We start from the raw sequence: 55,976 nt of genomic DNA, 5'->3' as shown, positions 1-55,976 counted from the left end.
CGTGCCGGTCAGCTGCTTGAACATCTCCAGCGCCAGATGATGGGGCGAGCCGCTGCCCGCCGACGAAGCGGTCAGCTTCTCAGGCTCGGCCCGGGCGGCCGCCAGCAGTTCGTCCAGCGTCTTGAAGGGGGATTCCTGCGGCACCGCCAGCATCAGCGGAAAACGCGCCAGCCCGCCCACATAGGTGAACTTGGCCGGATCGTATTGCAAGGAGCGGTACATGGAGGCGTTGTAGGCCAGCGTGCCCGAATCGGCCGTGCCCACCGTATAGCCGTCCGGCTTGGCGTTGGCCACGTAGGTCGCGCCGATGATGGTGGCCGCCCCCGGCTTGTTCTCCACGATCAGGCTCTGGCCCAGCGTGGTCTCCAGCTGCTTGGCCACCAGGCGGGCGATCACGTCCGAGCCGCCGCCGGCCGGATACGGCACCACCCACTGCACCGGCGATTGCGGCCACTCCGCCGCCATGGCCGCGCCCGTCAAGCCGGCGCCCGCCAGCATCAGTCCAGCTCCGTAAATCTTCCAGCGCATGATGTCTCCTCAGTCTTTGTGCAAGGGCGCGCGCGGCGCCCTTTTTTATAGTCGGGTCGTTGCACCCCATGGGCGGGTGCGCCGGGACATTATGCGCCAGGGTTCGGGCGCGCGGCATTAGGAGCGATGCGGATACCGCCTCAGGCGTAATCGCGGGCGCCGAACAGGGCCGAACCCACGCGCACCTCGGTGGAGCCTTCCTGGATGGCCAGCTCGAAGTCGCCGCTCATGCCCATGGACAGGCGCTGCACCTGTTCGTGGCCCAGGTCCTGGAGGCGGTCGCGCCACTGCCGCAACTGGCGGAAACAGGCCCGCACGGCCTGCGGATCCGGGCTGTTCACCGCCATGGTCATCAGGCCGCGCACCCGCAAGGCGTCCAGGGAGCGCAGCGCCTGCATGAAGGCCGGCAGGTCCTCGGGCGGCAGGCCGAACTTGCTTTCCTCCGGGGAGGTCTTGACCTGGATCAGCACGTCCAGGCTGCGCTGCTCGAGCTGCAGGCGCCGGTCCAGCTCCTGCGCCAGCGAGAGCCGGTCCAGGGACTGGACTTCCGCAGCCAGCCGGGCGGCGTCCTTGGCCTTGTTGGTCTGCAAATGGCCTATCATCACCCATTGCACGTCGCGGCCGGCCGATTGCGCCTGCTTGTCGCGGATCTCCTGCAGCTTGTTCTCGCCCAGGCGATGCAGCCCCAGGTCCAGGGCCTGCGCAAGCACGTCGGCCGGAAAGGTCTTGCTGACCGGCAGCAGAGCCACCGAACCGGGTTCGCGGCCAGCCTGCCGGCAGGCCAGTTCGATACGCTCGCGCAATTGCGCCAGACGCGCGCTCAGGGGAGATTGGGGAATGGACATCGGAGGCACAGGCTTTAGGTAAACCGCGACCGGAGACGGCAAACACAAGACCGGTCATTTCCGATAGCATACCTCTTGCAGCCGCCCCGCGCTGATGCACGCGGCGCCTTCTTTCAACCTTTTCCCGACCCGACCCCACGTCCATACCCGCAACTTTTTTCCCGTCTTCCAGCCCAATCGAGGAGCCCATGACAGATCGTCCCACTCATGCCCTGCCGTCTTACCTCAACCCCGACAACATCGGTCCCTGGGGTATTTATCTCGAACAAGTGGAGCGGGTCACTCCCTACCTGGGCAAGCTGTCCCGCTGGGTGGAAACACTCAAGCGCCCCAAGCGCACCCTGATCGTGGACGTGCCCATCGAACTGGACGACGGCACCGTGGCCCACTTCGAGGGCTACCGCGTCCAGCACAACACCTCGCGCGGGCCCGGCAAGGGCGGCGTGCGCTACCACCAGGACGTCACCCTGTCCGAAGTCATGGCGCTGGCCGCCTGGATGTCCGTCAAGTCGGCGGCGGTCAACCTGCCCTTTGGCGGCGCCAAGGGCGGCATACGCATCGATCCGCGCAACTATTCGCCGGCGGAGCTGGAGCGCGTCACGCGCCGCTACACCAGCGAGATCGGGGTCATCATCGGGCCCAACAAGGACATTCCCGCCCCTGACGTGAACACCAACGCCCAGACCATGGCCTGGATGATGGACACATATTCCATGAACATCGGCGGCACCTCCACCGGCGTGGTCACGGGCAAGCCCGTTTCGCTGGGCGGCAGCCTGGGCCGCGTGGAAGCCACCGGCCGTGGGGTGTTCACCGTGGGCTGCGAGGCCGCGCGCGACGCCGGCATAGACGTGAACGGCGCGCGCATCATCGTGCAGGGCTTCGGCAACGTGGGCGGCACGGCCGCGCGCCTGTTCCAGGAGGCCGGCGCCAAGGTGCTGGCCGTGCAGGACCACACCGGCACGGTCTACAACGCCAACGGACTGGACGTGCTGGCCCTGCTCGATCATGTGGAACAGAACAAGGGCGTGGCCGGCGCGCCCAACACCGAAGCCATCTCCGACGAGCAGTTCTGGCACATCGAGACCGATCTGCTCATCCCCGCGGCCCTGGAAGGCCAGATCAACAAGGACAATGCGGAAGGCATCCGGGCGCGCATCATCGTCGAAGGCGCCAACGGCCCGACCACCCCCGAAGCCGACGACATCCTGAACGACAAAGGGGTGGTCATCGTGCCCGACGTGGTCGCCAACGCCGGCGGGGTCACGGTGTCCTACTTCGAATGGGTGCAGGACTTCTCCAGCTTCTTCTGGACCGAGGACGAGATCAACGCGCGCCTGGGCCACATGATGCGCTCGGCCTACAACGCCATGGCGGCGGTGGCCAGGGAGCACAACGTCACCCTGCGCACGGCGGCCTTCATCGTGGGCTGCGCCCGCATCCTGGAGTCGCGCCAGGTGCGCGGCCTCTATCCTTGAGGCACAGTATTAAATGTCTATACTACTTTTTTAGCAAGGTGGGATAGACCCTGTACGGCCTGAAGACGGGGAAAGCGTTAAAATCGGGGTAATCACGACATGACACCCGTATGAAACGCTTTCCCCTTTCCATTCGACCGCAAGGAAGTGCCTGTGAGCCACACTGACACGAACGCGGCCGTCCAAGTACGCGACATCCACAAGCGCTTCGGCAGCAACGAGGTTCTCAAGGGCATTTCGCTCAGCGCCCACAAAGGCGACGTGCTGTCCATCATCGGTGCGTCCGGCTCAGGCAAAAGCACGCTGCTGCGCTGCGTCAACCACCTGGTCGTACCCGACCAGGGCGAAGTCCAGATCGGCGCCGACATCCTGCGCAGCCATCGCAACCGCAAGGGGATCTGCGTCAGCGACGATCCCCGCCTGCTGGAACAGGTGCGCGCCCGGCTGGGCATGGTCTTCCAGAATTTCAACCTGTGGTCGCATCGCACGGTGCTGCAGAACGTCACCGAAGGGCCTTTCCACGTCAAGCGCCGCCCCGCCCACGAAGCCGCCGACTACGCGCGCGAGCTGCTGGCCAAGGTGGGCCTGAGCAACAAGTGCGACGCCTACCCCGCCGAGCTCTCCGGCGGCCAGCAGCAGCGCGTGGCCATCGCCCGCGCCCTGGCCATGGACCCGGAGGTGCTGCTGTTCGACGAACCCACTTCCGCCCTGGATCCCGAGATGGTCGGCGAGGTGCTGCGCGTCATCCGCCAGCTGGCCGAGGAAGGCCGCACCATGATCCTGGTCACCCACGAGATGAACTTCGCCCGCGAAGTCTCCAGCCAGACCGTCTTCATGCACAACGGCCTGGTCGAGGAATCCGGCCTGCCCCGGCAGTTGTTCGATGCGCCCTGTTCGGAGCGCCTGCGTCAATTTTTGCAGCCCATGCAGTAAGATCACTGCTTCCTCAACACGACACCGGCTGGGACGGCGCCCCGGACACACGCGGCCCGCCGCCAGCCCATCTACAAAGGAGAGCCAGACCATGAAATTCATCAGCAAGACCCTGATCTGCGCCAGCCTGGCCCTGCTGGGCAGCCAGGCGGCCGTGGCCGACACCCTGAAGATCGGCACCGAAGGCGGCTACCCGCCATGGAGCATGGTGGACGCCGCCGGCAAGGTCACGGGCTTTGACGCCGATGTCGGCCAGGCCCTGTGCAAGCAACTGGGCGCCGACTGCAAATTCGTGGTCCAGGCCTTCGACAGCCTGATCCCCTCGCTGGACGCCAAGCGCTTTGACCTGATCATCTCGGGCATGTCCTACACGCCCGAGCGCGCCAAGCGCATCAACTTCAGCATCCCCTACGCCGTGGAAGACGCGATCTTCGTGCTGCCCAAGAAGAGCGAACTGGTCAACGCCGACAAGGAACAGACCATTTTCGACGGCCTGGCCGGCAAGACCATCGGCGTGCAGGGCGGCACCACGCACGGCGCCTACCTGAGCAAGATGGCCCCCAAGACCACGGTCAAGAACTACGACACGCTGGACCAGATGCAGATCGACCTGGACGCCGGCCGCCTGGACGGCACCTTCGCCGACCTGACCTCGCAGTCCAAGTTCCTGCACAAGGTGGGCGAGGAGAACTTCGCGCTGTCCAAGCTGGTGATCAAGGGCTCGTCCGATCCTGAAACGCTGGGCTACGGCATCGCCGTGGGCATCCACAAGGACAACGCCGAACTCAAGGCCAAGGTGGACGCCGCCCTGTGCAAGCTGATCGAAGACGGCACCATCAAGTCCTCCAGCGAGAAGTGGTTCGACATCGACATCTCCAACTACGAGATCTGCAAGAAATAATCCGAGAAGCACCACTTGATGCTAGACACCATTTTCAACGTGCTGCGCGAGGGCTGGGGCTGGATGTTCCTGCGCGGCGTGATGATGACGCTGGTCATATCCATTCTGGGCATGGCGCTGGGCGTGGTCATCGGCATAACGGGAGCCAGCATCAAGACCTCCGGCCCGCGCTGGCTGCGCGGGCTGGTCAGCCTGTACACCACGGTGGTGCGCAGCATCCCCGAGCTGCTCATCATCTACCTGCTGTTCTTCGGTTCGGTCCAGGCCATGTCGGACCTGGCCGACCTGATGCGCTGGGAAGACGCCATGACGCGCTGGTTCCCGGCGCTGGTCGGCGTGCTGGCCATAGGCCTGATCGCCGGATCCTATAGCGTGGAAGTCTTTCGCGGCGCCCTGCAGGCCATCCCCGAGGGCCAGATCGAAGCCGCCAAGGCCATCGGCATGCCGGCCTGGATGCGCCTGAAGCGCATCATCCTGCCGCAGATGTTCTGGTACGCCCTGCCCGGCGCCAACAATGTCTGGCAGACCGCCCTGAAGGACACCGCCCTGATCTCCCTCGTGGGCCTGGTGGAGATCATGCGCGCGGCCACCCTGGGCGCGGCCAGCACCCGCGAGCCCATGGCCATGTACCTGATCGCCGGGGTGCTGTATTTCCTGATCGGCGCGCTCAGCCAGGCGCTGTTCGTGCTGGCCGAACGCTACACCGGCAAAGGCATGAGGGCCCGGGCATGATAGACCTGGACCTGTTCACCACCACGCTGCAGACCCTGTTCAAGGGCTTTGGCCTGAGCGTTTACATCGGCCTGTGGGGCATCGTGCTGTCGCTGGCCGTGGGCCTGTCGCTGGCGCTGATGCGCCAATCGGGCAACCGCGCCCTGCGGGGCTTCGCCTTCGGCTACAGCACGCTGTTTCGCGGCACTCCCTTGCTGGTGCAGCTCTTTCTGCTGTATTACGGCGTGGGCACCCTGCCCTTCGTGCGCCATTCTCCCGCCCTGTGGTGGCTGTTCAGCGACGGCATGCGCTGCGCCATCCTGGCCATAGGCCTGAACAGCGGCGCCTACGTGGGCGAAGTGTTCCGGGGCGGCTTCCAGGCCATCCCCACCGGCCAGATCGAAGCCGCCAAGGCCATCTGCATGTCGGTCTGGACGCGCTTTCGGCGCGTGGCTTTTCCGCTGGCCATACGCCAGGCCCTGCCCGCCTACAGCAACGAGATCGTGCTGGCCATCAAGGGCACCAGCCTGGCTTCCACCATCGCGGTGATGGACCTGACCGGCCACGCCAAGCGGCTGATGAACCAGAACTACGCCATCATCGAAACCTTCGTGATCGCGGGCCTGCTGTACCTGCTGATCAACTTCACCCTGCTGTCCGGCGTCCACCTGGTGGAACGCTGGCTGAAAGTGCGCCGCTGACCATGACCGCCAAGCCCAGCGCGTCCCGTCCAAGACTGGCCCTGGTGGGCACGGGCGGCACCATCGCCGCCACCACGCAGTCCAGCACGGGACTGACCGACTACGACATCACCGAAGGCGTGCACGCCCTGCTGCATGCCGTGCCCGAGATCCAGGACCTGGCCGAGCTGGAATGCCATCAGGTCTTCAATGTGGACAGCCGCGCCATGAGCTCGCTCATGCTGCTGGAGCTGTCCCGGACACTCAATGAATTGCTGGCCCGCCCGGACCTGGACGGCGTGGTGCTGACCCACGGCACGGACACGCTGGAGGAAAGCGCCTTCTTCCTGCACCTGACGCTCAAGACCCGCAAGCCCGTGGTCCTGACCGCGGCCATGCGTCCGGCCTCGGCGCTGAGCGCGGATGGTCCGCTGAACCTGTACAACGCCGTGCGCGTGGCCTGCGCCCCCCAGGCGCAGGGCCAGGGCGTGCTGGTGCTGCTGAACGACCAGATCCACAGCGCCCGCTTCCTGAGCAAGCAGCACACCACCCAGACCAGCGCCTTCGGCTCGCCCGACGCCGGCCCCCTGGGCCTGGTCGCCGCCGGCCAGGCGCGCTTTGCCATGCGCTGCCTGCTGCCGCACACGCTGGACAGCCGCTTCGACGTACGCGGGCTGGCCGCGCTGCCCAGGGTGCAGGTCTTCTATGATCATCCGGACACGCTGGCCGAGCTGTACCGCAGCGCCGCCCAGAACGGCGTGCGCGGCATCGTGGTGGCGGCCACCGGCAACGGCAGCCTGACGCCCGGCACCCTGGAAGGGGTCAGCCGCGCGCACCGCCTGGGCGTGGTCTGCGTGCGGGCCTCGCGCATCCACGCCGGCCCGGTCACCGACAGCGCCTATGACCAGGACCACCACACCATCGCCGCCCACTGGCTGCCTGCCCAGAAAGCGCGCATCCTGCTGATGCTGGGCCTGGCCGCGCAGCTGGACGGGAACGAGCTGCAGGAACTGTTCCGCACTTACTGAGCCTGAAGTACATACGCGATTGGCCATCGGCGGATCGATGCGCCAGAGGCGTGGCAGACCAAGAAAACCAAAACCCTCAATGTTTGCAATAATAGTCCTTGTCAATATTAAGGACTGTTATTGCAAACATTAATTGCCTGATCAGGCTATCCAAGTACTGGGACTTTACCTACAATGTTGCTGATATCAGTCTTTAGCTTTACTAAAGACTGTTATTGCAGACATTGAAGCCATCCTTGAGCCTGCACTTCTTTCAGAGCAGCCCGAGGTGAACTCGACGTCAGTGAAGGGTAAAAATCATGAAATACGATGAAGCACAGCGCACACCGGCCAAACGCTTGGAAGAGGCCAAAACCATTGGCCGAAAGCTCCATCAACTGCGCGTCGCCCACGGGATGACCCAAAGCGACGTGGCCGCGCGTGCCGGCGTTTCTCGCTCCACCGCTGTCTTGCTTGAACAAGGCAACGAAAGTCGAACCCTGTCTCAGATACTGCGCTACCTGCATGCGATGGAACCAGAGCTTACGTTATCGGGGCTGCTCAATGGCGAGTCCGGCGCTGTTCGCAATTTCAATAACGCGACCAGGGTGCAGCGTGTATCCAAAAGCAGCGCCAGCAAGCCCCTGAGATCGCGAGGTCTCAGCGCCAAGAATACGCATGTCGGCCAGGACAAGGCTCAAGCTGAGGATGACAGACCCAATGCAGGAAAGAACTTATCCAGCCCAATGACTCCGGACTCGGCCAAGGACAAGTATGACTTCTAAGTCGCGCAATCCCTACAGTCGGCCGCCCAATGAGGTGGCTGTGTTTGCGCACGTGGCCGACGTGGATAAGGGAAACGACTTTGTTCCGGCAGGACTGTTGGAAGACGCCGCTTCTGACGCGCCCAGCTTTACCTACGGCAGGCGGTATGTACAGCGCCGCAACGCTATCGAGATAGACCCTGCGGCGCTACCCCTTGCCCGCGAACAAGGCGGGAAGAGGCATTTTACTTTGCCAGGACTCAAGGAGTTTGGAGGACTGCGCGATGCAGCTCCGGATGCCTGGGGGCGGCGTGTCATCGAAAACAAGCTGAAGGTGGGGTCGGGCGTGCTGCCGGAGGTGGCCTATTTGCTCGAGGCCGGCGTGGACCGGGTAGGCGCCCTGGATATTCGACTCGCCCTCACTTCACCTGCAAAAGCACCTGCAGCAAGAGAGCTGACGCTTGAGCGGCTGCTTGAAGCGGCGGACCGCATTGAAAACGATGAAGACATAGGCGAGGATCTGGCCGGATGCTTTGAAGGGCTGGGCAGCGCCGGCGGAGCGCGTCCCAAGGCTTCTGTTCGGGACGACCGCGGCGTGCTGTGGCTGGCCAAATTTCCGTCAAGGTCTGATCGCGTATCCAACGCCGTGCTCGAAGCAGGCACCTTGGAGCTGGCGCGTGCGGCGGGCCTGTGCGTGCCTCCCGTCCATATTCAGCATGTGGGCAGCGCCCAGGTGCTTTTCATCCGAAGGTTTGATCGTTATTGGGCAACGCCAGGGGCTGTTCCACCGATTGGCCATGATGGCTGGCTGCCGGTACCCTCCGAGCAAGATGCGTCCGTCGTCGAGGGACGCATCGGCTTTTGCTCGGCCATGACGCTCATGGGCATCGATGAATACGGGGCTCGTGAGAGCTCCTATCAAGCGCTTGCCCTGAAGCTGCGCGAGCGGTGCTTGCCCGCCTTCATCGCCCGGGATTTGCGTGAGTTATTCAAGCGTCAGGCCCTGAACATCTTCGTCAACAACAACGACGATCACTTGCGAAATCATGCGTTTATCTATGACCTTGCCGGCGGAGGATGGAGACTGAGTCCGCTATACGATGTGCTGCCCATGAATACGGTGGCCAGCGAGCGCTATTTACATCTCGAGCTGGGCGAGCAAGGAAGGCTGGCCACACTGGATAATCTCATGACCCGTTGGCCCGTGTACTTTTCCAGTCGCCGAGAAGCGATTGGCGCTCTGCATGAAGTATGGGTCGTGACCAGAGGCTGGAAACCGTACTTTGAGCAGTTCAACGCCTCAGCCCGCGACATGGCCCATCTGGAAGGGGCGTTCCGGCGGCTGGGTAACTTGGCCTCTCCCGCCCTGGAAAAGGAATTGAGAGCGTTTGAGAGTCAACGAGCGTATTCCCCGTAAGCGATCGACTCTGGAATAAATTCTGCTTCAGGGTCAGCGGCAGTCGACTGCTGACCCGCACCGACGACTCACGCCATACTGCCAGACGGCACGCAGTGCAGGCAGCGCTCGCTGCTGAAGCAGCGCTCCTGCCCGCTGACCGGATCGATGAAGGCGATATGCCGCGCCAGCAATTGCAAAGGCTGATCGAAGTCGTCGTCCTCGCGCGGCGGCAGCAGGTCGGGATAGAACACATCATTCAGGATGGGCGCGCCCAGGCTGCTCATGTGCAGGCGCAACTGATGCTTGCGCCCGCTGTGGGGCCGCAGCCGGTACAAGGCCAGGCGGCGGCCCTGTCCGTCGAACCAGTCGCGCTCGCGCACGATGTCCGTGCGGCTGTTGGGTTCGCCCTCCGCCTCGCGCATCACGAACAGGCCGGGCACTTCCTCCATGCGGCTGGCGTAGGTCCGGCCGGCGGCCGGCAGGTCCAGAAAAGGCGCGACGGCTTCGTACTCCTTGTCCACGCGGCCCTGCTGGAACAGAGACTGGTAGGCGCCGCGCAAGGCCGGATCGCGGCAGAACAGCAGGATGCCGGCCGTCTCCCGATCCAGGCGCGTGCAAGGGAGTGATGCCGTCCTCGCCGAAATGGCGGCGCACCCGCGTGAGCGCCGTCTCCAGCAGATAGCGCCCGCCCGGCGTGGTCGCCAGGAAGTGCGGCTTGTCCACGGCGATCAGGCGCTCGTCGGCATGCAGAATGGGCATGTCGAAAGGCACCGGGCGCTCGTCCTCCACCATGCGGAAGTACCAGAGCCAGCGGTCGGGCTGGTAGTGCGAGCCGGACTGCTGCACACGGCCTTCGCTATCCAGGATGTCGCCGCGCGCCAGGCGCTCGCGCAGCAGCGCAGGGCTGACGTGGGGAAAGCGTTCCAGCAGAAAATCATCCAGCGTGCGCCAGGGGCCGCGCGGGCACCAGACCTTGCTGGGCGTCACGCCGTCGCGCGCCGGCACGGGCGGCCGGGCTTTGTTCACATTAATGTTCAGATAAAACAAAAAAGCCCGCCGGACAGGCGGGCCGGACAATCCATGCCATCCAGTTTACTACCGCAGCCCGCCGGAGAGCAGGCTGCGGCACGGGTTCAAGCCGGGACGGCGGCTCGGCCCGCCGGGGCGCGCCGCATGCGCACGCCCTGGCGCACCCACAGCCAGGCCAGGATCAGGAAGGCCGGGATGAAGACCCAGAACTCGGACGGCCGATCCGGATTCGGCACCTTGACCTGCTGGATGTCCCAGCCCTGCTCCCATCCGGCGCGGCGCGCCGGGCTGCCGAAGGACACCGAGGCGATCTGGGCCGTGTCGCCGAAGGCCATGACTGTCAGGCCGGCCATGGACAGGCGCCTGGTGGCGGCCGCCGCACCGGTGGCCGTGTCGCCGTCGGGCAGGCCGGGCACCGCCACGGCCACCGTCTTCTGCAGCTCGTCGCCTTCCAGGTTCATGCCGGCCAGTTGCACCACCAGGTTGGCGCCGGGCGGCAATTGCTCGACGACCTGCATCAGCTCCGCGGGCGGACGACTCTGATACTTGTCGGCCATGTGATTCATGAACCAGTCGGGACGGAACAGCATGAACGTGGCCGCCAGCAGCAGCGCGACCTCCAGCCAGGTGGCTCGGGTGCGGAACCAGCGCATGGTGGCCGCCGAGAACGCCATGGAGGCCACCGTGGCGCCCACCACCACCAGGATCAGCTCCCAGGTGCTGTGTATGCCGATCAGCAGCAGCATGGGGTTGAAGATGAACATGAAGGGCAGTACGGCCGTGCGCATGGCATAGGTCACGCCCTGGATGCCGGTCTTGATGGGGTCCTCGCCCGAGATGGCGGCCGCCGCGAAGGTGGCCAGGCCGACCGGCGGCGTGATGTCCGCCATGATGCCGTAATAGAACACGAACATGTGCACCGCGATCAGCGGGATCACCATGCCGCTTTGCGCACCCAGTTCCACCACCACGGGGGCCATCAGCGTGGCCATCAGGATGTAGTTGGCCGTGGTGGGCATGCCCAACCCCAGCACCAGGCAGACCGCCGCCGTGAAGAAGAGCATGGCCAGCACATTGCCCATGGAGACCAGTTCCACGAAGGCCGTCATGCGCAGGCCCAGACCCGTCAGCGTGATGGCGCCCACGATAAGGCCGGCCGTGCCGCAGGCAATGCCTATGCCCACCATGTTGCGAGCGCCTTCCTGCAGGCCGACCACGGCTTCGCGCAGCCCCTGACGGGCGGGCTCGGCCAGCGCTTGCTTGCGGAACCAGGCGATCAGCGGCCGCTGGGTGACCATTGGGAACAGCATGGCCATTACCGCACAGAAGGCGGACAAGCCGGCGGACATGACTTCCACTGTCAGGCACCAGACCAGGATGCCGATCGGGATCAGGAAATACAGGCCGGCCCGCACCGTGGGCCAGGGTTCGGGGCGCACCGGATTGGTCACATTGATATCGGTGGGCAGGTCATCGTGGCGCGCCGCCACGCCCAGCAGGAACACGTACAGCACCAGCAGCAGGAACAGCAGGATCCAGATCGCCGCCTCGCCGGCCGCCGCCTGCACGCCCACGCCTATCCAGTACACCAGGCCCATCACGATGAGCGTGCCGGCAATGCCCATGCCCCAGCCGGCCAGTTTCTGGCCCATGGTCCTGGTCGCGCCCGAACCCATCATGGGCTTGATGCCCAGCTTGAGCGCCTCCAGGTGCACGATGTAGAACAGGGCGATGTAGGAAATCACGGCCGGCAGCAAGGCGTGGCGGATGATGTCGGTGTAGGGAATGCCGACGTACTCGATCATCAGAAAGGCCGCCGCGCCCATCACCGGCGGCATGATCTGGCCGTTCACCGACGAGGCGGTTTCGATGGCGCCGGCGCGGATGCCGCCGTAACCCGCCTTTTTCATCAGCGGAATGGTGAAGATGCCGCCCGTGACCACGTTGGCCACCGACGAGGCCGACACGATGCCGTTCACCGCCGAGGACATCACGGCCACCTTGGCCGGTCCGCCGCGCAGGTGGCCCAGCAGGGCGAAGGACACCTGCATCATGTAATTGCCCGCGCCGCAACGGTCCAGCAGGGAGCCCAGCAGCACGAAGATGAAGATGTAGGACACCGACACGCCCAGGGCCACGCCGTAGACGCCTTCGGTGGTCAGCCACATGTGCGAGACCAGGCGCTCCAGGGAAGCGCCGCGATGCGAGAGCGCATCGGGCAGCCAGGGGCCCAGGAAGATATAGGCGATGAAGATCACCGCGAGCACGGCCATGGGCGCGCCCAGCGAGCGGCGCGTGGCTTCCAGCAGCAGCACCAGGCCGGCGCTGGCCACCACCACGTCCATGGTGGTGGGAATGCCCGGCCGCATGGCCAGCTCCTTGTAGAAGAAGAACAGGTAGGAGCCGCAGAAGGCCGCGACCAGCGCCAGCAGCCAGTCGTGCGCCGGGATGCGATCACGGGCCGATTTCTTGCGCGCCGGATAAGCCAGGTAGGCCAGGAACATGGCGATGCCCAGGTGCAGGGCGCGCGCCTCGGTGTCATTGAAGATGCCCAGGTTCAGGGCGAAGGGTATGGGCGAGGCATACCAGAGCTGGAACAGGGACCAGCCCACGGCGGTCAGGAACAGGATCATGCCGGCGACGCCGGCCACGGAGCGGCCGCCCCGGTCCACATCGGCGACCAGCTGTTCCAGCTCGGCCGTCTCGTTCTGCGTCAGGGCCAGGTCGGGCCCTGCTTCTTGGTGTTCTTGTCGTGTCATCGCTTCGTCTCCAGGAAAGCCTGGCTCTTGATCCGGTCGGGCCGGACCGGCGCCCGCGGGCGCCCGATCAGGAAGACCGTCCGAAGGGACGGTCCTGGTTCAGGCAGGCCGCCGCAGCGGCCCGGCACGCCTGCCCCGACCGGCCTGAACCGGTCGGCGGCAACGCGGATTTACAGCAGCCCTTTTTCCTTGAAGTACTTCTCCGCGCCGGGATGCAGGGGAGCCGACAAGCCGTTCTTGACCATGTCTTCCTTCTTCAGATTGGCAAACGCCGGATGCAGACGCTTGAAGTCGTCGAAGTTGTCGAACACGGCCTTGACCACGGTGTAGACCGCTTCGTCCGGCACGTCTTCCGAGGTGACGAAGGTGGCCAGCACGCCGTAGGTCTGGGTATCGTCGGGATTGTTGGGGTACAGGCCGCCGGGGATGGTGGCCTTGGCGTAGTAGGGGTAGGTTTCCACCAGCTTGTCCACCGCCGCGCCGGTCAGCGGCACGAGCTTGGCGCCGCAGGACGTGGTGGGATCCTGGATGTTGGCCGAGGGGTGGCCCACGCCGTAGATGAAGCCGTCGATCTTGCCGTCGCACAGGGCCGGGCCGTGCTCGTCGGGGCGCAGCTCGGAAGCCAGCGAGAAGAAGCTGTTGTCCAGGCCCATGGCCTGCAGCAACTGGTCCATGGAGGCGCGGGTGCCCGAGCCGGGATTGCCCACATTGAAGCGCTTGCCCTTGAAGTCCTCGAACTTCTGGATATTGGCTTCCTTGCGCGACAGAACCGTGAAGGGCTCGGGGTGGATGGAGAAAACCGAACGAAGCTTCTTGAAGGCGCCCGCATCCTTGAACTGGCCTTCGCCGTTGTAGGCGTTGTAGCCCACGTCCGACTGCACCACGCCCAGGTCCAGCTCCTTGGCCTTGATGGTGTTCACATTGAACACCGAGCCGCCCGTGGATTCGACCGAGCAGCGCACGCCGTGATCGGAGCGGTCCTTGTTCACCAGCCGGCAGATGGCGCCGCCGGCCGCGTAGTACACGCCGGTCACTCCGCCCGTGCCGATGCTCACGAACTTCTGCTGCGCGCTGGCCGGCAGCGGGCTGGCCAGCATGGCGCACATGGCCGCGGCGGCGGTCAGCGCCAAGGACGTTTTCTTGCCTGTTTTTTTGAATACGTGACGCATCACTCTCTCTCCCTTTGGGGATGTCCCCGGTTTAATGGCCGGCACTCGGGCCGGTTTTCACTGTCTGGCGCCCGTCCTCTTGTGAAGGCGGGCCGCCGGAATGTCGCGTTCGGACCCCCAGGCGGGGTCCATGCAGAAGGCCGGCGCGCTCAAGCGCTGCCTGCCTCCCGCCAGTAGATCTGCTGTGCCTGGAGCATGGATTCCATGCGCGTCAGGCGCTGCACCACGGTATCGCCGCCCATGGCGGCGATGCGGGCCAGCAAATGCTCGGCCAAGGCTACCGGGCCGACCATGGAATGAAAAAAACTCGCGGGCTGGCGCTCGCCGGGCACCGCCTCGAACAGCAGCACGTGCCGCGCCCCCTGCGCGATCGGGGACAGCGCGCTGTCGGTCAGCGCCACCACCGTCACGCCGCGCTCCCGGGCCTGGCGCATGCTCTGCACCGCCGCGCGCACATAGGGCGCCTGGCTGATCACCACCAGCACGGACTGCCTGCCCAGGGCGCCCTCCAGTTCCAGGATGACGTCGGCCGAACGGTTGAGCAGCACGCCGCTGCCGCGCATGAGCTGGTAGGCGTAATGCATCTGGAACGCACAGCCGAAGCTCGAACCCATTCCCAGAAACCCCACCTTGCGCGACTCCAGCAGGCATTGTGCCGCCGCGTCCAGCGCCGGCACCGGATTGAGCCGCAGCACCGACGCCAGGGCGGACTCCTGCTGATGGCGCAAGGCCAGGGTCTGGCGCGGATTCTCCCGCCCGCCCTGCAGGCCGCGCGCCCGGCTGGCCATGCTGCCCGTGCCGTTGTGCAAGGCCTGCTGGAACGGCGCGCGGAAGCTGTCGTAGCTGTCGTAGCCCGCGGCCCGCGCCAGGCGCAGCATGGTCGCCGGCGCCAGGGACAGGGCTTGCGCCTGCTTGCGCATCGACCACAGGCCGACTTCAACCGGATGCTGCTCCACCCAATGGGCGGCGCGGCGCAGTTCGGGAGTCAGCTCGGGCAAGGCGCGCTGCAGCCGGGCCAGGGGTTCCATTGCGTCCACCACAGGTCTCCTGGAACAGGATAAAACGCATGTTAACCTGAACAAGGACTGAAAAAACAAATGTTTTCTCAGGGTTTGCCCGCAGATAAACGCAGCAAAATCAATGCTTAATATTTAAAATATCCAGCCAAGATCCGGGGAAGCGGTCAGCGGATCTGGAAGCTCCCGTATTGCTTGTCCGAATAAGACCGCTGCAGATCCACCTGTTCCACCACGGCCAGATCGGGCCCGCGGTGCAGCCAACTGACCATACGGTCCAACTGGTCAGGGTCGCCCTGCAGCACCAGCTCCACGGAGCCGTCCGCCGCGTTGCTGACCCAGCCGTTCACCCCATACAGATGCGCATGCCGCACGGCGGCCGCCCTGAAGCCCACGCCCTGCACCTTGCCCCTGACCCGAACGTCCAATGTTTCCTGACTCACGATGTCTTGCTCCTGCAATTTGATTCCGGGATGCGGGCGCCGCTGCCCCGCGTCCTGATATTCAGTTAATCTAGACGCACCATTGTTGCATGTCCGCCCTACTCCCTGATTGCCTGTTTTTTCCGGCCCTTTCATCATGAATCTGCCCCGCCTTCTTCATCTTGCGCTGCGCCGGGCGACTTACGCGCTGGGCGGGGCGGCGATCGCCCTGCTGGCGCCGCTGGCCATGCCGGGGGCGGCGCAGGCCCAGCCCACGCTGGTACGGGTGGGCGTCTACGACAATCCGCCCAAGCTGTTCCTGGACGGCCAGGCCAGGCCCGCGGGCATCCTGGGAGAGCTGCTGCTGGAGATCGCGCGGCGCCAGGGCTGGACCATAGAAACCGTCCAGTGCGAATGGCAGCAATGCCTCAATGCCCTGCAAAGCGGCCTGGTCGACCTGGTGCCGGGCGTGGCCCACAACCGCATGCGCGAAGCGCTCTACAGTTTCCACGCCACGCCGGCGCTGGAGGACTGGTCGCAGATATTCACGGCCAACGACACCCTGATCCGGGCCATCAACGACCTGAAAGGCAAGCGCATCGCGGTCATGGCCGGCACCTTGCAACTGACCCAGTTGAACGCCATCCTGGAGAACCTGGACCTGCAAGCCCAGATCGTCACGGCCTCCTCGCAGGCCGACGCGCTGGAGCTGGTGCGCCGTGATCAGGCCGACGCCGCCGTGGTGGGCCATCTCTTCGGCCTGCGCTACGCCGGCGACTACGGCCTGAAGAACACCGCCATCCGCTTCGAGCCCACCAGTTCCTACTACGTCACCGCCAAGGGCCACCATCCCGAACTGCTGGCCGCCATCGACGCACAGCTCAAGCAATGGCAGGACAAGGCCGATACCTTCTACACCGACACACTGAGCCAATGGGGCATACGGCTGATCGAGAAGCCGCCCAAGCCCTGGATCATGCCCTCGCTGACGATCCTGGCCGCGCTGCTGGCGGTCGCCCTGCTGACGCTCTACCTGATGCGCGGCGGCCTGCGCCGCCAGCGCCAGAAACTGGTGCGGACCGAGCACCGCATGCACACCGTACTGGATGCGATCGACGCCTATGTCTTCATCAAGGACAGCCATTTCCGCTACCTGTACGCCAACCGCAAGATGTGCGAGGACCTGAACTACACCGCCCAGAGCATCGTGGGCAAGACCGATCAGGACCTGTACGCCAACAAGCAAACCATCAACGAATTCCGCCGCAACGACGAGCAGGTACTCTACAGCGGGGAGCGGCTGGCCGCCGAAGAAATCGTCCGCGACCGCAAGGGCGAGGTGCGGGCCACGTTCTTCTCCGTCAAGATGCCCGTGCGGGATCCGGACACGCAGCAAATGGTGCTGTACGGGATCTCCACGAACATCTCGGCCCTGAAGGCCACGCAGTCGGAGAACTACCGCCTTCCCTTCTACGACCCGCTGACCGAACTGCCCAACCGCCGCCTGCTGCTGCAACGACTGGAACAGCATCTGCTGACCGTGGAACCCTGCCAGAAACCCAGCGCCCTGTACTTCCTGGACCTGGACCGCTTCAAGCACATCAACGACGCGCGCGGCCACGCCATCGGCGATTCGCTGCTGCGCCTGGTGGCGCGCCGCCTCTCGCTGCTGATCGATGCGCAGGACATCGTGGCGCGCCTGGGCGGCGACGAGTTCGTCATCCTGAAGATGCTGCGGCCGGGCTCCCTGGACCAATGCCGGCAACAGGCGCTGGACTTTGCCGAACAATTGCGCGCGCGCCTGGAAGAGCCTTACATCATCGAAGGCCATTCCTATCTGAGCAGCAGCAGCATCGGCCTGGCGCTGATCACCGACAAGACCCTGAGCGCCGAAGAACTGATGCGCCAGGCCGATACGGCCATGTACCGCTCCAAGGAAAGCGGCCGCAACCAGATCACCTTGTACGAACCGGGCATGCAGGAAGCTCTGGAAGAGCATCTGACGCTGCTGCACGACCTGAGCTTTGCCATAGGCTCGGACCAACTGCGCCTGTTCGTGCAATCACAGTACGACAAGCTGGGGCGCATCAGCGGCGCGGAAGTGCTGCTGCGCTGGCACCACCCCACGCGCGGCGTCCTGACGCCCAACCTGTTCATTCCCCTGGCGGAGAGCTCCGACCTGATCACGCCCCTGGGAGACTGGATCATGGCCGCGGTCTGCGACCTGCTGCTGCAGACCCAGCCGGCCGCCTTTCCCATCTCCCTCAACGTCAGCCCCATCCAGTTCCGCCGTCCCGACTTCGCCGCCCGCACCCGCCAGATCCTGGAGAGCAACGGCGCGCCCGCCCACCGCCTGATCTTCGAGATCACCGAAGGCGTGCTGATGGAGGACTTCGTCTCGGCCAGCGCCATGATGCGCGAACTGACCGGCCTGGGCATACGCTTTTCCATGGACGACTTCGGCACCGGCTACTCCAACCTGGCGGCCATCAGCCGCCTGCCGCTGTACGAACTGAAGATAGACCGCAGCCTGATCGTGGGCGTGCCCCTTGAACAGGACGCCAACGCCATCGTGCGCACCGTGCTGGCCATGGCCCGCCAGCTGCGCCTGCACGTGGTGGCCGAAGGCATCGAGAACGAACAGCAGAAAGCCTTCCTGCTGCGCCGCGGCTGCCACGCCCTGCAAGGCTACCTGCTCAGTCCCCCGCAGCCCATCGAGCAATGGGTGGAAGTCGTGCGCCAGGAATACGCACGGAATCTGTTGCCCTGACCGCTCATTCCCCGCTTGCGCGGGGAACACCCGTACAGCACCTGGTTGAGCGCCTGCTGCGTCGGGTCATCCCCGCTTGTGCGGGGAACACTCGTCCGCGAGGATCAGAGGTGGATCTACGGCCGGTTCATCCCCGCTTGCGCGGGGAACACACCGGTATTGTGGGCGACGAGTTCCCGCGTGCCGGTTCATCCCCGCTTGCGCGGGGAACACATTACGATCATGATGCGCCGTCTGACCATGATCGGTTCATCCCCGCTTGCGCGGGGAACACTCACCTCGGAGGACATCGTGTCACTGTCTCCGCGGTTCATCCCCGCTTGCGCGGGGAACACGAAATGAATGGCCTGCAATCCGCACCCGACGCCGGTTCATCCCCGCTTGCGCGGGGAACACTGGTGTCACCCAGTACGCCTCATCGAGATACCCGGTTCATCCCCGCTTGCGCGGGGAACACGCCGATCAGACGCCAGAATGACCGTGCCGCCAACGGTTCATCCCCGCTTGCGCGGGGAACACCCGGCCCAGCGTAACGCGATTCGCAACGCGATCGGTTCATCCCCGCTTGCGCGGGGAACACACATATAGGCGTCGGCGGCATGCACTTCGTCGAACACCAGCACTTTCCTGCTCAGACCCAGCAGGCGCAAGGACTGATGCTTGCGCGGCAGGACCGCCAACAAGGCCTGGTCTATGGTACCCACCCCAACCGGGGCCAGCAGCGCCTTCTTGCGTGAATCCCCCAGCCACTGATTGCACCGCATGGTCGCCGTCTCGTCTCCGCTGGCGTACATTCCATCGTCCTGATCCTGCGCCTGCACGGCCTGTCTGAACGCCGGATGCATGTCCCGGGCACCATGCGCCAGCACGATGCTGGGCGCCGAGCCATCAGGCCGGCGCAGCATCTGCAAGTAGTAGTCCGCCACGCGATTGAACATGGCATTGGACGTAGCCATGGTCGGCAAGCCAAAGTAGAAGCCGTCGGCTGCGCCCGCCTGCAGCAAGCGATGCGTCAAGACCAGCGCCGCCTCGGTCTTGCCCGCCCCGGTCACATCTTCCAGGATGAAGAGCTGCGGCGTGTCGTCCACGTGGACCTTCTGGGCCCAATCCTGCAAAGGGGAAGGTGAAAACTGAAAATGCTGTTCTATGGACTGGAAGGGGGATACCGTCGGCATATCCGCCAGCTCGGCCTGCCTCAAGGCCCTGTCCGCCTTCGCCAGCGTCTTGTCCCAATATGTCTGCAAAGGCTCAGGTTCTGCTTGATACGGGAAAAACTCCCGATTGGAGCCCAGCCAGTCCGCCAGCACCACGATTCCGGCCAAGGGCCAGCTCAGTTGTTTGGCGTGCTCCTTGAAAGATCTGTCCGCCAACACCGCCGCCAGCAAAGACGCGGGAATCAGCTCTTGTATTTGCGTGACATCCTTCAAAAATTCGGCTGCGGCGCTGACATTATGCGCATCGATGTATTTATTGTTCCCCAGCAATTCCAACTGGTGCCGATCAATAGGCCGGCCATGATGTCCCAACGAAGACTCCATCAGGACCCATAAATTATTTGCCGCCTTATTTTTTTCACGTGAACTTAAGGTTTCCCAGTCCGGGCACAAGGCGAGAATATCCTGACCCAATTTTTCCCAGAAATACCCCCCAGCCTGTCATGATGAGCTTGATCCGCATCGTAGGGATGAGTCGACTTCCCAGGCCAGAGACGTTCGTCGGGAAAGGGGTTCAAAGCCTGGAAGGCAGAGGAAAATTTGCCTAGGTCATGCAGCACGACCAGCAGGACGACCAGGCGGATGAAATCATCCGTGCTCATGCCCAGGAAATCAGCCATGTGTTGCGCCATGTGCCGCCTGGCTTGTAAGAACCGATAGGCGACAGCAGCCACATCCAGGCTGTGATAGACCAAGAGGTGAAAGTCCGCCTTCCCGGAAATACTGGTTTTTCTATCCAGCTTTCCCCAATAAAGGTGATACGGTTTTTTTTCTTCCGACACGACGCTTTCTGATAGAAACTCTTACAAAGCAAATCATATCGGAAAATTAATTATTTTTCCCTCTTCCAGGACCAGCCTGTCATTAGGCACAGAAGGCCCAAATATTTCGATCCTTTTTATTTAAGAATCCTCTGGGAGAGCCAAGCGGCAAGCACTCGCTGCGGCTCGTAATGCAATGCGAGGCATATACCGCAGCGATAGCTCCTGCTGTCGCGTGGATTTATAAGGCAGCATTCCGCCCTTCCTGCCCGGCCTCCCCGCCCAAAGCCCAGTCCAGCCGTTCATGCTCGATGTCCCCGTGCCAGGGCTCGATGGCTGGCGGATTGCGGTTGGCTCGGGCGGAGAGTTCGGCGAAGCGGCTGACCTTGCCGTACAGGCCTTGCTGGCCGGCCAGGGCCGTGACGGTGCTGTTGTAGTGCTTGCCCGCCTGGCCCAGGGTCTCGCCCAGCTTCTTCAGGCGCTCGGCAAGCAGGGAGGCCTGGTTGTAGAGCTCGCCGGCGCGCTGGCTCAGTTCGTGCGCCTGCTCGTTGCTGCGCACCATCATCCACACATTGGCCACGGTGCGCAGGATGGGCAGCAGCGTGGTGTGCGAGACCATCAGCACGTTCTTGGACAGGCCGTAGTCGAACAGGCCGTGGTGCTGCTGCAGGGCCTGCATGTAGGCGGCCTCCACGGGCACGTACATGAAGACGAAGCCGGGGCTGCCCAGGCCCGGCAGGGCGCTGTAGTCCTTGGCGGACAGGTCGTCGATGTGATTGCGCAGGGCCTGGACGTGAGCCTGCAGGCTCTGCTGGCGCTCGGCCTCGGACTCGGCGCGCACGGCGCGGTCGTAGTCCACCAGCGAGACCTTGCAGTCGAGTACCAGATGCTTGTCCTGCGGCAGATGGATCACGAAGTCCGGGTAGCGCAGGCGGCCCTGCTAGTCGCGCGCCTGCCATTGGGTGTCGAAGTGCACGCCGCGCACCAGGCCCGCCACCTCCAGCGTCTTTTCCAGCTGCGTCTCACCCCAGTTGCCGGTGGTCTTCTTGTCGCCCTTGAGGGCGACCGCCAGCGAATGGGCCTCCGCGCTCATGCGCAGCCCCATCTCCTGCATGCGCTGCAGCTCCGCGCCCAGCGCGGCCTGGCCTTTGACGGATTCGTCATGCACCTGATTGACGCGCAGCTGGAAGCTCGCCAGTTGCTCGCGGAACGGCCGCAACATCTCGTCCAGGGTGCGCTGGCTGTCCTGGCGCAGGGTTTGCCCCTTGGCTTCCAGGATCTGCTGCGCCAGGGATTCGAACTGCAGCCGCATCTGCTCGCGGCTGCTGTCCAGGTCGTCCCGTATGGCCTGGTTGCGGGCCTGTTGCGCACGCAGGTCCGCATCACGACGGATCAACTCCTTCTCCAGGTCCGCCGCCCTGTCCCTGGCCTGCTCGGACAGATCGCGCGTCGCGGCCAGCTCCCGCTCCAGGCGCGCCCGCTCATCCTCCAGGGCGTACGGCGCGGGCGCCGCCATGCGGCCGCGCCCCCGGGCGCCCAGCGGGCCGCCCAGCGCCAGCGCAGCCAGCACCGCCACGACCCATATGCCATCGAATTCAACATTCATCCGTCATGCTCCCAGACTGCATTCTGCTGCCATCATACCGAGGCTCGTCGGCCGCGACTTTTAGCTTTATAAACATATTATTTAAACGTATAAGATCAAACGGTTATATGGCGTCGCGTCATGATAAATTAATTGCGTAAAACGCCGCCGCGTCAGCGGGCGGCACGCCTTTTTTCTGTGGATCCATCATGTCATTTTCCCTGCGCGCCCTGCTGGGCACCCTGGCCTTGGGCCTGGCTTTCAATTCCATGGCCGCCGCCGACTGGCCGCCCGCCGGCAAGGCAGTACAGATCATCGTACCCGCACCCGCCGGCGGCGGCACGGGCGATTCCATCGCTCGCCTGATCGCCGAAGGGCTGGCCAAGGAGCTGAACGGCAATTTCGTCATCGACAACCACGGCGGGGCCAACGGCAACATCGGCGCCGGCATCGCGGCGGCGGCCAAGCCCGACGGCTCCAAGCTGCTGTTCTCCTGGGCCGGCACGCTGGCCGTCAGCCCGGCCCTGTACCAGAAGCTGCAGTTCGATCCGCAGAAGAGCTTCGACATGATAGGCCTGGTGGCCGAAGTGCCCAACATCCTGGTCGTCAGCCCCAACCTGCCCGTGGACTCGGTGAAGTCCTTCGCGGACTACGTCAAGCAGCATCCCGGCCAGGTGAACTTCGGCTCCACCGGCAACGGCAGCTCCATGCATCTGGCCGGCGAGCTGTTCATGGCCCAGACCGGCACCAACATGCTGCACATCCCCTACAGCGCCCCGGGCCAGGCCACCACCAACCTGATCACCGGCGAGATCCAGGCCATGTTCCAGCTGATTCCCGGCATCGTCGGCCAGGTCAAGGCCGGTCAGGTCAAGGCGCTGGCCGTGACCTCCGCCACGCGCGCGGCCACGCTGCCCGACGTGCCCACCACGGTGGAGCAAGGCTACCCCGAATTGCTGTCCTCCACCTGGTTCGCCCTGCTGGCGCCCAAAGGCACGCCGCCCGAAATCATCGCCAGCGCCAACCAGGCCCTGAACAAGGTCCTGGCCCAGCCCGACGTCAAGGATAAGCTGGCCAATCTGGGCGCCACCACTCTGGGCGGCACCCCCGCCCAGGCGGACGCCCTGCTGGATAGCGAACTGAAGAAATGGGCCAAGATCGTGGAAGACGCCGGCATCTCGGTGCAATAGGCTTCCCCGCCCGACGGACCGGCCGCAAAAGCGGCCGGTTTTTTTGTCCCGCCACTTCTCCTGAATAGCTGCAGACATAGGATTGATGACTAAAAGTCAAATGTATTTGACAGACACAGGGCTTAATTCGCAAAGATTAAAAAGGCAAACTGTAGTCCATCGATAAGCAGTCCAGGGCGGCGAACCCGCTCCGGGTTCCATTCCGTCTTAGACCTGATACAGGAGTCTTACATGAGCATCCCTTCCTTTGGTGTCGGCACCTTCCGCCTGACCGGCCAGACCGTGATCGATTCGGTCCGCAACGCGCTGGACCTTGGCTATCGCTCCGTCGACACGGCGCAGATCTACTGCAATGAGGCCGACGTCGGCCAGGCCATCGTCCAGAGCGGCGTACCGCGCTCCGACTTGTTCGTGACCACCAAGATCTGGACCGACAACTACGCAAAATCCAAGCTCGTGCCCAGCCTGCGCGAGAGCCTTGAAAAATTGCGCACCGACTATGTGGACCTGACGCTGATCCACTGGCCGGCCCCCGGCAACGGCGTCGAGCTGCCCGAATACATGGAAGCGCTGGCCGAGGCCAAGGCCCTGGGCCTGACCCGCCGGATCGGCATCTCCAACTTCAATATCGAGCTGACGAAACAGGCTATCGCCGCGGTCGGCAAAGGCGAGCTCGCCACCAATCAGATCGAGCTGAGCCCCTACCTGCAAAATGCCAAGCTGACGGCTTTCCTCCGGGAGCAAGGCATCGCCGTGACCTCCTACATGACCCTGGCCTACGGCAAAGTGCTCAAGGATCCCGTCCTGGCGCAGATCGCGCAAAAGCACCAGGCCACGGTGGCGCAAGTGGCGCTGGCCTGGGCGCTGCAGCTGGGTTACGCGGTGATTCCGTCCTCGACCAAGCGCGAGAACCTGGCCAGCAACCTGCTGGCCCGCGACCTGAAGCTCGACGCCCAGGACATGGCGCAGATCGCCGCGCTGGAGCGCAACAGCCGCGAGGTCGATCCCGAGGGCCTGGCCCCCGCGTGGGACTGAGTGCCGCCGCGCCCCGACACATCCAGTCAAATCTGGACGCCAAATCCCGTATTCGCGGGACAAACCGGAAACGTTTGGCCGTTAGGATGAAGTGGTCCGACAAGCACAGGCTCTGGCCCATGAACTGGATCACCAACACCCGCATCGTCGCCATATTTTCCGTCGTCTGGCTGCACATCGCCGCCTACGCGGTGCTGAACGCCGAGCTGGGCAGTCCCGACTGGTGGAGCGGCAATCTGTACGACGCCGCCACCCGCTGGTGCGTGCCGGTCTTCGTCATGGTCAGCGGCGCCCTGCTGCTGGAGCCCCGGCCCGAAGAAAGCATGAGCCGTTTCTACCGCAAGCGCGCCGCGCGCATCCTGGCGCCGCTCTTGTTCTGGACGGCCTTCTACCTGCTGTGGACCGCCTTCAAGCAGCACTGGTGGACGCCGCAGGCCGAGCCCTATCCCTACCTGCAACGCCTGCTGGAGGGCCGGCCCTATTTCCACCTGTGGTTTCTGTACATGATCGTGTTCCTGTATCTGTTCACGCCCTTTCTGCGGCGTCTGGTGCAGGCCTGCCGGCTGCGGCACCTGGCCGCCCTCACGGCGGCGGCTTTCGCCCTGTCGGCCCTCAGCACGCTCAGCAGCGCGGACCTGAAGACCAACTCCACGCCATTCTTCACCTGGTTCCTGTCCTACCTGCCTTACTTCCTGCTGGGCTACCTCGTGCGCAAGGCGCCGCTGGCCGTGCCGCGCTGGCTGAGCCTGGCCGTGCTGCTGGCCTCCATCGGCGCCACGGCCTGGGGCTGCTATGCCCTGGCCACGCTGCACGACCTGCAGACCGGAGCGTATTTCTACGACTACCTGAGCATCACGGTCATACCCATGTCCCTGGCGCTGATCCTGCTGCTGCGCGATTGGGAACAGCCCTTGATCAGCCCCGCGGTCAGCCGCCACCTGGCCGAACTGACGCTGGGCGTGTACCTCATCCATCCCTGGCTGATCGACCTGATGTACCGCTACCTGTTCACGGCGCTGGATTTCAACGCCATCTGGTCCATTCCCGTGCTGGCGGCCGGCATATATGCCGCCTCCCTGGCCCTGGCCGCCCTGTTCCGGGCCACGCCCGGCCTGCGGGCGGCGGTCTAAGGCGGGTCGGCCTCAGGGCCGGAAAGGCGCGTCGTCGATGGGCGCGGCCTCGCCGAGCATGCGCGCCGCCAGCAGCGCGGCGCTGCCGCAGGCCAGGGTGAAACCCAGGGCCCCATGCCCGGCATTGATCCACAATCTTCCCGCCAGCCTGCTGGCCCCTATGACCGGCTTTCCCGAAGGCGTGGCCGGGCGCAGACCCGCCCAGGTCTGCGCCTGCTCCAGAGGCAGGCCGGGAAACAGTTCGTTCACCTGCTGCTTGAACCCGGCCATGCGCGCAGGCGGAATGTCCAGGCCGCCGAATCCGATGTCCACCATGGCGGCCATGCGCAGCACCTCGCCCAGGCGAGCATAGACGATGCGCCGCTCGTAATCGGTCACGCTGATCGCAGGCACAGGCTGGGTCAGGCCGGTCAGCGGCAGGCTCAGGCTGTAGCCCTTGAGCGGATAGATCAGGGGCCGTCCGCCCAACTGGCGCAGCAAGGGCACCGTTCCCATGCCGCCGGCCACCACGAACTGATCCGCCTCCAGTTCTCCCTGCGGCGTAAGCACGGCGCGCACGTCGTGCCCTTCGCGCACGAAGCCGCGCACAGGCTGATTCAGCAACAGGCTATAGTCCGCATCGCCCTGCAGACGGGCGTGCAAGGCTTCGCAGAACAGCCGGGTGTCGCCCGCCTCTTCGCTGGGCGTGTAGATGGCGCCCTTCAGGCGGGAACCCAGGGCCTGCAGAGACGGCTCCAGCGCCAGCACCTCGTCCGCCTCCAGCACCTGCTGCGAAGAACCCAGCTCCGCCTGCAGCCGCGCCTGCTCGCGCGCATGCTCGAAAGGACCGACGCTGCGAAACACGATCAGCTTGCCGTTGGCCTGGTGGGCGAACTCCAGGCCGAAGCGGGCCTGCCAGTCGTGCAGCACGTCGCGGCTCAGGTAGGACAGGGTCAGCATCTGCGCCGTGGACTGGCGCACCACGTCGCCCCGGCACAACTGCAGAAACTGGGCCAGCCAACGCCACTGCTGCGGATCCAGCGCGGGCCGGAAGCGCAGCGGCGAGTCTTTCTTCAGCAGCCAGCGCGGCAAGTCCTTGAAGACGCCCGGATCGGCCAGCGGCGCCACATAGCTGTAGCTGAGCTGGCCGCCGTTGGCAAAGCTGGTGCCGCCGGCCACCTGCGCCCCGGCCTCCAGCACCGTGACGCGCACCCCCTTCCGGCGCAACATGAAAGCCGTGCTCATGCCGATGACGCCGGCGCCGATGATACAAACGTGCATGCAGAGTACTCCCGATAACTGGACCGTATTCTGCGTGCCCGGCGCGGCGCGGGCCAATGAAAAAATACCGCGCTCCATAACCCAGGGTTATGGAACGGCTACGCTGCTTCCTCTGGAAAGCGGCACTCCAGCAAGGCCTGGCGTATGTGATCCAGCACGACCTGGCGCGAGCCCGAACCCGCGTCGTCCTGCACGGTCAGCACGCTGACGGGCACGTCCAGGGCTTGCGGCAGGCGATGCAGGCGCAGGCCCGGACGCTGCATGGCGCGCGCCGTGACCAGGTCCACCAACGCCTCGCCTGCTCCCTGCAGTACCAGCGAACAAGCCACGTAATGCGTCTGCACCCGCATGACCGGCGCGAAATCGGGCACGTGGGATTCCAGCAGGCGCTCCACCATGGCGCCCATCGGATCATGCGCATCCAGGGCGATGAAGGAGCGTTGCGCCATATCCTCCCAGGTACGCAGGGCGGGCGCCTCGGGCGGGGCGACATGCACCAGCTGCGTCGCGGCCAGCACCTGGCGCTGCACGCCCGGATGCTCGCCCTGGTCGAAGGTGACGACCATGTCCAGATCGCGGGTTTCAAGAGCCTGCAGGAGCTCGCCGCTGTGGTGCGTGCGCAGCTCGAAGCTCATGGCCGGATGGGCCCGACGGCAGCGGCTCACCGCCACAGGCAGCAGCTCCAGGCCGAAGGCGGGGCTGCTGCCGATGCGCCACAAGCCCTGGTGATGGAAGCGCAGATTGCGGGCCAGCCGGCCCACGTCGCCCAGCTCCTGGTGCAGGCGCGCCACGCGCGGGGCCAGGACGCCCGCCTCGCGGGCCGGCACCAGGCGGCCGCGCACGCGATCGAACAGGCGAAAGCCCAGCTGCATTTCCGCGGTGGCCAGCAGCTTGCTGGCGGCCTGCTGGGAGATGTGCAGCAGGCGCGCCGCCTCCGTCAGGGTCCCGCCCCGGCAGATCGCATCGAAGATTTCCACATGCCGCCAACGCACCGGGCAGCCCTCCTGTTCCATTGTTCATGGCACCCGCCGGATACTCATCCGGGACGGGCCCGCCAGCGCTAGCATAAAACGGATCGGCCCGACGCGCTTCCTTGTTATCCTATAGCCCGTCGTCATCTTCTCTTTTTCCGTGCGCCTTGCGCCGCTGCATTCATGGCTGCTTCCCCTTACAAGAAACGCGAACCCAACATCCGCGAACAGGTCTACGGCATGCTGCGCCAGGACATCGCCCTGGGCAAGATCGGCTTTGACGTGCGGCTGGTGGACAACGAAATCGCCTCCAGCCTGAATGTCTCTCGCATGCCCGTGCGCGAAGCCCTGCTGCAGCTCAAGAACGAGGGCATGCTGGACAGCACCTCGCGCGGCTTCGTGCTCAAGGTCTACACCCCGCAGGACATCGAGGACATCTTCTCCGTGCGCGTGCTGCTGGAGCCGGCCGCCGCCCGTTCCGCCTGCCAGAACCAGAGCGCCATGGGTCTGCTGGCCATGGAACACGCCGTGGCGCGCATCGAGGCCACCCACCAGCAGGGCGATCCGCTGGACAACATCCAGGCCAACTGGTCCTTTCGCAGCGCGTGGATCAACATGGTGCCCAACAAGCAACTGGTGGACACCATGGAGCGCCTGCACGACCGCGCCGACCAGGCCCGCATCGCCTGCCTGCAGGATGCGGACTTCCGCCTGGGCACCCTGCAGCGCGCCCAGGGCATCTGCCGGGCCTTCCGCCAGCGCCAGGCCGACGAGGCGGCCGCGCTGATCCACGAGAACCTGCTGATCTGCAGCGCCGCCTACTGCGTGAAACAGGCCGAGCTGCTGGCCTGATGAAAACCCCAATAAGGCCGGACTAAAGCCCTAAAAACCGATGTCGTAACCGTATCCGCCTTGCAGCGCGCATCCTAGGCAAACGCAGCAGGGCAGCCCCTTCCAACGGCCCGATGTCATGCATCCGGCCATCTTGATACGACAAAAAAGGCGCACCATGTCCTTCCTCAATAATTTGCGCCTGCGCCAGAAACTGATGGTTCTGGCAGGCTTGCTCCTGGTCGTCATCGGCATCCTGGCCGTGACGCAATGGAACGTCAATCAGGCCACCGGCGCTGTAGCACAGGCCTATCAGCAACGCTATGCCTCCTACATGCTGGCCAACGAACTGCGCCACAACTCCGACGACCTTACCCGGCTGGTCCGCACCTATGTGAGCACGGGCGATGAACGCTGGGAAAAGCAATACAAGGAGGTCGTCGACATCCGCGCCGGCAAGCTGCCCCGCCCGGCCGGCTACGAAGGCATCTACTGGGATTTCCGCGCCGCCGACATTGCGGTGCCCGGCCAGAGCGGTCCGGCCGTGGCGCTGCTGGACATGATGCGGCAGGCCGGCTTTTCCGATGCCGAAATGGCCAAGCTCAGCGAGGCCGCCGACAAGTCGGCCGCCCTGGCCCAGACTGAAATGCAGGCCATGAACCTGGTCAAGGGTCTGGCGCCCGATGGCAAGGGCGGCTTCGTCAAGGGGGAACCCGACCTGGACAAGGCGCGCGAACTGGTCAACAACGCCGACTATCACCGCACCAAGGCCCGGATCATGGAACCCGTGAGCGCCTTCTTCCAGTTGCTGGACGCTCGCACCAGCGGCGCCATCGCGGCCGCGCAAGATACCGCGGCGCGCTGGGTCATGATCCAGCTGATCAGCAGCGCCGTCGCGCTGGGCCTGTTCTTCATGATGCTGTGGAGCGTGTTCAACAGCGTCATCGCCTCCATGCGCCAGGCGGTGCAAGTGGCCGACGACGTGGCGCGGGGCGACCTGACGAACCAGATCGTGGCCAGCGGCCGCGACGAGGTGGCGCAGCTCATGAATGCCCTGGGCCGCATGCAGCACAGCCTGGTGGAGGTCGTCTCCACGGTGCGCCAGGGCAGCGATTCGGTGGCGGCCGGCAGCTTCCAGATCGCCCAGGGCAATCACGACCTGAGCGCGCGTACCGCAAGCCAGGCGAGCGCGCTGGAAGAGACGGCCGCGTCCATGGAGGAACTGTCCGCCACCGTCAGGCAGAACGCCGACAACGCGCACCAGGCCAACCAGCTTGCCATGAACGCCAGTACCGTGGCCGAGCAAGGCGGCAGCGTGGTGGCCGAGGTGGTGGACACCATGAAAGGCATCAATGCGTCGAGCCAGAAGATCGCCGACATCATCAGCGTCATCGACGGCATCGCGTTCCAGACCAACATCCTGGCATTGAACGCGGCGGTGGAAGCCGCCCGCGCGGGCGAACAAGGCAAGGGCTTCGCCGTCGTGGCCGGCGAAGTGCGTTCCCTCGCCCAACGCAGCGCCCAGGCCGCCAAGGAGATCAAGGACTTGATCACCGCCAGCGTCGAGCGCGTAGGCCAGGGCACCCAACTGGTGGACAAGGCGGGCGAGACCATGACGCATGTGGTGGCCTCGATCCGCCGCGTCACCGACATCATGGGCGAGATCAGCGCCGCCAGCAGCGAGCAGAGCACAGGAGTCAGCCAGATAGGCGAGGCCGTCGCGCAAATGGACGGGGTCACGCAGCAGAACGCCGCGCTGGTCGAGGAAATGGCGGCCGCCGCCGGCAGCCTCAAGAGCCAGGCGCAGAATCTGGTGCAGGCCGTGGCGGTCTTCAAGCTCCAGGCTGGGCGCGGCGCCACGACCATGCCGGCGGCATTGACGGTCAACAGTCACGCCAGGCAGATAGGCCCCGTGTAACGACAAGCCCATGCCATACCCAGCCTTGAGGCAAGAGCGCGGTCCTCCTGCCTGCGCTCGACAGGCCGCCAGGCGGATTCAGGGCGGTACACAATGAAAAAGGCCGGCTAAAGCCGGCCTTTCTTTCACTGCAGCTTGATCAGTCCAGGGTGATGTTCAAGGACTGGATCATGGGGCCCATGGCCTTGGCGTCATGCTCGATCAGCTCGGAAAACTCCTGCGGAGTCGAGGGCTGGATCTCGATGCCGAAATCCACGAACTTCTTGACCACCTCGGGTTCCTTGAGCACGGCCGTCAATTGCTCGGTCAGGCGCGAGACGTCGTCGGCGGGCGTGCCGGCCTTGGCGGAAATGCCCCACCAGATCGTGAAGGCCACATTGGGGATGCCGCTCTCGGCAATGGTGGGCACATTGGGGCGCAGGGGGCTGCGCTCGGTCGTGGCGGCGGCAATGGCGCGCAGGCGGCCGTCTTCCAGGAAGCCGCGGCTGCCGGTCAGCACGTCGAAAATGAAGTCGATCTGGCCGCTGACGGCATCGATCAATGCCGGACCGGCGCCCTTGTAAGGGACGTGCACCAGGCGCGCGCCCGTTTCCTTGCGCAGCATCTCGCCCAGCAGATGGGTGCCGGTGCCCATGCCGGGCGAACCGTAGGTCAGTTCCTGCTGCTTGCCGGCCGCAACCAGGTCCTGCACGCTCTTGTAGGGGCTGTCCTTGTTCACCAGCAGGAACACGGGCGCCTTGGCGGCCAGGGTCATGGGCACCAGGTCGGTGGCCACGTTGTAGTTCAGACGCTTGTACAGGTGGCGGTTCAGCGAATAGGCGCCGCTGTCGGCCAGGAACAGCACCGTGCCCATGGCGGCCGGATTGGCGTTCTTGACCACATTCATGGCCACCTGGGCGCCGGCGCCCGGACGGTTCTCCACGATCACCTTCTGGCCGAAGCGCGTGCCCATTTCCTGGGAGATCACGCGCGCCAGCTGATCGGCGGCGCCGCCTGGCGGATAGGGCACCACCAGGGTCACGTTCTTGTCCTGGGCATGGGCCTGGGCGCCCAGCATCACTGCGCAGCAGGTTGCGAATTTAAGCCACAACTTCATAGTTCATCCCCGGAGCCGGTCTGGGCTCGTTCTAGGTCATTGTCATGTCCGCTTGCGCGGACGCACTCGCAGGCCGGGCTCCCCTTGTGGTTGCGCAACGCCTGCCTCCTCCACCCCATGGCCGATTTCTTCCGGATGGCGCGGCGACGATGTGCCCCGCCTTGCCGCGCTCTGAACTCCGGGTTTTTCCGGCTGAGGAAATGAATTTGAAAATAATATATTGCAGTATACTGTTTGCTCGATATTAGTGATTCCACCCATATAAATCGGCTCGCCGCCTCCGTTTCACGCGGCCGCCGGGAGACAAACCATGCAAGCCCATTCGATTCCCGCTTCCCAACTGCCGCTGTATTCCCTGCCCGCCGCCCAGCGCACCGTGCCGGCGCTGCTGCGCCTGCGAGCCGAACGCATGGGCGATGCGCCGCTGTTCTCGGATCGCCGCAGCAGCTATACCGGCGCGCAGACCCTGCAGGCGGCCGCCGCCAGCGCCAGCCGTCTGGCCGCCGCCGGCATCCGGCGCGGGGACCGTGTGGCCCTGCTGTGCACCAATCGCCGCGAATTCCTGGACATGGTGCTGGGCTGCGGCTGGCTGGGCGCCATCGTGGTGCCCATCAATACCGCCTCACGCGGCGCGCAGCTCCAGCATATCCTGAGCAACAGCGGCGCCACGTTGCTGGTGGTCGAAACCGACCTGACGCCGCTGCTGGCCGAAGTCGACCTGGGCGCCACTTCCGTGGCGCAGGCCTGGCTGATCCCCGGCGAAGAAGCCGCCCAACCGCTGGACGTGCCCGCCTGCGAACTGCCCGCGCCCGGCGACTATTGCGAACCGGCCGACATCGCTCCTGGCGACACCCTGGCCATCCTGTACACCTCGGGCACTTCCGGCCCGTCCAAGGGCGTGCAATGCCCGCATGCGCAGTTCTACTGGTGGGGCATCTACACGGCCAGCAAGCTGGGCATGCGGCCTGACGACGTGCTCTACACCTGTCTGCCCATGTTCCACACCAATGCGCTCAACACCTTTTTCCAGGCCCTGGTGAGCGACGCCTGCATGGTGGCGGACCGCCGTTTCTCGGCCAGCCGCTTCTTCGACGCCCTGCACGAGACCGGCGCCACCATCACCTACCTGCTGGGCGCCATGGTGCCCATCCTGCTATCCAAGCCGGCCACGCCCGCTGAAAAACTGCACAAGACGCGCATCGCCCTGGGCCCCGGCGTGCCCGAGCAGTTCCACACCCAATTCCTGGAGCGCTGCGGCATGCGCCTGCTGGACGGCTTCGGCTCCACCGAGACCAACTACGTGATGGGACGCGGCATCGAGGAACAGCGCAACGGCTACATGGGCCGCCTGTCCGACGGCTTCCAGGCCCGCGTCGTGGACGAGAACGACAATGAACTGCCCGACGGCCAGGTGGGCGAGCTGCTGCTGCGCGCCGACGAGCCCTACGCCTTCGCCCTGGGCTATTACGGCATGCCCGAAAAGACCGTGGAGACCTGGAAGAACCTGTGGTTCCACACAGGGGACCGGGTGGTGCGCGACGCCGACGGCTACTACCGCTTCGTGGACCGCCTGAAGGACATGATCCGGCGCCGCGGCGAGAACATTTCTTCCTTCGAGGTCGAAGAGGCGCTGTCCAGCCATCCGGCCGTGCAGACGGTGGCCGTCTACGCCGCCAAATCGGAGCTGGCCGAGGACGAAGTCATGGCCATGATTGTGCTGCGGCCCGATGCGCAGGTAAGCTGTGAAGAGCTGCTGGGCCATTGCGAACGCACCCTGCCGTACTTCGCCGTGCCCCGCTTCATCGAATTCACCGACCGCCTGCCGACCACCGAGAACGGCAAGATCCAGAAATTCGCACTGCGCGACCGCGGCGTGGGCCCGGCCACCTGGGACAGGGAGAAAGCCGGCTACCAGGTCCGTCGCCGCTGATCCGGGAGCCCCGCATGACCAACCCTTTCGACCTGGGCAATGTGCGCCTGCTGGGCGCCACGGAAGTCAGCTACACGCGGCGCGGCCAGCGCAGCACGTCCGAACTGCTGGCCCTGGCCTTTCGCCAGGCGCTCGACGAAGCCGGCCTGCGCGCCAGCGACATAGACGGACTGGGCGTGGCTTCCTTCACGCATGCCCCGGACCGGGCCATTGACCTGGCCTGGAAGCTGGGCCTGCAGCCCCGCTGGATCATGGACGACAGCAACGGCGGCGCCAGCGGCCTGAACATCCTGCAGCACGCCATACGCGCCGTGCAGGCGGGCGACGCCCGCGCCATCGCCATCGTGGCCGGCGACCACTTCGAGCCCGAGGACTTCCGCCGCCTGGTGGAGAACTACAACCAGACCACGCGCGACCACTTGCGCCCGCTGGGCGCGGGCAGCCCCAACCAGGTGTTCGCCATGCTCACGGCCGCGCAGATGCGCGCGCTTGGCCTGGAGCGCGCCGACTACGGCGCCCTGGTCATGCGCCAGCGCCAGTGGGCGGCGCTGAATCCGCAGGCCGTCTACCGTTCGCCCATGAGCCTGGACGACTACCTGAACGCGCCGGACGTGTCCTGGCCGCTGGGCCGGCTGGACTGCGTGCCCGTGGTGGACGGCGCCAACGCCCTCATCGTGACGCGCCAGGATCATCCGGCCGCGCAAGGGCGGCCCGCCATCACGGTGCGCGCGCTGCGCAGCCTGCACAATATCGACGACCAGCAGGGCGACGGCCTGAGCACGGGCCTGGCACGCCTGGCGCCGGACCTGTGGCCGCAAAGCGGCCTGAACCCGGCGGACATGGACGTGGTCAGCATCTATGACGACTACCCGGTGATGGTGCTGGCGCAATTGCAGGACCTGGGCTTCTTCCAGGCGCAGGACGCCAAGCGCTTCATCCATGAGGACATCGCCACCGGCCGCCTGGCCCTGAACACGTCCGGCGGCCAACTGTCGGCCGGCCAGGCGGGAGCGGCCTGCAGCCTGCACGGCCTGGTGGAGGTCATGCGCCAGCTGGGCGGCCAGGCGGGCGAGCGCCAGGTGCCGCAGGCCCGCTTCGGCCTGGTGACCGGCTACGGCATGGTCGAGTACCGCTACGGCATGTGTTCCACCGCCCTGATCCTGGAGTCCTTGTCATGAGTCCCACTGTTTTCCGCTGCCTGGGCTGCGAACATCGCGTTTTTCCCGCCCGCCACCTGTGCCCGCGCTGCCACGGCGCCGATTTCCAGCCCGAGCCCTGCGATTCGGGCACGGTGCAGGAGCTGACCCACAGCCTGCAGCGCGGCCCCGAAGGCCAGGCCGACGTATTGCTGCTGGCCACCATCGCCAGCGCGGCCGGTCCCATGCTGATCGCCCGCCTGCACGACACCCACATCCAGCGCGGCGACACCGTGCGGCTGGTGATGCGGGAGGGCGGGATTCATGCGGAGCCTGTGCAGGGATAAATCCGCTTTTTCCAGTTCGATTGCCAGAGATGGTCTTTGTGAAGACGCCGTCCACTGAATCGATCAGCCGACATGCATAGGCCTAGCGCCTCCTAAAGATGAAGCCACGCCATTCCCTGCTTCAACTAAATGGCATGCCGCGCCCGCATCCCCTGCCATAAAGCAAAAAAGCCTCCCCGAAGGGAGGCCTTTTCGCTTTCCAGCGAACTGCGGACGCCCGGAGACCGGACATCCGGCAGTCGCATCACCCGATCAGTCCGGGCAGGCCCAGGGCGATCCAGGGGATGAACAGCACCAGGGCCAGCACGCCGATCTCGATGACCAGGAAGGGCACGGCTGCGCTGTAGATCTGCGGCAGGCGGATGGAGGGCGGAGCCACGCTCTGCATCACGATCAGCAGCAGGCCGAAGGGCGGGGTCAGCAGGCCGATCTCCAGCGCGATCAGGATCATCACGCCCAGCCAGACCGTGTCCACGCCGGCGGCCAGGGCCAGGGGCATGAAGAAAGGCAACGCGATCATCATCATGGAGATCTGGTCCAGCACCATGCCCATCACCAGCAGCACCAGCAACATGCTGACCACCAGCACGAAGGGCGGCAGGTGGTAGTCCTCGATCATGACCAGGAGGCCCGCGCTGGCGCCGGAAAAACTCAGCAGTTGCGCAAAAGTCGTGGAAGCGGCCAGGATGAACAGGATAACCACGGACACCTTGGCGGTCTCGATCAGGCTCTTCCACAGCGCCTTCATGGTCAAGGCGCGGTAGGCGATGGTGGCCAGCACGGAGGCCAGCACGCCGATGGCGGCCGATTCCGTGGGCGAAGCCCAGCCGGCCAGCATGGAGCCGACCACGGCAACGAAGATGCCCAGCAGCGGCACCACGTTCAGCACGAAAGGCTTCCACAGCGCCCAGCCCTTCAGGCGCGTGACCTCGTCATCCTCGCTCATGGGCGCGTCCTGCGGACGCAGGCGGCTGCGCACCACCACGTAGGCCAGGAAGCCCAGAGCCATCAGCATGCCGGGCAGGATGCCGCCGATCAGCAGGCGCTCGATGGAGATGCCGGCCAGGCTGCCCAGCATCACGGCCAGGGCCGACGGCGGGATCAGCATGGCGATGCCGCCCACCGCCATGATGGGCCCCATGGCCATGGTGGGGTGGTAGCCGCGGCGCAGCATCTCGGGCAGCATCACCCCGCCCATCATGGCGGTATTGGCGATGGACGAGCCCGACAGCGTGGCGAAGGTCGTGCCGCCCAGGATGCTGACAATGGACAGCTTGCCGGGCACGCGCGAGATCATGCGCTCGATCGAATCAATGGCCTTGAAGGCCAGACCCGTATGGAAAAGCACCTCGCCCATCAGTACGAACAAGGGGATGGGCGTCAGCGAGAAGCTGCCTATCGACGCGGTCGTGTTGCGCGCCCACTGGGCCAGGCCGGCGGCCTCGCCCAGGAACAGCCAGGCGCCCAGCAGGTTGACCGACAGAAAGGCGAACACCACCGGAGTGCCGATGGCCATCAGCAGGAAAAGCGATCCCAGCATCAGGATCAATGCCATTTGCCATTCCATGATCAGGCTCCTTGCGTGGCGGGGGTAGACATCAGGCGGCGCAGGAACTCCAGCGCCAGCATGGCCGCGCCGAACAGCAGCGGCAGGTTCAGCCACCACTCCGGAAACACCAGCGCCTTGAACACCATGGCGCCCTGTTCATGCGCGTCCAGCGCCACGGCTGCGCATTGCCAGGCCAGCACGGCGCTGACCGCCAGGCCCAGCAGATTGGAGACCAGGTCCAGAGCGCGCTGCGCCCCCTGGGGCAAGGTGTTGAACAGCACGTCGATGCGGATGTGGCCGCCCAGGTACAGCACCCAGGGCGCCGCCACGAAGGTGGCGATGATGAGCATGTACTCGGTGATCTCCACACTGGTGGAGAGCACGTCGTAGCCCAGGTTGCGCAGCACCACGTCGGCGCAGACCAGCAGGCTCATCAGCCCGAAGGTCAAAGCCGCCACGGCGCCGCAGGCATGCATCAGAAGCGCGTAGGGACGGCCCCACGCCGGATTGGAAGGCGCGCCTTCCGGAGAGGTTGCAGCAGACATGTCGTCTTCTCCGCAGAACAATGTGAATGACAGGACCGGAATGGGCCGGCCGGATGTGCGCCATCAAAAAGTGGACACTGCACCCAGGGCGCAATGTCCACATTCAGGCCGCTTGAAACGATTCCGTCAGGGCTGGTAGCCGCCGAACAGCTCGCGCAGCTGCGCGGCATACTTGGGGCTGGATTTGTCGATGCCCGCCCAGCCGGCCTCGTAGGCCTTGGTGCGCAGGGCGCGCGCCACTTCAGGCTCCAGCACCAGGGGCTGCACGCCGGCTTTTTCCGTGGCCGCCTTCTCGTCGATCGCCATCTGGTGCTCGGTGACGTTCTGGGACTCCATCCACTCGATCTGCTTGCGCATGAAGGCCTTCTGCTCGTCGTCCAGCTTTTCCCAGCTCTTCTGGTTCATGAAAAAGCCCACTTCCACGTTGTAGAAGCCCGGCTCGACGCGGTACTTGGTCTTTTCATGCCAGCCCATTTCCATCACGCCCACCGAAGGCCAGCCATAGCCGTCCACCACGCCGCGCTCCAGGGCGGTGTAGACCTCGCCCGGCGGAATCTGCAGGGGCGTGGCGCCGATCTCGCGGAAGAACGCCAGGTAGACGGGCACGCCGCGCAGCTTGAAGCCGGACAGGTCGGCCGAAGTCACGGGCTTGTTGGTGTAGATGTGGTACTGCAGGCCGTCGGTTGTGCGGGCCAGCCAGGTGATGTTGGCCTTCTCGCGGTGAATCTTGTCCATCAACTCGTAGCCGCCGTTCCGGCGCAGCTCGCTCATGGGCTTTTCCGTCAGCGTCAGGGCCAGCGCCTCGGGCACCAGGTTGGCGTGGAACACGGCCGTGGTATTGGCGAAATCCACCACGCCGGCGCGCAGGGCGTTGCCCACTTCGAACGGCGGAATCGCTTCCGGACCGCCGATCACGTTGATCTGCACCAGGCCCTTGCCCTCGGCGTTGACCTTGTCCACGAACTGCTTGAAGCGCTTGGTGAAGAAGGTGTCCATGGTAAAGACAGAAACCGCCTTCAGCGTGACTTCAGCCGCCTGGGCGCCAGCCATCCCCATCGCCAGCAGCAGGGCTGCCGCCACTCGAGTCGTTTTGGTCATCATGACGGATATCCCCGCAGAAAGTTTTCTTATGAACATTTATTTTAGAAATGAATATATGAATACTCAATTATTTAAGACTCGGGGTTTTCACTTAGGAAAATATGCAACATTGCCTGCAGCCCCTTGTTTTTGCTGCTGAAATACGCGTGCCCCTCCTCCTGCTGTATCATCTGATACTTCCCCCGGTTTCTGGATGCAAAGGTTTCACCCATGACGTTCTCCGCTGTGCTCTTCGATTGCGACGGCGTGCTGGTCGACAGCGAACCCATCACGGTCCGCGTGCTGCGCGACATGCTGGAGGAGGAAGGCTGGGTGATGAGCTACGACCAGTGCTACGACTGGTTCATCGGCAAGGCCCTGCCGGACGAGCTGCCCGTGGTGCGCGAGATGACGGGCAAGGACCTGGACATGGAATGGGTCATGGCTTTCCGGATGCGCCGCAACCATGCCCTGTCCGGCGAGGTCATGCCCATCCCCGGCGTCAAGGCGGCCATCGAAGCCATCCTGCGCGAGAAACCCGCATGATCGCCTGCGCCTCGGGCGCCGACCGCGCCAAGCTCACCCTGCAACTGGGGCAGACCGGCCTGAGCGATTATTTCGGCAGCCATGTCTACAGCGGCGCCGAAACCCCGCGCAACAAGCCCTATCCGGACGTCTACCTGGCAGCGGCGCGGGGACTGGGCGTGGACCCGGCCCGCTGCGTGGTGGTGGAGGACAGCGTCACCGGCGCCACGGCCGGCATGGCGGCCGGCGCCACCGTGCTGGGCTACTGCCCTGTGGCCGGACGCGAAGAAGAAATGCGGCTGGCGGGCGTGCGCCAGACTTTCCGCCGCATGGACGAACTGCCCGCCCTGATCGCCCGCCTGGAAAAAGAAAACGCCGCCCAATGCTGAGGCGGCGCTTTCCAAGCCGGGCCCGGCTCAGTCTTCCAGGTGGAAGGCATGCAGCACCCGATGCAGGACCGGGGCGATGATCAGGCCGAACGTGGCGGCCAGCACCAGGCTGACGTAGGCCCCGTAGAACGCGAAGAACAACTTGCCGGCCACGGTCTCGGGCAGGATCAGGGGGCCGATGCCGCCGGCGATCATGGCGGCGTTCAGGGCCGCATCGTGCCAGTGCACGTTCTCCTCCAGCCAGACATGGCCCAGGGCCCCCAGCAGCAGGGAGAGGGCCACGAAAAGAACGCCGAACGCGGCATGCACCAGCAGGCGCAGGACGAAGCGCCGCCAACTGATCAGGGGCTGATTGCGCGACTCGTACATGGCCTCAACGCAGCCCCGTCCTGACCGGAATCGAACCCAGCCACCGGCTGATCTCCAGGGCCAGCGCATCGCCGGCGCGGCCGAAGGCCTGCACGACCTGCGGCACCGCCGTGCCGTCCACGGCCTCTTCGAGCGTGAAGCGCCGCGTCTGCAGCAGGACGCCGTTGCGCTGGTCGCGCAGATTGGCGTCGAACTGGATGCGCACGCGCGGCGCGCCCTGCACATAATCCACCTGGAACGCATTCAGCGATCCGCTCAGCTCCCAGTCGGCCACCAGGGCGTCGCTGTCCAGCGCCACGGCGCGGAACTGCCCGGCGTCGCGCAAGGCCCCGGCCAGGCGGTTGCGCAGCAGGGTCGGCGCATCGTCGCTCCAGCGCACGCCCTGGTAGGCGCTGAGCTGGTTGCCGTCGGGCAGCACGATGATGCGCGGGCTGGCCAGCGCGCGGTCCGCATAGGGTCGGTCCACCTGCAGGATGAGCGCCTGACGGGCCGGGTCGGACGGCTGGGCCGCCAGCGCGGCGGCGGGCAACTGGTAATACGTCAGCGACTCGGGCGCGGGCAGCACGGAGCAGGCCGTCAGCAGGGCGGCGCCGCCCAGGATGGCGCCCAGCGCCAGACGGCGCGCAACAACGGAAATCATGGCGTGAACTCCTGTAGTTTGTCGCGGCCCAGCAGATAGCCGGCCGGGTTGTCCTCCAGTCGGGAAGTGACCGCGCGCAGGCCCGCCAGGGCCTGGCGCAGCTCGCGCAAGGTCGGCTCGATCTCGGTCAGGCCCTGCGCGCCGCGCCCGACGGCCGCCGCATTGTCCCGCACCAGCTTGTCCAGGCTTTGCGTGGCCCGGCTGAAATCGTCCATGGATTTCCGGATGGCGTTCATGGCCTGGGCGCCCTGACGGTCCACCAGCCCCTGGGTGGACTTGAGCAGCGCGGCGGCCTGCTCGCTGGCGGCCGACAGCTTGCCGATCAGCTCGGGCACGCCTTCGCCGGCCTGCGACAGTTGGCCCATCAGCTTCTCCAGTTGCTGCAGGCTGGCGGAAATGGATTGGGAGTTCTCGGCCGACAGGAAATGGTTGGCATTGTCCAGCAGGCTGGAAATCTTGCTCATCAGCTCTTCACCGCCCGCCATCAATTGGGCCAGAGGCGAGGGCGAGGCCACGATCACGGGCAGCTTGCCGTCCGTGGCCGGCAGCAAGGGGCTGTTGGGCGTGCCGCCGCTCAGTTCGATGACGGACTGCCCGGTGATGCCGGCCAGCGCCAGGCGGGCGCGGGTGTCTTCGTGGATGGGGATGGCCGCCTGGATGGTGATGCGGGCGCGCACGCGCTGCAGGTCATCGGGATCCAGCCGCAGCGAGCGCACTTCGCCCACGCGCAGGCCGTTGTACTGCACCGCGCTGCCGCGCGACAGGCCCCGCACGCCTTCCAGGAAGACGATTTCGTAGTCGCGGGTCTCGGCGTCCCGGCCGGCCTTGGCCAGCCAGAGTGAAAACAACACCGCGGCCGTGGCGACCAGCAGCGTGAAGACCCCGATCAATACATGATGGGCGCGAGGTTCCATTAAGAATGCTCCTGACGTCGGCTTTGTGCCAGCTGCGCGGCCCTCCCCCCCGGACCCTGGAAATATTCCCGGATCCAGGCGTTATCGACTTGTTCGACACGGCTGAGCGTGTCGTTGACCAGCACGCGCTTTTCCGCCAGCACGGCGACCCGGTCGCAGATGGTGTAGAGCGTGTCCAGGTCGTGCGTGACCAGAAAGACGGTCAGACCCAGCGCGTCGCGCAGGGTCAGGATGAGCTGATCGAAATCCCCCGCGCCGATCGGGTCCAGGCCAGCGGTGGGCTCGTCCAGAAAGAGGATTTCCGGATCCAGGGCCAGGGCGCGGGCCAGGGCGGCGCGCTTGATCATGCCGCCCGACAGCTCGGACGGATACTTGCCGGCGGCATTGGCCGGCAGACCCGCCAGCGCCATCTTCATGGCGGCGATATGCTCGGCCTGCGGCCGGGACAGGCCGATGTGCTCGATCAGCGGCATGGCGACGTTCTCCACCACGGTCAGGGAGGAAAACAGCGCGCCCTGCTGGAAGAGCACGCCCAGGCGGCGCTCCAGGCGCGAGCGGTCGTCGGAGGACAGCGCGCCGATTTCCTGGTCGAAGATGCGCACCGTGCCGCCGGAGGGCGGGCGCAGGCCCAGGATGGAGCGCAGCAGCACCGACTTGCCGGTGCCCGAGCCGCCCACCACCCCGACGATCTCGCCCGGATATACGTCCATGTCCAGGTGCTCGTGCACGACGTGGTCGCCGAAGCGGTTGCTCAGGTCGCGCACCTGGATGATGGGCTTGCGCTGCACCTCTACCATCCCATCTCCATGAAGAACAGGGCGGCCAGGGCGTCGATCAGGATCACGATGAAGATGGAATGCACCACCGCGGAGGTCGTGTGCTCGCCCACGGACTGGGCGCTGCCGCTGACCTTGAAGCCCTCCTGGCAGCCGATGACGGCGATCAGGAAGGCGAACACAGGGGCCTTGGCGATGCCCAGGATGAAATGCCTCAGCTCGATGTCCTGGCTGAAGATGTTCAGGAACATGGTGGGCGAGATGTCCAGCGTCAACGCGCACACCAGGGCCCCGCCGAAGATGCCCGCCATCATGCCGATGAAGGTCAGGATGGGCAGCGCCAGCAGCATGGCCAGCACGCGCGGGATGACCAGGATCAGCATGGGGTTGAGCCCCTGGGCGCGCAGCGCGTCGATTTCCTCGTTGGCCTTCATGGAGCCGATCTGCGCCGTGAAGGCGCTGGCGGTGCGGCCCGCCATCAGTATGGCGGTCAGCAACACGGCGAATTCGCGCAGGAAGGAAAAACCCACCAGGTTGACGGTGTAGATAGTGGCACCGAAATCGGCCAGGACTGTCGCGCCCAGGAAGGCGATCACCGCCCCGACCAGAAAGGTCAGCAGGGCGACGATGGGCACGGCGTTGAAGGCGGTTTCCTCCAGCTGCGCCACGATGGAAGTGACGCGCCACTGGCTGGGCCGCAGCACATTGAAGAACAGGGTTTCCAGGGTCAGCCCGATGAAGCCCAGCAGGTCGCGCGCCTGGCGAAAGAAGCGTTCCGTGGACAGGCCCACGCGCTCGAGCAGGTCGGTGAGCAGCCAGTGACGCGGCGGCGGAGCGGGCGTCTCGGTGCGGCTCATCGCCCGGGCCACGGTCTGCAGCAATTGGCGGCGTTCCTCGGACAGCCCCTGAGCGCCGGCCAGGGCGGCCTCGATGCGCTCGGCGCCCAGCCATTCGCACAACACCTGCGCACCCGCGGTATCCAGGGTCTTGAGCCCGCTGAAGTCGAGCACCTGCGCGGCGGCCGCCTGCTTCAGACTGGCTTGCAGGGCGTCGTAGTGGCGCAAGGTCCAGTCACCCAGCAATTGAAGCCGGCCGGAGCCTTCGGAGCAGAGATACGCTGGCGAGGATGTCGTCATGAGGCGTAGTCTAACGGAATTGGTCCCGCCTGACATCGCCCGCTACGCATCCGCGGCGCGCGGCGCGCGCGATCAGTCCGGGCGCAATCGCGTCAGGCAGTCGGGCAGCATTTCGGCCACATGGATGCAGCCGTCGACGCCGGCCGCCAGGCCATGCCCGTAGACGCCCTGGATGCGGCAACGGCCGATCAGGCGCCCGTCCTGCGCCGAGAAACGCGACAGGCGGGCCGTCTGGTCGCTGACCAGGACATCCCTGCGGCAGGACGGCCACCGCCATGGGCTTGTGCACGGGACGCAGCTCGCCCAGGTAGCGGCCCTGGCCGTCCAGGCGCTGGACGCGATGATTCTCCCGGTCGGCCACCAGCACCGTGCCGTCCGCCGCGCGCGCCAGCATGTGCGGCGTGCTGAACTGCAAGGGGCCATCCCCGGGCTCGCCCATGGCGCCCAGCCAGCGGCGTCCGGCATCGAAGCGGTGCACCACGGTATTGCCGTAACCGTCGCTGACCCACACGCCGCCGTCCGGCCATTCCAGCGCATGGGTGGGATGATTGAACGGCTCCTGCCAGCGCGGCCGGCCCGGCTCGCCCAGCCGCCACTGCTCGCCCCCGTCCCCGTCCAACGCCAGGACCTGATGGCCGTCCAGGTCCGCCACCAGCGCACCGCCCCCGGCCGGGCGCTGATGTGATGAGGGCACAGCAGGTCCGCCAGCGGCCATTGCGCAGCCAGGCGCCCATCGGGCTCCAGCACGATGACCGCGGCGGGCCGGCGCAGCAGGGCGGCGACGCGCCCGTCGGCCAGCACCGCCACGCTGCAGAGGCTGCCCAGGTCGGCCTGCGCCCAGTTCCGCTCCACTCGGTAACGTTGCGCGCCCAGCGCCACGTAAGCCGTCTGCATGGCGTCTCCTTACATCGCGTTGGGCAGGACCATGACGATCTGCGGGAACATCGTCACGAGCACCGTGGCCAGCACCAGCACCAGGAAGAAGGGGAAGGCCATGCGCACCAGTTCGAACAGATTGCGGCCGGTGATGCCCTGGATCACGAACAGGTTGAAGCCGATGGGCGGGGTGATCTGCGCCATCTCCACCGTCAGGATCAGGTAGATGCCGAACCAGATCGGGTCTATGCCGGCCGCCAGCACCGCGGGCAGCAGCACGGAGGTGGTCAGGACCACGATGGAGATGCCATCCAGGAAAGCGCCCAAGATGATGAAGAACACCGTCAGCACCGCGATCAGGGCGTACTGGCTCAGGCCCAGCGAGCCTATCCAGGCCGCCAGATTGGCGGGCAGACCGGTGAAGCTCATGGCGCTGGTCAGATAGGCCGCACCGATCAGGATGAAGGAGATCATGCAGGAGGTGCGCGCCGCGCCCAGCAGGCTGGCCGAGAAGGTGGCCCAGTTCAGCGAGCGGCCGAAGGCGGCGATGACCAGCGAACCGATCACGCCCAGCACGGCCGCTTCGGTCGCGGTGGCAATGCCGCCGTAGATCGAGCCGATGACCGCCACGATCAGCAGCACCACCGGCAGCAGCAGACGCAGGCGGCGGATCTTCTCGCCCAGGCTGATCTGCTCGGTGACTGGCGGCACGCGGTCGGGATGGCGCAGCGACCAGAACGCGATATAGGCCGAGAACAGGCACATCAGCATGATGCCCGGCAGCACGCCGGCCACGAACAGCCGGATGATGGACACTTGCGCGGCCACGGCATAGACGATCATCACGATGGACGGCGGGATCAGCAGGCCCAGCGTGCCGGCGCCGGCCAGCGAGCCTATGCTGATGCTGTCGTCGTAGCCGCGCGCCTTGAGCTCCGGCAGGGAGATGCGGCCTATGGTGGCCGCCGTCGCCGCCGACGAGCCGCTGACCGCGGCGAAGATGCCGCAGCCCAGCGTGTTGACGTGCACCAGCCGGCCCGGCAGGCGCTGCACCCAGGGCCCCAGGCCGCTGAACATGTCCTCCGCCAGCCGGGTCCGGTACAGGATCTCGCCCATCCAGATGAAGAGCGGCAGGGCGGTCAAGGCCCAGCTCGCCGAGGAGTCCCAGGCCTTGGTGGCGAAGATGATGCCGGCCGGCGCATCGGCGAACAGCACGATGGACAGGACGCCGCAGGCCACCAGCACCAGCGCCACCCACACCCCCATCGCCAGCAGCGCGATCAGGGCCACGAAAAGCACGATTGCTTGCGATAGATCAGCCATGTTCGGTGGCCTCCAGTTCCTGGCCCTGCACGGTGCGCAGCAGGCGCCGCAGCAGCATCAGGGTCAGCAGCCCCAGGCCTATGGGCATGCCCACCTGGGGAATCCACAGCGGCACGGCCAGCATGCCCTGCGACACTTCCTTGTAGAGGAAGGATTCATAGACGAAAAATGCGGTCTCCCAGGTGCACCAGGCCGACAGGGCCAGGCCGATCAGGGTCGCCAGCACTTCGTAGGGACGGTGCAGGCGCTGCGGCATGACCTGCAGCAGCAGCGAGACGCGCATGTGGTCGCCGCGCAGCATGGCGTAGGGCAGCGCCAGGAAGATGGACGCCGACATGCACCAGGCCGCGAAGTCGTCCGAGGCCGGGATCTGCATGGAAAACAGCCGCGCCACGATCTGCGCCGTCACCACCACTCCGATCAGGCAGAGAAAGAGCGCGGCGAGCGCGCCGCACAGCCTGGCCAAACGTTCCAACCAGATCATGGCGGCGCCCCGTCAAGGTTGGCGATAGGTGTCGAGCAGCTTCTGGCCGTCCGCGCCCGCCTTGGCCAGCCACTCCTGCGTCATGGTCTCGCCGATCTTGTGCAGTTCGCCCGCCAGCTTCTCGGGCAGCTTGCCCACCACCATGCCCTTGTCGGCCATGGTCTGGGTCAGCTTGGCGGTCTGCTCGCGGGACATGGCCCAGCCGCGCTCCTCGGCGCGCCGGCCCGCTTCCAGCACGGCCTTCTGCGCCTCTTCGGGCAGGCGCTGGAAGGCGCGCTTGTTGACGATCACGAAGCTCTGCGGGATGAAGACCTGCGCGTCGTAGTAGTACTTCACGTAGTCCCAGGCCTGCGAGTCCACGCCGGTCGCCGGCGAGGTCAGCATGGCGTCGATCACGCCGGTGGAAAAAGCCTGCGGCACTTCGGGCGTCTGCACGGTGGTCGGCACCGCGCCCATCAGGGACGCCAGGCGGCTGGTCGCGGGGCTGTAGGCGCGAAAGCGCACGCCCTGCAGGTCGGAGAGCTGCTGGACCGGCTGCTTGGTGTAGATGCCCTGGGGCGGCCAGGGCGATCCATAGACCAGCACGATGCCCTGCTTGTCCAGGCGCTCGGCCAGCATGGGCCGCGTGACCTTCCAGAGCTTCTCGGACTGGTCGAAGGACGAGGCCAGGAAGGGCACGCTGTCCACTTCGAACAGGGGATCTTCGTTGCCGATGGCCGCCACCAGCATCTCGCCGGCCTGCACCACGCCCTGCTGCACGCCGCGCTTGACCTCGGGGCGCTTGAGCAGGACGGAGTTGGACTGCACGTTGATGTTCAGCTCGCCGTTGGTAGCCCTCTTGACGTCGGCGGCGAATTCACGGGCGTTCTGGGTCAGGAAATTACCGTCCGGCTGCTCGGTGGACATGTTCCAGCTGGTAGCCGCCTGGGCGGCGCCGGCCAGCGCCAGCACGCAGGCCGCGGAAAGCATTTTTTTGATCATGGTGTAAGCCTCTCTCGTGAATTGACGTGATGGCCGCCTCAGGCGCGGCCCGCCTTCCGCTCCGCCGAACGCAGATCCCACAACAAGGAAAACTCGGACAGATCGTCCGCGGCCAGGCCGCACTCGCGCTGCAGGCGTTCGGCCAGCGCGCGGGCGCCCGCGACCGTGGTCAGGTCCGCCAGCAGGTAGGCGTCCAGCGTGCGCCGGGCCGGATCCTCCGATGGCAGGGGCGTGGACAGCTCGGGATCGGGCGTCAGCACGCGCAGGGCCAGCAGGCCGTCCACCTCCCGCAGCCAGCCGGCGCTGCGCCCGGCCGCCTGCCGGGCCGCCGGCTCGCCGGACAGGCGCGCCAGCAGCAGCACGCCGCCCGTGCCCTCGCCCCCCAGCAGCGAGACGGCCATGACGCGCCGCTGCGTATTGCTCATGCGGCCGAAATTGGCGATGGACCAGGGCGTCTGGTGCTCGAAAGCCTGCCGGTAAGGCGCGCTGGTGAACACGTCCAGCGATCGAGTGCGGTACACGGCCAGGTACTTGCGCCCTTCGCCCTGGCGCACATAGCGGCGCGACCAGTCAAAGCCCTCGATGGCGGCGCGCTCGGCCATGTGCTCGCGGTCATACCACTGGTTGAAATCGTCTTCGAACTCCGGCGCGATGTCGGTCCAGATGAACAGCTCCCCCGGCGCGCCGCGATCAGTGCGTAAAACGGCAGACACGTCAAACTCCTCCCGGAATCAATGCGTTGGTACAGGTCCTGGATATACTCTGATGCAGATTCTGGAACGGCTGAGGATCAGGCTCCAACGGTTTTTTTCGGCATGATCCGATAGCAAAAAGCGATCACTGCCACAAAGCGGCGTATCACCTGGATTGGCGCGGCGCGAACCGCGCCCGCCCTGGCGATGCGCAGGGGGAAAACCCTCAAGCTTCAGATGGCGAAGGCGCGCGTATCGGGCGGCGGCGTCGCCTCGCCGGGATGATCGGCGGCAAACTGGTGCATCCGGTCCAGGGCGACGCCTATCACGGCCTCGGCGGTGTGCGTCAGGGGATCGGGACGCCAGCTGGCCACCAGGCGCAGGGCCGGCAGCGTATGCTCGCACTCCACCTCCTGGTAATGGCCGCTGGCGATCTGCGCTCCCACGGCGGCCACGGGCAGCGTTCCCACGCAGGGCTGGGCGTCGATCAACTGCGTGCTGGCGGCGATCGAGGACACGTAGTGGATATGGCCCCGCTCCACGTGCTGCTGCTCCAGCAGCTGCACCAGCGCCAGGTGCGGCTGCGAGCCGCGCGGAAACGTCACCACCGGCCAGCGCCGGACCAGCTCCTGCAGGCTGCTGCGCGGGGGGATGACGCCTCCGGCCACGCAGACCCAGCCCATGCGCATGGAGCCCATGGGCAGGTTGCGAATGCCGTCGCCCATGATGGGATCGGTCTGCAGCGCCACATCGATGATGCCGCGCTTGAGCAGATCGTGCAGGCGCAGCGTGGACTCGGCCGTCAGCTCGATCTCCAGTTCCGGGTACAAGGCGTGCAGCTCGCGTATCAGCGCCTTGAACCAGGTATGCACAATGGATTCGACCACGCCCAGCCGCACCCGTCCGCGCAGGCTGCGCGGACCCGCCAGGGCTTCCCGCAGGCCCTGCTCCACGCCCAGGATCTGTTCGGCGTACTGCATCAAGGTGCGTCCCGCGGGCGTCAGGCGCACCTCGCGGTTGCCGCGCTCGAACAACTGCTGCTGCAGTTCGCTCTCCAGGGCGGCGATGCGCCCCGATACCGCCGCCTGGGTCAGGTGCAGCTTGTTCGCGGCGGCCCGGAAGCTGCCCAGGCGGGCGATCCAGGTAAAAGTCTCCAGAAACCGGATATTCATGTCCAGCCTTGTCTGCGGCCGGTGAGCCGGCCTGTTCTATTGGCGTTCAAGCCCGCATCATACCGCGGCCCAGGCAGGCCGCCAGGTGATACCGGCTGCGATCGTTTGCCGGAACGGAGACGATCAGGCCCGCGCCGGCAGGCGCGAAGCTCTGGCGCGGCAAGGGCTGCTCCCGCGTATCGACGCCATCCAGGCGGGCATGGCGCAGCAGGGAGATATGCGGCCTGAAGCGCCGCTCCGTGCGCTCCCAGCCCAGCGCCTGCAGGCGCGTCCAGATGTCCTCGTGCCAGCCCTGCAGGACCGCCAGCGCCTGCTGCTGCGAGTCGTCCGGCCCGGCCCAGACCACCCTGGGCTTCTGGAACACGCCCTGCACACTCAACTCGAACGCCACCTGGGGCGCGGTCCAGTCCGGCAACTGCGCAGCCAGCGCCTGCAGGGCCGGCACGGGACTGCCGCCCAGAAAAGCCAGCGTCAGGTGGAAATGCTCGGGCTGCATCATGCGCCCGCCATACATGCCGTGCGCCCGCCGCGCCTGCTCCTGCAGGTAGCGCCGGGCGGCCTGGTCCGGCCACAGGCCGATGAAGGCCCGCAGGGGGCGGGCCGGATCGCAATCGCTCAGGTTCAGCGCGGGCAGGGGGATGTTCATGGCACACACTATACGCCAGCCGGCGCGGACCGCTCATTAACAAAATCTGACGTTTTCACCACGGTCCTCAAGCCCAAACGCTGGACGCCGCAAAACTTCAAACCTAAGATAGAGCAGCGGTCTGACCCCATGACCGGCGAACGAACTGACAAGGAGTAGCGCGATGGGCATCATCTCCATGATCATTGTTGGCTTTATTGTGGGTTTGCTGGCGCGGGCCATCATGCCCGGCGACCAGAAGATGGGCTGGATCCTGACCACCATTCTGGGTATCGTGGGCGCCTTTGTGGCCGGCTACCTGGGGCAGGCGCTGGGCTGGTACCAGCCGGGCGAAGGAGCAGGCTGGATAGGCTCCATCGTAGGCGCCATCATCGTCTTGTTCATCTACGGACTGATCGCCAAGCGCTCCTGACCAAGGCGCCCGGACCAAGTAGAGAAGAACCGCCTGACACCCGCGTGCAGGCGGTTTTTTCGTGGGCGCAAAGCGCTATTGCGGCCGCGCCGCGGCGGGCCGTTCGCGCGCGCCCAGAAGACGCACGGCCAGTTGGCGCACGCAGGCCTCGCGCCGGGCGTCGGGTGAATAGTCGTCCCGCAGGACCGACCATTGCGGATGAATGCGCGCCAGGCGCAGTTCTTCCGGCAAGGCCCGGGCACGCCAGGCGTTCAGCTCGCGCTGTAGGGGCTGGTCGAAATCCTCCGCATCGATCTCGCCCAGGCGTATGGGCGTCTGGGCGGCATGGCCGCGCCGCTCCAGGGCGGCGATCAGGCTCAATTGGCGCACCGCCAGCAGGCGCAGGACAGCGTCGTCCACGCTCAGCTCGGTTTCGCCGCGCAATTTGCCCAGCAGGCGTCGGCCCCATTTGTCCGCTCCCTGCCACAGGCCGCCGGCCAGGGCGCCCACCGCCATGCCGGCGCCCAGGCTCAGTCCGCCGGTGAACGCGTCCAGCGTGGCGCCCGCCACGGCGCCGGCCGCCACGCCCTTGCCCAGCTGCACCCCGAATTCCTTCAAGGCCTGCGGATCGAACAGATCCATGCCCCAGCGCTCGCCATCAAAATGCAGCAGGTCGGCCACCAGGTCCTGACGGCTGAAGCTGTAGCGCTTGAGCAGGGCCTGCACGCTCTTGGCCTCGCGCTCCACCACGCGTTCGCGCAATTGGCCGCCGGCCCGCTCCATGGACTCCGGATCCGGTTCGCTGCTGATGCGCCAGGCCGCCACGTCCACCAGCAGCTCGGCCAGCAGGCGCAGGGCGTCGCGGCGGCGCAGCCCGGCCTGGCGGGCTAGGTCCGTCTTCAGGCGGTGCAGCACGTCCGCATGGGTTTCCAGCAGCAGGGCCAGCTTTTCGTAGAGCAGCGCCTCGCCATCGAGCGCGGGCGCCACGGTATCGAACTCGGCCAGCGCATGCAGGCCCAGACGAGCCAGCGCGACGCGCCACTCCTGCACGCGCGCCTGGGGACTGCGCACGAAGTTCAGCACGGGCAGCAGCGGCCGGCCGCTGTAGGCCAGCAGGGTAAGTTCATCCTTGTGCTTGCTCAGCACCGGATCGCGCGCATCCACCACGTACAGGCCGGCGTCGCAGGCCTGCAGCTTGCGCAACACGCGGGCTTCCTGTTCGAAACGCCCCTGCGCGGCAGGCGACTCCAGGAAGCGGCGGATGCGCTCGGGTCCGTCGATGCGCTCGCCCGGCTTGTTCAACTGGTCCATGAAGTCCAGCAAAGCCATGCTGTCCTCCAGGCCGGGGGTGTCGAAAAGCTCGACCAGCGCCTCGTCGTCCACGGTCAGCCGCGCGCCTTCCACGTGCCGGGTCGTGCCCGGGCTGTTGCGCACTTGCCCGAAACCCGTGTCGCGCGTCAGGGTGCGCAGCAAGGATGTCTTGCCGGTGTTGGTATGTCCCACCACCGCCAGGCTCAAGGCCGCCTGACTCATGGCGTTTCCTCCTTCACGGCCGGGGGCCATTGGTCATGAATCTGCGCCGGCGCGAAGCCGGCGGCGTCCAGGCGCTCATGCCAGCTGCGGCGGCGTTCCTGGCTGGTCGGCTCGGCGCCGCCGTCGATCAGGATCACATCGGCCTGGCGGGCCAGCTGAGCCCATTCGACCAGGGTGGCGACGATGCCGCGATCCGGCGTCTGTCCCGCCTCGCACACCATCAGCAGGCGGCGCGGCATGGCGGCGTGCAGCCGGCCCAGGATGGCCAGGCGCTCGGCGCGCGAATCCACGCGGCCCAGGTCCTGCATGTCCGGCTGCAGGAAGGGCGGCGGCCAGGCCTGCTCGGGCGTCAGCTCCAGCCCCACCACGCAGACGGCGTCCGCCGGCAGGTCGGCCTGGGCCGCGCCCTGGATCCGGGCCACGGTATCGGGCGAGGCCAGCACGTCCACGCCGGTGTGCTCGCTGGCCGGCATCAGGCGCGGCCGCAGTTCCGCCAGGCCCGGCAGGCTGTCGTCCAGCCGCAGGAAGCGCTGCGGCGCGCCCACTGCCAAAGGCTCCAGCCCAAGGCCAGCACGCGCGGCGCCAGCCCGTAGACCACCAGGGCGCCCAACAGCCAACCCGACCATTGCGCCTGAGCCTGGGCGTCCAGCACATGCAGTCCGTCGCTGATGCGTATGGTCTGCGCATCGGGCATGGCAAATCCCAGCAGGAACGGCAGGGCGCCGACGCGCTCGGTCAGCCAGACGAAGGCGTCGGGCGTCAAGAGCGTGGTTTCCCAATTGAACTGATAACGGCGCGAAGCCAGAAGGAACAGCAGCGAACCCAGGGCCGAGCCCAGCGCCAGAATCCACAATCCGTGGCTGATCATGCCGAACAGCCAAGGCTGGCTGCGCTGACGCGCCAGCACGGCGACGAAGGCGCGCGGCACCAGGCTCGCCTCGCCCTTGACCATGCGCCGGCTGAGCCACAGCCATGCGTCTCCCGCCCAACTGCCGCCGCCCGCGCCTTTGCCCGACCAGAACAGGCTGAGCAGCCAGAACAGCAGCGTCAGCAAATGCAGGCCCAGCAGGGCGCCCAGCGCCAGCAATACATTGACCGGACGGCTGCCGTCGCCCAGGGCGCCGGCGGCCGCGCCCGCGCCGGCCGCGATCGCCAGCATCGCCATCACGGCCAGCAGCCAGCGCGCGGCCTGCCACCACCGCTTCCAGGCCTGCAGCAGGCCGTCGCGGCTGGCCAGGGCGAAGGCCCGCTGCCAGACGCGCTGCGCGAAGGGGCCGCCGGCCGCCCGGGCGCGGCGCGATTCAGCGATATCGTCGACCGGCCCCCAGAGCGTCTCGCGCAGGCGCACCGCTTCGATCAGCGTCTGCTGCTGCCAGCGGCCGGCGGAGTCGGGCGTGTCCATGACGCTCGTCGCCCGTTACAGGAGCACCGGCTCGTCGGGCAGCGCATTGCCGGGCGCCGCGCCGTCGGAGCGTGCCGGCGCGCCTTGCTGCAGCACCTGCTCGATCGAGGCCACCGCCGTCAGCAGCCCGGACAGGTACTCGCGAGCGGCCAGATCCTGCTGCAATTGCCGGCAGATCTGTTCCCATTGGGCCGGTTCGGCTTTGATGCCGCGGTCGGCGATGATGTGGATGCGGCGCTGGTCCAGGGCCAGGTACAGCAGCACGCCGCTGTTCTGCGGCGTATCCCAGACGCGCAAGCGTCCAAACACTTCCAGGGCGCGCTGAGCGCTGTCGGCCTCGTGGGAAGGCAGCACGGCTTCGATGGCCACCACCAGCTCGCCGCTGTGATTCTGTTCGCTCTTGCGGATCTGCTCGGCCAGGTGGGCCAGCACTTCGGCGTTGAAATGGCGGCGACGCAGCCACTGGCCTTCCACCGAAGCCCAGCCCGTCAGATTCTTCCAGGTATTGCTCATGATTTCTCCCCGGCGGCCTACCAGCTTCCGGAGGCGCCGCCTCCGCCGCTGCTGCCGCCGCCACCGCCTCCACCACCGCCGAAGCCGCCGAAACCACCGCCGCCGCCTCCGCCGCCAAAACCGCCGCCCGAGCCATAGCCGCCCAGGCCGCCGATGACGCCGCCGCGCCGCGAGGCCCGGCCGGAGCTGGACTTGCCGCCCGCCCCGAACAGCCGCCCTATCATGCTGAGCACGGCGCCAGCGACGGCCGCGATCAGAGCCAGCGCTATGCTGCCCGAGACCACCAGCGTGAACACCCCGGCCGCGAAAGCGGCGAACAGGGCGAGGCGAAGAACACGATGGCGCCCACCGCCAGCAAAGGCTCCCAGAACACGCCTTCCTCGCCGGAAGAGGTGACCGGCGGCGTCTTGGGCGGCGGCGGCAGATCCTCGCCGTTCACCAGCCCGACCAGGCTGTCGGCAGCCGCCTGTATGCCGCCGTAGAAGTCGCCTTCGCGAAAGCGCGGCGTCATCTGTTCGCGGATGATGCGCCCCGACTGCAAGTCGGTGACAGCGCCTTCCAGACCGTATCCGGTCTGGATGCGCATGCGGCGGTCATCCTTGGCCACCAGCAGCAGGATGCCGTCGTCCACCTTCTTGCGGCCGATCTTCCAGACATCAAATACGCGCAGCGCGTACTGCTCGATGGTTTCCTCGCCCGTGGTGGGCACCATCAGGATGACCACCTGCGCGCCCTTGTCCTGCTCCAGCGTCTTCAGTTGCTGGTCCAGGCGGGACTTCTGCTCCGCGGTCAGCGTGCCGGTGGTGTCCGTCACCCAGCCCGCGATGGGGGGAATGGGCTCGGGCTTGGCCTGCGCGCCCGCCCAGGGCCACAGCAGGGCCAGCAGCAGGGAGGCCAGCGCCAGCGCACTTTCCAGGCCGCGGCGGCGCGCGCGATCAGTCATGGTCATGATGGCGCCTCCAACGCTGATCACCGGGCGGCCGGAGCGGGCGTGGCGGGCAGGTCGAACTTGACCTCGGGGTCACGCGTGATCTCGCTCTGGCGGTCCACCCCGTAGTTCTCCTTGACCTTGTAGCCGAAGATCTTGGCCGTGATCACGGTCGGGAACTGACGGATGAACAAGTTGTATTCCTGGATCGCCTGCACGTAGCGGCCGCGCTCGGTGGCGATGCGGTTCTCCGTTCCCTCCAGTTGCGTCATCAGGTCGCGGAACAGGCCGTCGCTCTTGAGCTGCGGGTAGTTCTCCGACACCGCGATCAGGCGCGACAAGGCCGAGGAGAGCTGGTTCTGCGCTTCCTGGAAGCGCGCCATGACCTCCGGATTGTCCACGTCGTCTACCTTGATCTGGATGCTGCCGACCTTGGCGCGCGCCTCGGTGACCTGCGTGAGCACGGCGCGCTCGTTGACCATGTAGGCATTGACGGCGCTGACCAGCTTGGGCACGAGTTCGGCGCGCCGCTCGTACTGGTTCAGAGTCTGCGACCAGGCGGCCTTGACCTGCTCGTCCAGGCGCTGGATCTCGTTATAGCCACAGCCGGACAGAAGCGCGGCCAACCCGGTGATGAATACCCATCGAATCCAACGTGTCATGATTTTCTTCCTGCGAAAACAAGCAGATGAACAACAAAAGAAAGTGACGGTCCCGTCCTGCCGCGAGGTCGCGACGCTACGCCGGACGGGCTGACAGCGCCAAGCGTAAACCGCCCCTCGCGGCAGGACAAGTGCATGCGCGGCCGCACTTGACAATTCCTGTCACTGGCGCCGCCCCGCCATTTGCGCCAAGCCCAGGCCCGACTGTGGTTTTTTCACGGAACGGAATAAGGCGGAGCAGGACGGTCAATGAGGATTTTTACTGATTTCACGGTATAATGGCTGATTGCGCAGCGCACCAATCACTGCGCCACTTGCAGCAGGCGGCGTTCTTGCCCCTGCCGTGGCATCGTCGCCATAAACCTCAAATACGTTAGCCTGGATTGGTAGGGCCCCGAAGAGGGCTTTTGGGCTGGTCACTGGAAAATTCTTGGACTCTCAAATCACCTTTGCCTCCCTCGGGTTGGCAGAACCCCTATTGCGTGCCGTAACTGACGCAGGCTACGTACATCCCGCCCCCATTCAGGCCCAGGCCATCCCCAAGGTCATCGAAGGCGGGGACCTGCTGGCCGCCGCCCAGACCGGCACCGGCAAGACCGCCGGCTTCACCCTGCCCATCCTGCACCGCCTGCTGAACAACCCCCTGCAGAATCGCAAGCCCGGCCGTCCCCGCGCCCTGATCCTGGCCCCCACGCGCGAACTGGCCGCCCAGGTCGAGGAATCCGTGCGCCTGTACAGCCAGCACACCCGCCTGCGTTCGCTGGTCATCTTCGGCGGCGTCAACATCAACCCGCAGTTCAACGCCCTGCGCAAGCCGCTGGACATCCTGGTGGCCACGCCCGGCCGCCTGCTGGACCACGTGCGCCAGCGCACCGTGGACCTGACCGGCGTCGAGATCCTGGTGCTGGACGAAGCCGACCGCATGCTGGACATGGGCTTCATCCGCGACATCCGCAAGATCCTGAGCCTGATGCCCGTCGAACGCCAGACCCTGCTGTTCTCGGCCACCTTCTCGGACGAGATCCGCGATCTGGCCCGCGGCTCGCTGAACGACCCGGACGAAGTGGCCGTCGCCGCCCGCAACACCACCAACGAGCTGATCACCCAGCAGGTCATCCTGGCCGACCAGTCCCACAAGCGCGACCTGCTCAGCCACATCATCCGCGAAAGCGGCTGGAACCAGGTGCTGGTGTTCTGCCGCACCAAGCACGGCGCCAACCGCCTGGCCGAAAAACTGTCCAAGGACGGCATGGCCGCCGAAGCCCTGCACGGCAACAAGAGCCAGGCGGCCCGCACCCGCGCGCTGGCCGGCTTCAAGAACGGCAAGGTGGTGGTGCTGGTGGCCACCGACATCGCCGCCCGCGGCCTGGACATCGACCAGTTGCCCTACGTGGTCAACTTCGAGCTGCCCAACGTGCCTGAAGACTACGTGCACCGCATCGGCCGCACCGGCCGCGCCGGCAGCGAGGGCGTCGCCCTGTCGCTGGTGGACCGCACCGAGATGCGCCTGCTCAAGCAGATCGAGCGCCTGACCCGCAACACCATCGAGCGCATCGTGGTGGAAGGCTGGACGCCGCCATCGCGCCAGGCCATCGAAGAAGCCGGCGACAACGAGGATACCTACGCCGAGCGCCG

General features: G+C 65.9%; 51 protein-coding genes, 4 pseudogenes and 1 CRISPR repeat array (2 of these 56 only partly in view). Of the genes and pseudogenes, 21 read left to right on the top strand and 34 right to left on the bottom strand.

Annotation, left to right across the window (positions count from 1 at the left end; genetic code table 11):
• Both ACWPWO_RS01325 and ACWPWO_RS01320 read right to left on the bottom strand, forming a co-directional pair.
• Positions 1-528, bottom strand: the 5' portion of a protein-coding gene (locus ACWPWO_RS01325; RefSeq protein ID WP_454003824.1) for a Bug family tripartite tricarboxylate transporter substrate binding protein. It extends 441 nt beyond the left edge of the window; 528 of the gene's 969 nt are visible here — the first part of the coding sequence; its start codon is at positions 526-528; its stop codon lies off the left edge, out of view.
• Positions 529-668: 140 nt separating this feature from the next.
• Entirely contained in the window at positions 669-1,373 is a 705-nt protein-coding gene (locus tag ACWPWO_RS01320; RefSeq protein WP_454003823.1) for a YggS family pyridoxal phosphate-dependent enzyme, read from the bottom strand.
• Positions 1,374-1,561: 188 nt separating this feature from the next.
• Between ACWPWO_RS01320 and ACWPWO_RS01315 the strand changes: the two genes are divergently transcribed.
• The 8 genes from ACWPWO_RS01315 (at position 1,562) to ACWPWO_RS01280 (ending at position 9,264) form a co-directional block, all read left to right on the top strand.
• Positions 1,562-2,851 carry a Glu/Leu/Phe/Val family dehydrogenase gene (locus ACWPWO_RS01315; RefSeq protein WP_454003821.1) on the top strand — a complete coding sequence of 430 codons (1,290 nt, stop codon included), beginning with the start codon at positions 1,562-1,564 and terminating at the stop codon, positions 2,849-2,851.
• 153 nt (positions 2,852-3,004) lie between these two features.
• Complete coding sequence (locus ACWPWO_RS01310; protein WP_454003819.1) at positions 3,005-3,784, top strand: ABC transporter ATP-binding protein; 780 nt, start codon at positions 3,005-3,007, stop codon at positions 3,782-3,784.
• Between the two features lie 91 nt (positions 3,785-3,875).
• Entirely contained in the window at positions 3,876-4,685 is an 810-nt protein-coding gene (locus ACWPWO_RS01305) for a transporter substrate-binding domain-containing protein (protein ID WP_454003817.1), read from the top strand.
• A gap of 18 nt (positions 4,686-4,703) precedes the next feature.
• Positions 4,704-5,417 carry an ABC transporter permease gene (locus tag ACWPWO_RS01300; RefSeq protein ID WP_394063337.1) on the top strand — a complete coding sequence of 238 codons (714 nt, stop codon included), beginning with the start codon at positions 4,704-4,706 and terminating at the stop codon, positions 5,415-5,417.
• Entirely contained in the window at positions 5,414-6,097 is a 684-nt protein-coding gene (locus tag ACWPWO_RS01295; RefSeq protein ID WP_454003815.1) for an ABC transporter permease, read from the top strand. Before ACWPWO_RS01300 ends, ACWPWO_RS01295 begins: the two co-directional genes overlap by 4 nt.
• A gap of 2 nt (positions 6,098-6,099) precedes the next feature.
• A complete protein-coding gene (locus ACWPWO_RS01290; RefSeq protein ID WP_454003814.1) occupies positions 6,100-7,104 on the top strand; it encodes an asparaginase in 1,005 nt (334 codons plus the stop codon).
• A gap of 299 nt (positions 7,105-7,403) precedes the next feature.
• Entirely contained in the window at positions 7,404-7,868 is a 465-nt protein-coding gene (locus ACWPWO_RS01285) for a helix-turn-helix domain-containing protein (RefSeq protein ID WP_454003811.1), read from the top strand.
• Positions 7,858-9,264, top strand: a complete 1,407-nt coding sequence (locus ACWPWO_RS01280) for a type II toxin-antitoxin system HipA family toxin (protein WP_454003809.1) — start codon at positions 7,858-7,860, stop codon at positions 9,262-9,264. The genes ACWPWO_RS01285 and ACWPWO_RS01280 overlap by 11 nt, the downstream gene beginning before the upstream one ends.
• A gap of 68 nt (positions 9,265-9,332) precedes the next feature.
• Here ACWPWO_RS01280 and ACWPWO_RS01275 read toward each other — a convergent pair whose 3' ends face one another.
• The 5 genes from ACWPWO_RS01275 to ACWPWO_RS01255 all read right to left on the bottom strand — a co-directional run bounded on the left by ACWPWO_RS01275 (position 9,333) and on the right by ACWPWO_RS01255 (position 15,662).
• Positions 9,333-9,806 (bottom strand): pseudouridine synthase, encoded by a 474-nt coding sequence (locus ACWPWO_RS01275; RefSeq protein WP_454003807.1) that lies wholly within the window; start codon positions 9,804-9,806, stop codon positions 9,333-9,335.
• A 573-nt stretch (positions 9,807-10,379) separates the two neighbouring features.
• A complete protein-coding gene (locus ACWPWO_RS01270) occupies positions 10,380-13,034 on the bottom strand; it encodes a TRAP transporter permease (RefSeq protein WP_454003806.1) in 2,655 nt (884 codons plus the stop codon).
• A 170-nt stretch (positions 13,035-13,204) separates the two neighbouring features.
• The gene (locus tag ACWPWO_RS01265; protein WP_394063327.1) at positions 13,205-14,203 is read right to left on the bottom strand and encodes a TAXI family TRAP transporter solute-binding subunit; all 999 of its coding nucleotides are present in this window, start codon (positions 14,201-14,203) and stop codon (positions 13,205-13,207) included.
• Positions 14,204-14,352: 149 nt separating this feature from the next.
• Positions 14,353-15,231, bottom strand: coding sequence for a MurR/RpiR family transcriptional regulator (locus tag ACWPWO_RS01260; RefSeq protein WP_454006221.1), 879 nt, complete (start codon positions 15,229-15,231; stop codon positions 14,353-14,355).
• Positions 15,232-15,386: 155 nt separating this feature from the next.
• Positions 15,387-15,662: an acylphosphatase gene (locus ACWPWO_RS01255; RefSeq protein WP_454003803.1), complete on the bottom strand. Its 276-nt coding sequence runs from the start codon at positions 15,660-15,662 to the stop codon at positions 15,387-15,389.
• 136 nt (positions 15,663-15,798) lie between these two features.
• Between ACWPWO_RS01255 and ACWPWO_RS01250 the strand changes: the two genes are divergently transcribed.
• Positions 15,799-18,411 carry an EAL domain-containing protein gene (locus ACWPWO_RS01250; RefSeq protein ID WP_454003801.1) on the top strand — a complete coding sequence of 871 codons (2,613 nt, stop codon included), beginning with the start codon at positions 15,799-15,801 and terminating at the stop codon, positions 18,409-18,411.
• Position 18,412: 1 nt separating this feature from the next.
• Positions 18,413-18,991: direct repeats of the CRISPR family, unit length 29 nt; unit sequence CGGTTCATCCCCGCTTGCGCGGGGAACAC.
• A 19-nt stretch (positions 18,992-19,010) separates the two neighbouring features.
• The gene (locus ACWPWO_RS01245) at positions 19,011-19,148 is read left to right on the top strand and encodes a hypothetical protein (protein ID WP_454003799.1); all 138 of its coding nucleotides are present in this window, start codon (positions 19,011-19,013) and stop codon (positions 19,146-19,148) included.
• A 543-nt stretch (positions 19,149-19,691) separates the two neighbouring features.
• Here the strand turns inward: ACWPWO_RS01245 and ACWPWO_RS01240 are convergent.
• The 3 genes and pseudogenes from ACWPWO_RS01240 to ACWPWO_RS01230 all read right to left on the bottom strand — a co-directional run.
• A pseudogene (locus tag ACWPWO_RS01240) lies at positions 19,692-20,018 on the bottom strand (HD domain-containing protein); the annotation flags it as partial.
• Positions 19,994-20,407: a CRISPR-associated endonuclease Cas3'' gene (locus ACWPWO_RS01235; RefSeq protein ID WP_454003798.1), complete on the bottom strand. Its 414-nt coding sequence runs from the start codon at positions 20,405-20,407 to the stop codon at positions 19,994-19,996. The pseudogene ACWPWO_RS01240 and the gene ACWPWO_RS01235, both read right to left, overlap by 25 nt.
• A 220-nt stretch (positions 20,408-20,627) precedes the next feature.
• Positions 20,628-21,608 (bottom strand): annotated as a pseudogene (locus ACWPWO_RS01230) (DNA recombination protein RmuC).
• 572 nt (positions 21,609-22,180) lie between these two features.
• Here ACWPWO_RS01230 and ACWPWO_RS01225 point away from each other — a divergent pair.
• The 3 genes from ACWPWO_RS01225 to ACWPWO_RS01215 all read left to right on the top strand — a co-directional run bounded on the left by ACWPWO_RS01225 (position 22,181) and on the right by ACWPWO_RS01215 (position 25,326).
• Positions 22,181-23,161, top strand: coding sequence for a Bug family tripartite tricarboxylate transporter substrate binding protein (locus tag ACWPWO_RS01225; protein ID WP_394063315.1), 981 nt, complete (start codon positions 22,181-22,183; stop codon positions 23,159-23,161).
• A 231-nt stretch (positions 23,162-23,392) separates the two neighbouring features.
• The gene (dkgB, locus tag ACWPWO_RS01220; protein WP_454003795.1) at positions 23,393-24,196 is read left to right on the top strand and encodes a 2,5-didehydrogluconate reductase DkgB; all 804 of its coding nucleotides are present in this window, start codon (positions 23,393-23,395) and stop codon (positions 24,194-24,196) included.
• A gap of 119 nt (positions 24,197-24,315) precedes the next feature.
• Positions 24,316-25,326: an acyltransferase gene (locus ACWPWO_RS01215; RefSeq protein ID WP_454003794.1), complete on the top strand. Its 1,011-nt coding sequence runs from the start codon at positions 24,316-24,318 to the stop codon at positions 25,324-25,326.
• A 12-nt stretch (positions 25,327-25,338) separates the two neighbouring features.
• On the opposite strand, the gene ACWPWO_RS01210 is transcribed toward ACWPWO_RS01215, so the two are convergent.
• A complete protein-coding gene (locus tag ACWPWO_RS01210) occupies positions 25,339-26,586 on the bottom strand; it encodes a D-amino acid dehydrogenase (RefSeq protein WP_454003793.1) in 1,248 nt (415 codons plus the stop codon).
• Between the two features lie 98 nt (positions 26,587-26,684).
• Positions 26,685-27,578, bottom strand: a complete 894-nt coding sequence (locus tag ACWPWO_RS01205) for a LysR family transcriptional regulator (RefSeq protein WP_454003791.1) — start codon at positions 27,576-27,578, stop codon at positions 26,685-26,687.
• A gap of 162 nt (positions 27,579-27,740) precedes the next feature.
• On the opposite strand from ACWPWO_RS01205, the gene ACWPWO_RS01200 reads away from it, so the two are divergent.
• Both ACWPWO_RS01200 and ACWPWO_RS01195 read left to right on the top strand, forming a co-directional pair.
• On the top strand, positions 27,741-28,409 hold the full coding sequence (locus ACWPWO_RS01200; RefSeq protein ID WP_454003789.1) for a GntR family transcriptional regulator: 669 nt from the start codon (positions 27,741-27,743) through the stop codon (positions 28,407-28,409).
• A 157-nt stretch (positions 28,410-28,566) separates the two neighbouring features.
• Positions 28,567-30,306 carry a methyl-accepting chemotaxis protein gene (locus ACWPWO_RS01195; RefSeq protein WP_454003787.1) on the top strand — a complete coding sequence of 580 codons (1,740 nt, stop codon included), beginning with the start codon at positions 28,567-28,569 and terminating at the stop codon, positions 30,304-30,306.
• Between the two features lie 139 nt (positions 30,307-30,445).
• Here ACWPWO_RS01195 and ACWPWO_RS01190 read toward each other — a convergent pair whose 3' ends face one another.
• Positions 30,446-31,402: a Bug family tripartite tricarboxylate transporter substrate binding protein gene (locus tag ACWPWO_RS01190; RefSeq protein ID WP_454003785.1), complete on the bottom strand. Its 957-nt coding sequence runs from the start codon at positions 31,400-31,402 to the stop codon at positions 30,446-30,448.
• Positions 31,403-31,712: 310 nt separating this feature from the next.
• On the opposite strand from ACWPWO_RS01190, the gene ACWPWO_RS01185 reads away from it, so the two are divergent.
• From ACWPWO_RS01185 to ACWPWO_RS01175, 3 genes are read left to right on the top strand one after another with little or no spacing between them, the layout of a single operon-like run.
• On the top strand, positions 31,713-33,332 hold the full coding sequence (locus ACWPWO_RS01185; protein ID WP_454003783.1) for an ATP-dependent acyl-CoA ligase: 1,620 nt from the start codon (positions 31,713-31,715) through the stop codon (positions 33,330-33,332).
• Positions 33,333-33,346: 14 nt separating this feature from the next.
• Entirely contained in the window at positions 33,347-34,510 is a 1,164-nt protein-coding gene (locus tag ACWPWO_RS01180) for a thiolase family protein (protein WP_454003781.1), read from the top strand.
• Complete coding sequence (locus ACWPWO_RS01175) at positions 34,507-34,815, top strand: zinc ribbon domain-containing protein (protein ID WP_454003779.1); 309 nt, start codon at positions 34,507-34,509, stop codon at positions 34,813-34,815. Before ACWPWO_RS01180 ends, ACWPWO_RS01175 begins: the two co-directional genes overlap by 4 nt.
• Before the next feature lie 244 nt (positions 34,816-35,059).
• Here the strand turns inward: ACWPWO_RS01175 and ACWPWO_RS01170 are convergent, their stop codons facing one another.
• From ACWPWO_RS01170 to dctP, 3 genes are all read right to left on the bottom strand, one after another.
• Positions 35,060-36,382: a TRAP transporter large permease gene (locus ACWPWO_RS01170; protein WP_454003777.1), complete on the bottom strand. Its 1,323-nt coding sequence runs from the start codon at positions 36,380-36,382 to the stop codon at positions 35,060-35,062.
• Positions 36,383-36,384: 2 nt separating this feature from the next.
• Positions 36,385-36,909: a TRAP transporter small permease gene (locus tag ACWPWO_RS01165; RefSeq protein ID WP_454003775.1), complete on the bottom strand. Its 525-nt coding sequence runs from the start codon at positions 36,907-36,909 to the stop codon at positions 36,385-36,387.
• Between the two features lie 126 nt (positions 36,910-37,035).
• Positions 37,036-38,010, bottom strand: a complete 975-nt coding sequence (dctP, locus tag ACWPWO_RS01160; protein ID WP_454003773.1) for a TRAP transporter substrate-binding protein DctP — start codon at positions 38,008-38,010, stop codon at positions 37,036-37,038.
• Between the two features lie 210 nt (positions 38,011-38,220).
• On the opposite strand from dctP, the pseudogene ACWPWO_RS01155 reads away from it, so the two are divergent.
• Positions 38,221-38,903: pseudogene (locus tag ACWPWO_RS01155) on the top strand (HAD family hydrolase).
• Positions 38,904-38,930: 27 nt separating this feature from the next.
• Here the strand turns inward: ACWPWO_RS01155 and ACWPWO_RS01150 are convergent.
• From ACWPWO_RS01150 to thpR, 12 genes are all read right to left on the bottom strand, one after another.
• Positions 38,931-39,272, bottom strand: coding sequence for a hypothetical protein (locus ACWPWO_RS01150; protein ID WP_394063286.1), 342 nt, complete (start codon positions 39,270-39,272; stop codon positions 38,931-38,933).
• Positions 39,273-39,276: 4 nt separating this feature from the next.
• Positions 39,277-39,912: an ABC-type transport auxiliary lipoprotein family protein gene (locus ACWPWO_RS01145; RefSeq protein ID WP_454003771.1), complete on the bottom strand. Its 636-nt coding sequence runs from the start codon at positions 39,910-39,912 to the stop codon at positions 39,277-39,279.
• Positions 39,909-40,826, bottom strand: coding sequence for an MlaD family protein (locus ACWPWO_RS01140; RefSeq protein ID WP_454003769.1), 918 nt, complete (start codon positions 40,824-40,826; stop codon positions 39,909-39,911). The genes ACWPWO_RS01145 and ACWPWO_RS01140 overlap by 4 nt, the downstream gene beginning before the upstream one ends.
• Entirely contained in the window at positions 40,826-41,623 is a 798-nt protein-coding gene (locus ACWPWO_RS01135; protein WP_454003767.1) for an ABC transporter ATP-binding protein, read from the bottom strand. Before ACWPWO_RS01135 ends, ACWPWO_RS01140 begins: the two co-directional genes overlap by 1 nt.
• Complete coding sequence (locus ACWPWO_RS01130) at positions 41,617-42,738, bottom strand: MlaE family lipid ABC transporter permease subunit (protein ID WP_454003765.1); 1,122 nt, start codon at positions 42,736-42,738, stop codon at positions 41,617-41,619. The genes ACWPWO_RS01135 and ACWPWO_RS01130 overlap by 7 nt, the downstream gene beginning before the upstream one ends.
• Positions 42,739-42,748: 10 nt before the next feature.
• Entirely contained in the window at positions 42,749-43,432 is a 684-nt protein-coding gene (locus tag ACWPWO_RS01125; RefSeq protein WP_454003763.1) for a hypothetical protein, read from the bottom strand.
• A 209-nt stretch (positions 43,433-43,641) separates the two neighbouring features.
• On the bottom strand, positions 43,642-44,937 hold the full coding sequence (locus ACWPWO_RS01120) for a TRAP transporter large permease (RefSeq protein ID WP_454003761.1): 1,296 nt from the start codon (positions 44,935-44,937) through the stop codon (positions 43,642-43,644).
• Positions 44,930-45,421: a TRAP transporter small permease gene (locus ACWPWO_RS01115; protein ID WP_454003759.1), complete on the bottom strand. Its 492-nt coding sequence runs from the start codon at positions 45,419-45,421 to the stop codon at positions 44,930-44,932. Before ACWPWO_RS01115 ends, ACWPWO_RS01120 begins: the two co-directional genes overlap by 8 nt.
• 12 nt (positions 45,422-45,433) lie before the next feature.
• Positions 45,434-46,402, bottom strand: coding sequence for a TRAP transporter substrate-binding protein (locus ACWPWO_RS01110; protein WP_454003758.1), 969 nt, complete (start codon positions 46,400-46,402; stop codon positions 45,434-45,436).
• Positions 46,403-46,440: 38 nt separating this feature from the next.
• Entirely contained in the window at positions 46,441-47,115 is a 675-nt protein-coding gene (locus ACWPWO_RS01105) for a hypothetical protein (protein WP_454003756.1), read from the bottom strand.
• Positions 47,116-47,327: 212 nt separating this feature from the next.
• Positions 47,328-48,266 (bottom strand): LysR family transcriptional regulator, encoded by a 939-nt coding sequence (locus ACWPWO_RS01100; protein ID WP_454003754.1) that lies wholly within the window; start codon positions 48,264-48,266, stop codon positions 47,328-47,330.
• 46 nt (positions 48,267-48,312) lie between these two features.
• Positions 48,313-48,912: an RNA 2',3'-cyclic phosphodiesterase gene (gene thpR / locus ACWPWO_RS01095; protein WP_454003752.1), complete on the bottom strand. Its 600-nt coding sequence runs from the start codon at positions 48,910-48,912 to the stop codon at positions 48,313-48,315.
• 163 nt (positions 48,913-49,075) lie between these two features.
• On the opposite strand from thpR, the gene ACWPWO_RS01090 reads away from it, so the two are divergent.
• Entirely contained in the window at positions 49,076-49,324 is a 249-nt protein-coding gene (locus tag ACWPWO_RS01090) for a GlsB/YeaQ/YmgE family stress response membrane protein (protein ID WP_394063263.1), read from the top strand.
• Between the two features lie 75 nt (positions 49,325-49,399).
• Here ACWPWO_RS01090 and ACWPWO_RS01085 read toward each other — a convergent pair whose 3' ends face one another.
• The 6 genes and pseudogenes from ACWPWO_RS01085 to ACWPWO_RS01060 all read right to left on the bottom strand — a co-directional run bounded on the left by ACWPWO_RS01085 (position 49,400) and on the right by ACWPWO_RS01060 (position 54,341).
• Complete coding sequence (locus ACWPWO_RS01085) at positions 49,400-50,836, bottom strand: DUF3482 domain-containing protein (protein WP_454003750.1); 1,437 nt, start codon at positions 50,834-50,836, stop codon at positions 49,400-49,402.
• Positions 50,833-51,788 (bottom strand): annotated as a pseudogene (locus ACWPWO_RS01080) (DUF2868 domain-containing protein). The gene ACWPWO_RS01085 and the pseudogene ACWPWO_RS01080 overlap by 4 nt, the downstream one beginning before the upstream one ends.
• A 465-nt stretch (positions 51,789-52,253) precedes the next feature.
• Positions 52,254-52,751, bottom strand: a complete 498-nt coding sequence (locus tag ACWPWO_RS01075; RefSeq protein WP_454003748.1) for a TPM domain-containing protein — start codon at positions 52,749-52,751, stop codon at positions 52,254-52,256.
• Positions 52,752-52,768: 17 nt separating this feature from the next.
• Positions 52,769-53,047, bottom strand: a complete 279-nt coding sequence (locus ACWPWO_RS01070; protein WP_454003746.1) for a hypothetical protein — start codon at positions 53,045-53,047, stop codon at positions 52,769-52,771.
• The gene (locus ACWPWO_RS01065) at positions 53,017-53,700 is read right to left on the bottom strand and encodes a TPM domain-containing protein (RefSeq protein ID WP_454003744.1); all 684 of its coding nucleotides are present in this window, start codon (positions 53,698-53,700) and stop codon (positions 53,017-53,019) included. Before ACWPWO_RS01065 ends, ACWPWO_RS01070 begins: the two co-directional genes overlap by 31 nt.
• 20 nt (positions 53,701-53,720) lie before the next feature.
• Complete coding sequence (locus ACWPWO_RS01060) at positions 53,721-54,341, bottom strand: LemA family protein (RefSeq protein ID WP_394063253.1); 621 nt, start codon at positions 54,339-54,341, stop codon at positions 53,721-53,723.
• Positions 54,342-54,819: 478 nt separating this feature from the next.
• Between ACWPWO_RS01060 and ACWPWO_RS01055 the strand changes: the two genes are divergently transcribed.
• Positions 54,820-55,976, top strand: partial view of a DEAD/DEAH box helicase gene (locus ACWPWO_RS01055; RefSeq protein WP_454003742.1) — the 5' portion only. Its footprint extends 229 nt past the window's final position; the window shows 1,157 of its 1,386 coding nt (coding positions 1-1,157); it begins with the start codon at positions 54,820-54,822; the stop codon falls past the right edge of the window.

This window comes from Alcaligenes sp. Marseille-Q7550, from assembly GCF_965112015.1.
The sequence above is the reverse complement of the archived record's forward strand: the minus strand, read 5'-3'. Positions and strand labels throughout refer to the sequence as shown.

Coding starts and splice junctions, on each gene's coding strand:
- ACWPWO_RS01295 (WP_454003815.1), top strand. CDS start 5,414: ATGATAGACCTGGACCTGTTCACCACCACGCTGCAGACCCTGTTCAAG.
- thpR (WP_454003752.1), bottom strand. CDS start 48,912: ATGAACATCCCCCTGCCCGCGCTGAACCTGAGCGATTGCGATCCGGCC.
- ACWPWO_RS01085 (WP_454003750.1), bottom strand. CDS start 50,836: ATGAGTCAGGCGGCCTTGAGCCTGGCGGTGGTGGGACATACCAACACC.
- ACWPWO_RS01165 (WP_454003775.1), bottom strand. CDS start 36,909: ATGTCTGCTGCAACCTCTCCGGAAGGCGCGCCTTCCAATCCGGCGTGG.
- ACWPWO_RS01130 (WP_454003765.1), bottom strand. CDS start 42,738: ATGACGACATCCTCGCCAGCGTATCTCTGCTCCGAAGGCTCCGGCCGG.
- ACWPWO_RS01185 (WP_454003783.1), top strand. CDS start 31,713: ATGCAAGCCCATTCGATTCCCGCTTCCCAACTGCCGCTGTATTCCCTG.
- ACWPWO_RS01175 (WP_454003779.1), top strand. CDS start 34,507: ATGAGTCCCACTGTTTTCCGCTGCCTGGGCTGCGAACATCGCGTTTTT.
- ACWPWO_RS01120 (WP_454003761.1), bottom strand. CDS start 44,937: ATGGCTGATCTATCGCAAGCAATCGTGCTTTTCGTGGCCCTGATCGCG.
- ACWPWO_RS01260 (WP_454006221.1), bottom strand. CDS start 15,231: ATGGAACCCCTGGCCCGGCTGCAGCGCGCCTTGCCCGAGCTGACTCCC.
- ACWPWO_RS01300 (WP_394063337.1), top strand. CDS start 4,704: ATGCTAGACACCATTTTCAACGTGCTGCGCGAGGGCTGGGGCTGGATG.
- ACWPWO_RS01320 (WP_454003823.1), bottom strand. CDS start 1,373: ATGTCCATTCCCCAATCTCCCCTGAGCGCGCGTCTGGCGCAATTGCGC.
- ACWPWO_RS01075 (WP_454003748.1), bottom strand. CDS start 52,751: ATGAGCAATACCTGGAAGAATCTGACGGGCTGGGCTTCGGTGGAAGGC.
- ACWPWO_RS01190 (WP_454003785.1), bottom strand. CDS start 31,402: ATGAAGTTGTGGCTTAAATTCGCAACCTGCTGCGCAGTGATGCTGGGC.
- ACWPWO_RS01195 (WP_454003787.1), top strand. CDS start 28,567: ATGTCCTTCCTCAATAATTTGCGCCTGCGCCAGAAACTGATGGTTCTG.
- ACWPWO_RS01140 (WP_454003769.1), bottom strand. CDS start 40,826: ATGGAACCTCGCGCCCATCATGTATTGATCGGGGTCTTCACGCTGCTG.
- ACWPWO_RS01280 (WP_454003809.1), top strand. CDS start 7,858: ATGACTTCTAAGTCGCGCAATCCCTACAGTCGGCCGCCCAATGAGGTG.
- ACWPWO_RS01215 (WP_454003794.1), top strand. CDS start 24,316: ATGAACTGGATCACCAACACCCGCATCGTCGCCATATTTTCCGTCGTC.
- ACWPWO_RS01065 (WP_454003744.1), bottom strand. CDS start 53,700: ATGACCATGACTGATCGCGCGCGCCGCCGCGGCCTGGAAAGTGCGCTG.
- ACWPWO_RS01250 (WP_454003801.1), top strand. CDS start 15,799: ATGAATCTGCCCCGCCTTCTTCATCTTGCGCTGCGCCGGGCGACTTAC.
- ACWPWO_RS01145 (WP_454003771.1), bottom strand. CDS start 39,912: ATGATTTCCGTTGTTGCGCGCCGTCTGGCGCTGGGCGCCATCCTGGGC.
- ACWPWO_RS01110 (WP_454003758.1), bottom strand. CDS start 46,402: ATGATCAAAAAAATGCTTTCCGCGGCCTGCGTGCTGGCGCTGGCCGGC.
- dkgB (WP_454003795.1), top strand. CDS start 23,393: ATGAGCATCCCTTCCTTTGGTGTCGGCACCTTCCGCCTGACCGGCCAG.
- ACWPWO_RS01290 (WP_454003814.1), top strand. CDS start 6,100: ATGACCGCCAAGCCCAGCGCGTCCCGTCCAAGACTGGCCCTGGTGGGC.
- ACWPWO_RS01245 (WP_454003799.1), top strand. CDS start 19,011: ATGCACTTCGTCGAACACCAGCACTTTCCTGCTCAGACCCAGCAGGCG.
- ACWPWO_RS01225 (WP_394063315.1), top strand. CDS start 22,181: ATGTCATTTTCCCTGCGCGCCCTGCTGGGCACCCTGGCCTTGGGCCTG.
- ACWPWO_RS01265 (WP_394063327.1), bottom strand. CDS start 14,203: ATGCGTCACGTATTCAAAAAAACAGGCAAGAAAACGTCCTTGGCGCTG.
- ACWPWO_RS01180 (WP_454003781.1), top strand. CDS start 33,347: ATGACCAACCCTTTCGACCTGGGCAATGTGCGCCTGCTGGGCGCCACG.
- ACWPWO_RS01100 (WP_454003754.1), bottom strand. CDS start 48,266: ATGAATATCCGGTTTCTGGAGACTTTTACCTGGATCGCCCGCCTGGGC.
- ACWPWO_RS01115 (WP_454003759.1), bottom strand. CDS start 45,421: ATGATCTGGTTGGAACGTTTGGCCAGGCTGTGCGGCGCGCTCGCCGCG.
- ACWPWO_RS01305 (WP_454003817.1), top strand. CDS start 3,876: ATGAAATTCATCAGCAAGACCCTGATCTGCGCCAGCCTGGCCCTGCTG.
- ACWPWO_RS01200 (WP_454003789.1), top strand. CDS start 27,741: ATGGCTGCTTCCCCTTACAAGAAACGCGAACCCAACATCCGCGAACAG.
- dctP (WP_454003773.1), bottom strand. CDS start 38,010: ATGATGACCAAAACGACTCGAGTGGCGGCAGCCCTGCTGCTGGCGATG.
- ACWPWO_RS01090 (WP_394063263.1), top strand. CDS start 49,076: ATGGGCATCATCTCCATGATCATTGTTGGCTTTATTGTGGGTTTGCTG.
- ACWPWO_RS01210 (WP_454003793.1), bottom strand. CDS start 26,586: ATGCACGTTTGTATCATCGGCGCCGGCGTCATCGGCATGAGCACGGCT.
- ACWPWO_RS01135 (WP_454003767.1), bottom strand. CDS start 41,623: ATGGTAGAGGTGCAGCGCAAGCCCATCATCCAGGTGCGCGACCTGAGC.
- ACWPWO_RS01285 (WP_454003811.1), top strand. CDS start 7,404: ATGAAATACGATGAAGCACAGCGCACACCGGCCAAACGCTTGGAAGAG.
- ACWPWO_RS01060 (WP_394063253.1), bottom strand. CDS start 54,341: ATGACACGTTGGATTCGATGGGTATTCATCACCGGGTTGGCCGCGCTT.
- ACWPWO_RS01170 (WP_454003777.1), bottom strand. CDS start 36,382: ATGGAATGGCAAATGGCATTGATCCTGATGCTGGGATCGCTTTTCCTG.
- ACWPWO_RS01150 (WP_394063286.1), bottom strand. CDS start 39,272: ATGTACGAGTCGCGCAATCAGCCCCTGATCAGTTGGCGGCGCTTCGTC.
- ACWPWO_RS01270 (WP_454003806.1), bottom strand. CDS start 13,034: ATGACACGACAAGAACACCAAGAAGCAGGGCCCGACCTGGCCCTGACG.
- ACWPWO_RS01315 (WP_454003821.1), top strand. CDS start 1,562: ATGACAGATCGTCCCACTCATGCCCTGCCGTCTTACCTCAACCCCGAC.